This window comes from Stenotrophomonas sp. 01N47, from assembly GCF_056399165.1.
In genome coordinates this window covers 1-56995 of sequence record NZ_JBFTQU010000005.1, presented here as the reverse complement: position 1 = coordinate 56995, position 56995 = coordinate 1, and the positions used below count along the sequence as shown (strand labels likewise).

The following is a 56995-nucleotide window of genomic DNA, read 5'->3' as shown; positions in this document are numbered from 1 at the left end:
GGCCTCTGCTTCGATGCCGCCCACGCCCCAGCCGAGCACGCCGATGCCATTGATCATGGTGGTGTGGCTATCGGTGCCGAACACGGTATCGGGGTAGGCGACCGCCTTGCCGTCCTTGTCCGCGGTCATCACCACGCGGGCCAGGTTTTCCAGGTTCACCTGGTGGACGATGCCGGTGTTGGGCGGCACCACCTTGAAGTTGTCGAAGGCCTTCTGGCCCCAGCGCAGGAAGCCGTAGCGTTCCTGGTTGCGCTGGAATTCGATCTTGCCGTTGAGGTCCAGTGCGTCGGGCTTGCCGAACACATCCACCTGCACCGAGTGGTCGATGACCAGTTCGGAGGGAATCAGCGGATTGATCTGTTCGGGGCGGCCGCCGAGCTTGACCACCGCATCGCGCATCGCGGCCAGGTCGACCACGCAGGGCACGCCGGTGAAGTCCTGCAGGACCACGCGCGCGGGCATGAAGGCGATTTCGGTATCCGGTTCGGCGCTGGGCTGCCAGCGGGCGACGGCCTCGATGTGATCCTTGCCGACGGTGACGCCGCCATCCTCGTGCCGGAGCAGGTTCTCCAGCAGGATCTTCATCGAGTAGGGCAGGTGGGAGATGTCGAAGCGCTGGCCCAGCTTGGGCAGGCTGAAGTAGTCGTAGGTCTTGCCGCCGACGTCCAGCTGGCTGCGGGTGGAGAACGAATCGCTCATGCGGATGACTCCTCTTGCGGATGGCTTGCAGTGGCTCGTGCGTGGACGGGCCTGCTTGCGGTCGCCGCGGGCCTGCTGGCCCCGGTGCTCCCAGTATGAACCCCAAACTGAATGGATTCACCCGGGCCGGGTCAGGCCTGCGGCATCGGTTCCAGACTACAGGGGAAGGTGTATGGCGTATGTCACGTGTGTGGCCGATCCTTTGCGAGACAAGGGCTGGCGGAGTGCCGGTCCAGTTCAGGGTGGAAGTATGCCCGGGGAAGTATGTATAATTTGTGCATACTCTGGAGGGCCTACCGATGGAAGCCACTGTTGCAGAACGCGGACAGATCACCCTGCCCAAGGCGGTGCGTGATGCCCTCGGCCTGACCAAGGGCACCTTGCTGAAGGTCGAACTGGATGGCAGCCGCATCATCCTGCGCAAGAGTGTTGACGATGCCATTTCACGGGCGCGCGGCAAGTTCGCGCTGGATGGCTTCGAATCGGCCGATGCCGCCGTGCGTTCGGTGCGCGACGAGGAATAAGCCGTGATGATCGCCGTTGATTCACCGGTGCTGGTCGAGCTGCTCAGCAATGGTCCGCAGGCCGATGCCGTGGAGGCCATGCTCAGGCAGAGCCTGGTGGGTGGCCGCGTAGTGGTCTGCGGCGCGACCCTGGCCGAGGTCTGCGCATCGCTGCGCGGCGGTGCCGAGGTGCTCGAAGCGCTGGAAGAAATGGGCGTGCACTTCAACCCGATGGAAGCCAAGTCGGCGCTGCGCGCCGGCGAGATGCACCGCCGTCACCGCCAGCGCAGCGGCAGCCGCCGCAGCCTGGATGAATTCATGGTCGGCGCCCACGCACTGCTGCAGTGCGATGGCCTGATCACCTGGAACGACACGTTTTACCGCGACTACTTCAAGGGCCTGAAGCTGATCGTGCCGCAAGCCTGAGCCCGTCCAATCCTCAAATCGTATTACCCGGGAGTTGTCATGTTGGAAGCCTACCGCCACCACGTCGCCGAGCGCGCTGCGCTTGGCATCCCGCCCCTGCCGCTGACCGCGCAGCAGACGGCCGATGTCATCGAACTGCTGAAGAACCCGCCGCAGGGCGAGGCCGAGTTCCTGCTCGACCTGCTGACCCACCGCGTGCCGGCCGGTGTCGATGACGCTGCCAAGGTCAAGGCCTCGTACCTGGCCGCGATCGCACTGGGCAGCGAGCAGAACCCGCTGATCAGCCGCGAGCGCGCCACCGAACTGCTGGGCACCATGCTGGGCGGTTACAACGTCGCGCCGCTGGTGCAGCTGCTGGACGACGCCAGCGTCGGCGCCATCGCTGCCGACGCGCTGAAGAAGACCCTGCTGGTGTTCGATGCCTTCCACGACGTGCAGGAAAAGGCCAAGGCCGGCAACGCCAACGCCCAGGCCGTACTGCAGAGCTGGGCCGATGCCGAGTGGTTCACCAGCAACCCGGAAGTGCCGCAGAGCCTGACCGTCACCGTGTTCAAGGTGCCGGGTGAGACCAACACCGACGACCTGTCGCCGGCACCGGACGCGACCACCCGCCCGGACATTCCGATGCACGCCCTGGCGATGCTGAAGAACAAGCGTGACGACGCCGCGTTCACCCCGGAAGAAGACGGCAAGCGCGGCCCGATCCAGCAGATCCTGTCGCTGAAGGACAAGGGCCATCTGGTCGCCTATGTCGGCGACGTGGTCGGCACCGGTTCCTCGCGCAAGTCGGCCACCAACAGCGTGCTGTGGTGGACCGGCGATGACATTCCGTACATCCCGAACAAGCGCGCCGGTGGCGTCTGCCTGGGTTCGAAGATCGCCCCGATCTTCTACAACACCATGGAAGATGCCGGCGCGCTGCCGATCGAGCTGGACGTGTCGAAGATGGAGCACGGCGATGTGGTCGAGCTGCGTCCGTACGACGGCAAGGCACTGAAGAACGGCGAAGTGATCGCCGAGTTCCAGGTCAAGTCCGAAGTGCTGTTCGACGAAGTGCGTGCCGGTGGCCGCATTCCGCTGATCATCGGCCGTGGCCTGACCGGCAAGGCGCGTGAAGCGCTGGGCCTGGCTCCGACCGACCTGTTCCGCCTGCCGGTGCAGCCGGCCGACACCGGCAAGGGCTTCTCGCTGGCACAGAAGATGGTCGGCCGCGCCTGTGGCCTGGCTGAAGGGCAGGGCATGCGCCCGGGCACCTACTGCGAACCGAAGATGACCTCGGTGGGCTCGCAGGACACCACCGGTCCGATGACCCGCGACGAGCTGAAGGACCTGGCCTGCCTGGGCTTCTCGGCCGACCTGGTGATGCAGTCGTTCTGCCACACCGCGGCCTACCCGAAGCCGGTGGACGTCAAGACCCACCACACCCTGCCGGAATTCATCTCCACCCGTGGCGGCATCTCGCTGCGTCCGGGCGACGGCGTGATCCACAGCTGGCTCAACCGCATGCTGCTGCCGGACACCGTCGGTACCGGCGGCGACTCGCACACCCGTTTCCCGGTGGGCATTTCGTTCCCGGCCGGTTCGGGCCTGGTCGCCTTCGCCGCTGCCACCGGCGTCATGCCGCTGGACATGCCGGAGTCGGTGCTGGTGCGCTTCAAGGGCAAGATGCAGCCGGGCGTGACCCTGCGTGACCTGGTCAACGCAATCCCGCTGTACGCGATCAAGTCGGGCCTGCTGACCGTGGCCAAGGCTGGCAAGAAGAACATCTTCTCCGGCCGCATCCTGGAAATCGAAGGCCTGCCGGAACTGAAGGTCGAACAGGCCTTCGAACTGTCCGATGCCTCGGCCGAGCGTTCGGCGGCCGGCTGCTCGGTGCGCCTGAACAAGGAGCCGATCATCGAGTACCTGACCAGCAACATCACGCTGCTGAAGTGGATGATTGCCGAGGGTTACCAGGATCCGCGCTCGCTGCAGCGCCGTATCGAGAAGATGGAAGCGTGGCTGGCCAACCCGGAGCTGCTGGAGCCGGATGCCGACGCCGAGTACGCTGCCGTCATCGAGATCGACCTGGCCGACATCCACGAGCCGATCGTGGCCTGCCCGAACGACCCGGACGACGTGAAGACCCTGTCCGAAGTCGCTGGCGCCAAGATCGACGAAGTGTTCATCGGTTCGTGCATGACCAACATCGGTCACTTCCGTGCGGCTGCGAAGCTGCTGGAAGGCAAGCGTGACCTGCCGACCCGCCTGTGGGTGGCCCCGCCGACCAAGATGGATGCGTCCGAGCTGACCAAGGAAGGCGTGTACGGCACCTTCGGCGCGACCGGCGCACGCATGGAAATGCCGGGCTGCTCGCTGTGCATGGGCAACCAGGCGCAGATCCGCGAAGGCTCCACCGCGATGTCGACCTCGACCCGCAACTTCCCGAACCGCCTGGGCCGCAACACCAACGTGTACCTGGGTTCGGCCGAGCTGGCCGCGATCTGCTCGCGTCTGGGCCGCATCCCGACCAAGGAAGAGTACATGGCCGATATCGGTGTGATCGCCGCCAGCGGCAGCGAGATCTACCGCTACATGAACTTCGACCAGATCGAGGAATATCAGGACGTGGCCAACACGGTCGCTGCCTGATCCTGCTGATCGGTTGATGATGTAAACGAAGAACCCCCGGTGAAAGCCGGGGGTTTTTTGTGGGCACCTGCGGCGCCGGCTGCGGGTTAGACTTCGACGCGGCTTTTTCAGGAAGACATGGATGTTGGCGGATCGACGACGCTGGGTAGCGCTGGGAGCAATGATGGCGGGCTGGGCCATGGCACCGGCTGCAATCGCGCAGCAGGATGTGCGGGCCGATGAAGAGTCTGCCGATACGCGGATGAGCGCTGACGAACGCAGGGTGTTCCTGCTGCAGGAACAGTTCTTGGAGATCGCCCGGGCCAACGCGTCAAGGTCTGAGACTGCCGAAAAGGTGGAAACCTACGCCTCGGTCGATACCGACTCGCAGCGGCAGCATCCCGTGCAGCTTGAGAACCATCAGCCACCCGAGCGCGGAGTTGGTGCGGCCACGCTGCTGGTGGACGTAGACGAGCAGGGCCGCCCGTATGCTGTGGAGATCGCGCGCGGCAGTGGATCGGCGGCGCTGGATACGGCGGCCGTGGAGGCGGCGTATCGATGGAGCTACAACGCCGCCAGCAGGGATGGCGTGCCGGTGCGCGGAAAGGTGCGGATCACGGTGTCGGTACCGTAACTGCGACTGCGTGAAGTAGCGGTGCCGGGCATTGCCCGGCAGGCAGTTGAAGCGGAGAACCCACGGGCGCATTCCGAGGGTCATCTGCTACTGGATGGTCCAGTCGGCAGTGCCTTGAAGGCGCTTCCCGGCAAAGAGCACATTGCCCCGGCCACCGGAGACGTCCATCTCGAACCAGGGCAGCCCATCACGGTGCAGCGGACGCACATAGGCCCGCTTCCGTGCGCGGTCGAATTCGATGTAGTACCGGCGACGGACGTTCGCTGCATCGGGAGCAGACGGTCCCGACCAGCTGACGTTCACCTCGCCGGGATCCTCACGGCCCACCAGCATCAGCATGAAGAACACATCACCCTGCTTGGCTTGGAAGTAGAACAGATCACCACTGGCGGCGGCGGGTGCCAGTGGCAGTGACAGCAGTGTGGCCGCCAGCACGGCCTTCCATATCCCTGTGATCATGCGCAGCATTCCTTGTGCAATACGGCTATCAAAGCACAGATGCGGGCAGCCCGTTGAACCGAAGAACCCTGGTGAAAGCCGAAGTTTTTTGTTGCGTGATGGCCTGTAGAGCCGAGCCCATGCTCGGCTTGCCGGAGCGGGGCCCGAAAAGCAGCCGAGCATGGGCTCGGCTCTACAGCCGTCCCATCAGCTGCGGGACAGCGCCAGCAATCGCTCGGCAATGCGCTCCAGCGGCACCTGTTCTTCGGCCGCGCCCAGCTTGAAGGCTGCACCGGGCATGCCCCAGACCACGCTGGAGGCTTCGTCCTGCACCAGCGTCGGTGCGCCGGCCTGGCGCATTTCCAGCAGGCCGCGTGCGCCGTCATCGCCCATGCCGGTGAGGATGGCGCCGATGGCATTGCCGCCGGCGGCCTGCGCCACCGAACGGAACAGCACGTCCACCGCCGGCTTGTGGCGGTTCACCGCGGGGCCGTCATCCACACGGCAGCGCCAGCGCGCACCGTCGCGGATGATCCGCAGGTGCTTGCCGCCGGGCGGCAGGTACGCGTGGCCGGGCAGCACTGCTTCGCCATCGCTGGCTTCGCGTACGGCCATGGCCGAATGGCGGTCCAGACGCTCGGCGAAGGCGGTGCTGAAGCTGGCGGGCAGGTGCTGGGTCATCACCACGGCCGGACCGTCGGCGGGCATGCCTTCCAGCACCACGCGCAATGCTTCGGTACCGCCAGCCGACGAGCCGATGGCGATCAGGCGGTCGGTGGTGCGGAACTGCGTTGCTGCCGGGCGCGCGGCAGGGGCGGCATCCAGCGTGAGTTTCGGCGTGGCCACGCGTACCAGCGGGCGCACCCGGGAACGCGCAGCCATCTTCACCTTGGCGATGATTTCGTCGGCATAGCCTTGCAGGCCGCGGGCCACGTCGAGCTTGGGCTTGGACACGAAGTCCACCGCGCCCAGGCCCAGTGCCTGCAGGGTGGTATCGGCGCCGCGTTCGGTCAGCGAAGAGATCATCACCACCGGCAGCGGGTGCAGGCGCATCAGGTTTTCCAGGAACGCCAGGCCATCCATCCGTGGCATTTCCACGTCCAGGGTGATCACGTCCGGGGCCAGGCGCTTGATCTTCTCGCGGGCCAGCAGCGGGTCGGCGGCGGTGCCGACCACGTCGATGGCCGGATCGCTGGACAGGATCTCGGTAAGCATCTGCCGCACGACGGCGGAGTCGTCGACGATCAGGACCCGGCAGGGGGCGTTGCCGGTCAGGGTCATTCGAACAGCTCCACGCCACCGGTGACCGGGGCCTTGGACAGGCGTGCGCGCACGGCCGATTCGGTCGCGGCGACTTCGGCTTCGTGGGCGTGCGGCAGGCGCTGCACGACGACGCGGCCGGTATCGGCGAAGAACCAGATCTTGCGCGGATGGATGCCGCACAGGTCCTCGGCGAGGATCGGGATGTGTTCGGCCTGCAGGTACTGGCGCACGAACTCGGCGTTGCGCGTGCCTACCGGATTGCTGGTGAAGCCCTTCAGCACGTTGGCGCCGCCGAACACCTTCGCCTCGATGCGCTTGCGGTGGGCGCCGCGCTTGAGCATGTCGTTGATCAGCAGTTCCATCGCATAGCTGCCATAGCGCGCGGGCGCGCCGTCGCCGGCGTTGCCTTCGGGCAGCAGGAAGTGGTTCATGCCACCGATCTTCAGCACCGGGTCGCGCAGGCACGCGGCCACGCAGGAGCCCAGCGTAGTGGTCAGCGCAGTGGTGTCATCCACCACCAGGTACTGGGTCGGCAGCAGCTTGGCGGCGATGGTCTTGAAGCGTGCGTCCTGGTAGCGCATCACATCGTCGGTACGCAGTGATGCGTTCATGCGCCGGCCTTTGCTGCACGACGGTACAGGGTGCGCCCGCAGGGCTGGATCAGATCGGCAGCGTGCAGGTAGTTCTCCGAGTGGCCAGTGTAGAGCAGGCCGTCGTCGGCCAGGTGATTGACCAGGCGGCCAAGAATCGCGCGCTGGGTCGGCTTGTCGAAGTAGATCATCACGTTGCGGCAGAACAGCGCATCGAATGGGCCGCCGACGTCGTATCGCGGTGCCAGCAGGTTCAACGGGCGGAATTCGATCAGCTCGCGCAGCGCCGGCAGCACGCGACACTGGCCTTCGTTGGGACCACTGCCACGCTGGAAATAGCGGCGACGCAGGTCCGGGTCGAGGCCGGCGACACGGTCGATGTTGTAGACGCCGCGGCCGGCGGTGGCCAGCACCTGGGTGTCAACGTCGGTGGCGACGATGCGCACCGGCGGCTTCAGGGTGCCGAACGCTTCGCAGGCGGTGATCGCCATCGAGTAGGGTTCTTCGCCGGTGGAGGCGGCGCACGACCACAACAGCAGCGGACCGCGCCCGTTGCGCTGCTGCAGCTCTTCGCGCAGCTTGTCGAAATGGTGCGGCTCGCGGAAGAACGCAGTGAGGTTGGTGGTCAGCGCATTGGTGAATGCCTGCCACTCGTCACCATCACCCTGTTCCAGGTGGTCCAGGTACTGCTGGAAGCTGCGCATGCCCAGCGTGCGCAGCCGGCGTGACAGGCGTCCGTACACCATGTCGCGCTTGGCCGGGGCGAGGGCGATGCCCACGCGCTGGTAGATCAGGTCGCAGACGCGGCGGAAATCACGGTCGGCGAATTCGAATTCGCGCGTACCGCTGACGATGGGGGTAGGGCTCTGCACGGGTGACGTGTCCATCGGCGGGGCGGCGGCCGGAGCCGCCGCGAGGATCAGAATTCCTGCCAGTCGCCGTCGTTGGAGACGACGGTGCTGGAGTGGGTACGGCGGATCGGTGCGGGCGTCGACAACGGTCGCGAAGGCGCAGGGCTGGCAGCCTTCGGCGCGACCTTGGCGGTCACCGCCTTCACTGCGACAGCGACCTGGTTGTCGAGGCGGAAGATCGCCACGGCGTCGGCCAGCTGTGCGGCCTGGTCTTCCATCGCCCGTGCCGCAGCGGTGGCTTCTTCCACCAGCGCGGCGTTCTGCTGGGTGGTTTCGTCCATCTGCACCACGGTCTGGTTGACCTGCTCGATGCCGGCCGACTGTTCCTGCGAGGCGGCGGAGATCTCGGCCATGATGTCGGTCACACGCTGCACCGACGCGACGATCTCGCCCATGGTGCTGCCGGCCTGGTGGACCAGGCTGGAACCTTCGGCGACCTTGCCGACCGAGTCGTCGATCAGCCCCTTGATCTCCTTGGCGGCGGCGGCCGAGCGTTGGGCGAGGGTACGCACTTCGCTGGCGACCACGGCAAAGCCACGGCCCTGTTCGCCGGCACGAGCCGCTTCCACTGCGGCATTGAGCGCCAGGATGTTGGTCTGGAAGGCGATGCCATCGATGACCGAGATGATCTCGGCGATCTTCTTCGAGGAGGCTTCGATGGCCGACATGGTGGTGACCACCTGGCCGACCACGCTGCCGCCCTGCGAGGCCACGCCATGCGCGCCGATGGCGAGCTGGTTGGCCTGGCGCGCGTGTTCGGCGTTCTGGCGCACGGTAGAGGTCAGTTCCTCCATCGAGGCGGCGGTTTCTTCCAGATTGGCGGCCTGCTGCTCGGTACGGCGCGACAGGTCGCTGTTGCCCGACGCGATTTCGCCGGCCGACAGGGTGATGCTGGAGGCACTGGCCTGGATCTGGCCGACGATCTGGGTCAGCTGGCTGACCGTGGCGTTTGCATCGTCGCGCATGCGGGCGAACACGCCCTGGTAGTCACCGTGCATGCGTGCCGTCAGGTCGCCGTCGGCAATGGACGACAGCAGCTGCGAGAGCTTGCCTAGGTTGTCATCGCTGACTGCCATCATGGCATTGAGGTTTTCCAGCATGGTGCGGAAATCGTGATCGAAGCGCTGTGCATCGCCGCGCTGGCTGAAGTCGCCCGCGGCGGCGGCACTGGCCAGCTGCTTGATCTCGGCGTTGATGCGACCGAGGTTGGCCTTGACCGTGTCGACGGTGGTGGTCATCGCCGCCTTTTCGCCCGGATAGCGCGCGATGTCGCTGCTGAGGTCGCCCACGGCGTACTGCTGCACGACGTTCAGTACATCGTGCAGGGTCTGCACGTGGCTGCCGACGAGGACGTTGGTTTCCTGCACCATCAGTCCGTATTCGCCGGGGAAGCTGCTGGCGTCGATGCGGTAGCTGAGTTCACCGCCATCGTGGCGGCGCGCCATCTCGCGCTGGCCACTGATGACCGCGTGCAGCTGCTGCTGCATGCGCGACATTGCCTCCAGCAGGCGACCGGTTTCATCATGCGGCTGCGGGCCGATGTGGCTGTCCAGCTTGCCGCCGGCAATGCCTTCGGCCACGGCGGTGGCCTGCTTCAGCGGGCGAGCGATGCGGTTGCCGATGACCCAGCTCAATGCGAGCACGATCAGCACCAGCACGCCACCGGCCAGGGTCATGATGGCGGTGAAGACCAGTGCCTGCTGCTGCACGTCATCCATGTACACGCCGCTGCTGACCACCCAGTTCCAGGGCTTGAACAGGCCGGCGTAGGCGACCTTTTCGACTTCCCCCTTCTCGCCGGGCTTGGCCCATCGATAAGCGACGAAACCGCCGCCGGCCTTGGCCGCTTCGATCTGGTCGTAGTAGATGCGGATGCCATCGCCGGTACGGAAATCCTTCATGTCCTTGCCCACCAGATCCTTGCGGAACGGGTGCATGAGCACGTGATAGCCGGTGTCGTAGATGTTGTAGTAATAGGTATCGTTATGCGCGCGCATGACTTCCAGCGCCTGCAGCGCGGCGGCCTTGGCAGCTTCTTCGCTGAGCTCGCCGGTTCCGGCCAGGCGATGGTAGTGGTCGAGGATGCCGTAGCTCAGTTCGACCTGGGTCTTCAGCGAAGACTTGCGGGTATCGGTCAGGTCCAGGTACTGCATGCGGGCAGCGATCACCGAGAGCGCGATCACGCCGAGTGCGATCAGCAGCGTGAGCAGATTGAGCTTGCGTCGGACGGAGAGATTGCTGAAGTAGTGTTGCCAGCGATGCAGGAGATTCATCGAGCAGTACCCGGGTGGTGGTGGGTGGAGGCGCCGGTGCTGATCGGGAGCAGCGGTGACATGACCGTTATCGGCCGCGGGGGCGGGGGATTGAGGTGGGCTGTTCGAACGTATTCAGGTTTGCTTGCAGCGGCGGCTGCGGCGCTGCCTGCGGCAGGCTTTGAAGCAACAGCAACAGCAACAGCAACAGCAACAGCGCTCATGACTCTGTGTTGATACGTGCTGGTATGGGTCGGGGCGGCCAGGCGGGACACGCCGTAAACCCATCCATGGGGGCTCGATGGCGCCATCCATGGCGCCAACGGTCCCGCCTGACCGCCCCGACCCATCCCTTCGGGTTTCACTGGCTCGGACGGCAAGAGCGTTGGTGTCATCGGGTGGAAAGAGGGGTCAGATCCGTTTTCCTGCGGAAAACGGATCTGACCCCGGAAGCGCTGCAGCTGTGGCTTTGCTCTTTGCTTTTCTTTCTTCAATCCGGGGTGGATGCGCACGGAAAGTGTCCGTGGCCGGGAGGGTGGGTTGCGCAGGGGTGTCCGCGGCATGGATGCCGCGGCCAAGCCCCCAGGGATGGGTTCACGGCGTCCCCTGCGCGCCCCCCCCTCCCGGCCCAAGCGAAGGAAATCCGCCGCTCTCCACGACCACCCCGAGGGGCTTCGCCGTTGGCTGGATAATCAGATACTCCGTAAACGAAAACGCCCCGGCGCAGGGCCAAGGCGTCTTCGTACATCAGGTCGGGCAGGAATCAGAATTCCTGCCAGTCTCCGTCGGCCAGTTCGGTCACTGCCGGGCGACCGCCGCTGACGCGCCGGGCCGGCGGTGCCATCGGCGCTGGTGCTGCCGGTGCAGCAGCACGCGGTGCCGGCGTGCGGGCGGCGACCACGGCTTCGGCTTCGTCGACCACGAAGATCGAGACCGCCTCGCTGAGGTGGCCCGCCTGTTCTTCCATCGCACGTGCGGCGGCGGTGGCTTCTTCCACCAGCGCGGCGTTCTGCTGGGTGGTTTCGTCCATCTGCACCACGGTCTGGTTGACCTGTTCGATGCCGGCGCTCTGCTCCTGCGAGGCAGCAGAGATCTCGGACATGATGTCGGTCACGCGCTGCACCGAGGCGACGATCTCGCCCATGGTGGCGCCGGCCTTGTGCACCAGCGCCGAGCCGTCGTTGACCTTGCCGACCGAGTCGTCGATCAGGCCCTTGATTTCCTTGGCGGCGGCAGCCGAGCGCTGGGCGAGGGTACGCACTTCGCTGGCGACCACGGCGAAACCGCGGCCCTGTTCGCCGGCACGGGCCGCTTCCACCGCGGCGTTCAGCGCCAGGATGTTGGTCTGGAAGGCAATGCCGTCGATGACCGAGATGATTTCCGCGATCTTCTTCGACGAGGCCTGGATGGCCGACATGGTGGTGACCACCTGGCCGACCACTTCGCCACCCTGCGACGCCACGCCGTGCGCGCCGATGGCGAGCTGGTTGGCCTGGCGTGCGTGCTCGGCGTTCTGGCGAACGGTGGAAGTCAGCTCCTCCATCGAGGCGGCGGTTTCCTCCAGGTTCGCGGCCTGCTGTTCGGTACGGCGCGACAGGTCACTGTTGCCGGAGGCGATTTCGCCGGCGGCCGAGCTGATCGCACGGCTGGACTGCTTGATGCGGGTGACGATCTCGCTCAGCTGTGCGGCCGTGGCGTTGGCATCATCACGCATGCGGGCGAACACGCCCTGGTAGTCGCCGTGCATGCGCACGGTCAGGTCACCCTGCGACAGTGCGGCGAGCAGGCCGGAGATCTGTTCGATGCTGCCCGAGTTGGCATCCAGCAGGCCGTTGATCTGCTGGGCCAGCTGCAGGAAGAAGCCTTCCTTGTCGTTGGCATCGATGCGGCCGGACAGGTCGCCGGCAGCGGCCTGGGCGATCACCCGTGCCACTTCCGCCTCGACCTGCGCTTCCTGGGTGCGGTCGCGCCATTCCACCACGTAGCCGACGGTGTCGCCGTCTTCGTTGCGGATGGTCGACACGACCTGGGCGAACTGGGCATCGCCGTACTGCATCGGGCGGCGGGCAACGCCATGCTGCTTGAGGTTGGCCAGCAGGGTGTTGTCCATCTCGCCGCGGTGTTCAAGCACGGTGACCGGCTTGCCGACCAGCGAGGCGTGGACGTCGAAGTCGGGCAGGTCGCGGCGCAACTCGTCCTGGTACTGGGCCAGGGTCTGCTGCAGGGCGCGGTTGCTGTAGACGATGGTGTTGTTGGGGTCGGTCAGGTAGACGCCGGTCGAGCTGTAATCCAGCGCGGTGCGGATGCGCAGGTTCTCGCGGGCGATGGCCTGGTCGGTTTCGGTGCGCTCGCGCAGGTCGCGCTGCATGCGCTGCATGGCCTGCATCAGTTCGCCCACTTCGTCCTGGCGGCTGACATCGATGTGACCATCGAGCTTGCCACCGGCGACGTCGTTGGCCACCGAGACGGCGCCACGTACGCTGCCGACCAGGGCACGGGCGAACAGCCACACCAGCACCAGGCCGAGCGCGGCGCCGCCGAGCAGGGCGATGACGGTCAGCACGGCCGAGGCGGAGTAGGTGGAGGCGGCTTCGTCGCGCGAGGCGCGGGCGAGGCGGTTGTCTTCGGCGATCAGCGCTTCAAGCGCGGCGCCGGCCTTGCGGTGTTTGGTGCGGGTCTCGCCGACGAAGGTGTCGATCGCATCGTCGGGCAGGTCCAGCTCCAGCATTTCGGTGACGCTGTCATATGAGGCCAGCGCGTCCTTCCAGTCCTTGGCGAAGGTGTCGAACAGCTTCTTCTGCTGTGCGTTGTCGACCAGCTTCGGATAGTCCTTGATCGACTTGTCCATGCTGGTGCGCAGTTCGACGGCCTGCTTGCGGGCGTCGGCCTTGACGTCGTCGCTGGCGCGGATCAGCTGCTGGTAGGCGCTGTTGCGGTACTCGCCGAGCATGCCACGCATCTCGCCGGCCATGCGGATGCTCTCCATGCGTGAACCAGCCAGTTCGGTGGTCACGTTGTTCAGCGAATGCAGGCCACGGTAGGCGACGATGCCCTGCAGCAGCATCACCAGCAAGAGGACACCGAAGGTCAGCATGAGCTTCGGCATCAGTTTCAGGTTGTTGATCCACGGCATGGGCGTTGCGATCTCCTAAGGCAGACGCGGCCGGGCGCGGGGCCCGGTTGCAACAGCCACGCCGGCACGCTGGCCGGCGCGGTCTGACGGACAGCGGATTACTTGATGTTGGCCAGCTTCAGGCTGGACGGCGAGCTGACTTCGATTTCCGCGCGCGAGGCGTCGCGCTGGATCTTGCCGATCACGCACACGGTCTTGCCTTCCAGGGTTTCCAGCGGGAAGGAGAACTTGCCGCGGTTCTCGCCGGCGATGCGTGCCGAGAAGGTGTGGCGCGGGAAGGCGCCGCCCATGTACAGGAAGGTCGGCTGGCCTTCGGAACCTTCTGCGAAGCGGGCCTTTTCGACCTTGCCGCAGACCATGCCGTCCTTGCCGACGGCGCGCGGTGCCATCTCCGGCGGAATCATCTCGGCCGACTGCGCGAAGGCGGAGGAAGCGGTGGTGGCCAGGACGGCAGCCGAAACGAACGCAAGCAGGGACTTCATCGGGGTGATTCTCCGGGGATGGTGATGGTGGATCCGGCCTTGGCGCGCTCCTGCGCGACCGGCTTCTGTCCCCCTATCGGCGTGGATGAGGGGAACTGAAGGGCTGCGTAACAGAAACGTGAAAAAGGTCCGTTTGCTCAGGCGGCAGCGTCTTCGACGACGTTGGTCTGGCCCATGTCGGCGCTGTCCAGCAGGGTTTCGATGTCCAGCAGGATCAGCATGCGATCGTCGTGGGTGCCGATGCCGGAGATGAAGCGGGTGTCGACGGCGGCGCCGAATTCCGGGGTCGGGCGGATCTGCTCGGCCGACAGCGGGATCACGTCGGAGACGCTGTCGACCACGATGCCGACCACGCGGTCTTCCACGTTGAGCACGATCATCACGGTGAAGGCGTCGTAGCGGGCGTCTTCCAGGCGCAGCTTCAGGCGCAGGTCGATCACTGGCACGATGGTGCCGCGCAGGTTGATGACACCCTTGATGTAATCCGGCGCGTCGGGGACGCGGGTGACGGCGTCGTAGCCGCGGATTTCCTGCACCTTGAGGATGTCCACGCCGTAGTGCTCGGCGCCGAGGGTGAAGCTGAGGAATTCGCCATCGGCGCCGGCGGCGGAGCTGTTCTTGTCGTTCATCGAGGGGTCCTGGTTCTGCCGGAAGTGCCGGTGTCAGGCTCGATATCGGCCCCTGGGTGGGGGACTTTAGGCATCTGGTAGTGCCGGCCGCTGGCCGGCAGCTCCTGCATCCACGCATGGCGTGGATCTACCGGGGAGGCATGCATCCACGCATGGCGTGGATCTACTGGCACCGGTATCCACGCGGTTTCGAGGTTGCCGGCCAGCGGCCGGCACTACCCGCCGTGGGGATGTCAGAGCTCGCCGTTGCGGCGTGCCTTGCGCTGGCGGTCGATGCGGAAGATGTAGCGCTGGATGGCGCTGTCGCCGCCGCGCGGCAGGTCGTCAAAGCGCATGCCGACGCGCTTGACCTCGGTGCCGTTGGGCAGGCGTTGCGGCAGCAGGTTGCAGACCACCAGTTCGATCTGCAGGTCTGGGCCATCGGGCATCGACAGCTGCGCGCGGTAGCGCTGTTGCAGGCCGAAGATCGCGCAATCTACGGGCACGGTCACCGCCAGGCCGCCGCCACTGATGTCCACCACCCGCATCGACAGCGCTTCGGCCTGGGCCTCGCCCGGCGGCAGCAGCAGGTGCGGTGAATCGGTGATGGGGGTCTCCAGCCGGTACAGTTCGCGTCGCTGCAGATGCACCAGCTCCTCGGGGAACGGTGCCCGGAAGGCGACGTGGCCTTCGTTGTCCACGCGTTGCAGTTCGTGCAGGCGGAAACGCACCATCACTCGTTCCAGCTGGGCGAAGCAGAGCAGGTGGTCGGCCTGTTCTGCGGCGCGGTTGGAGGCTTCCTGCGGGCTGCCATCGAGCAGCAGCACGTCATCGTCCTCGTCCAGGTCCAACAGGGCGGTGGGGAAGGAGCGATCGCGGCCGTCGATATGGGCGTTGATCAGTGATCGCTGCTCGATCAGTGAGCGCAGCAGCTGCCGCACCTGGCGGGGGTTGCGGACCAGAAAGCGATCGTCCGCGGCATCGGCCGCATGGACTTCGGGCAGTGCAGTGTCGTGGCCGTCGGACATGGAATCTGTGGTCAGGGGCGGGCGCCGACGCGTGTGGGCGCGTGGCTCGAAAGAGGTATCGGCTGCGTTGCGGATTTATGTAGCACCGAACGCACTCGGTTGCTCCGTTGTGCCATGCCCGCGGCGGTCGGGCAAGCGTAACGCCCGGGCCGGGCACGGCCCGGCGCTGCCTTTCCGCTGACGGGGTGGCGCGCGGCCACCCCGATGCTGCGATCAGAACTCCTGCCAGTCGCCGTCGCCGGCCAGGGCCGGCTGCGCAACGGGCTTGCGCACGCGCGCAGGTGCGGCGATGGATGCGGGCGCCGCCTTGCGCGGAGCACTGCTGGCCACGGCCATGGCTGCGCGCGGTATCGCATTGCCCGCGCTCGGTGCGGCCAGGCGGAAGCGTGCGACGGCCTCGCCCAGCTGTGCGGCCTGGTCTTCCATCGCTCGCGCTGCGGCGGTGGCTTCTTCCACCAGCGCGGCGTTCTGCTGGGTGGTTTCGTCCATCTGCACCACGGTCTGGTTGACCTGCTCGATGCCGGCCGACTGTTCCTGCGAGGCGGCGGAGATCTCGGCCATGATGTCGGTCACGCGCTGCACCGACGCGACGATCTCGCCCATGGTGCTGCCGGCCTGGTGGACCAGGCTGGAACCCTCGGCGACCTTGCCGACCGATTCGTCGATCAGCCCCTTGATCTCCTTGGCGGCGGCGGCCGAGCGCTGGGCGAGGGTACGCACTTCGCTGGCGACCACGGCAAAGCCACGGCCCTGTTCGCCGGCACGGGCCGCTTCCACTGCGGCATTCAGCGCCAGGATGTTGGTCTGGAAGGCGATGCCATCGATGACCGAGATGATCTCGGCGATCTTCTTCGAGGAGGCTTCGATGGCCGACATGGTGGTGACCACCTGGCCGACCACTTCACCGCCCTGCGAGGCCACGCCGTGCGCACCGATGGCGAGCTGGTTGGCCTGGCGCGCATGTTCGGCGTTCTGGCGCACGGTGGAGGTCAGTTCCTCCATCGAGGCGGCGGTTTCTTCCAGATTGGCGGCCTGCTGTTCGGTACGGCGCGACAGGTCGCTGTTGCCCGAGGCGATTTCGCCCGAGGCCAGGGTGATGCTCGAGGTGCTGGCCTGGATCTGGCTGACGATCTGGGTCAACTGGGCGACGGTGGTGTTGGCATCGTCACGCATGCGGGCGAACACGCCGTGGAACTGGCCGTCCATGCGTGCGGTCAGGTCGCCCGCGGCGATGGACTGCAGCAGCTGCGACAGCTGGCCAAGATTGCCGTCGGCAACCTCCATCATGCTGTTGAGCTGCTCGATCATCACGCGGAAATCGTGATCGAAGCGCTGCGCATCGCCGCGCTGGCTGAAGTCGCCGGCGGCAGCGGACGATGCCAACTGCTGGATCTGCGTGTTGATGGCCAGCAGGCTGGCCTTGGCCGCATCCATCGATTCGTGCAGGATCGCGCGGCTGCCCGGCAACCGGCGCGCATCGGGGGCGAGGTTGCCGGTGGCGTACTGGTTGAGTACATCGATGGCATCACGGATCGCATCGAGGTGTTCGAAGATCACCGTGTTGATGCCGCCGGCGAGCTGGCCATAGACGCCCGGGAAGTCTTCCGGAATGCGGTGGCTGATATCGGGGCCGGCATGCATCTGTGCCATCAGTTGGGTCTGCTCGGAGAAGCGACGCAGCATCGCGGTCATCTCCGCGGTGGCCGCCAACATGCGACCCGCCTCATCCTTGCCGGTGGCCTGGGTAGTGACGCTGAGATCGCCGCGGGCGACGGCCTGGATGGCATGCACTGCCTTGCCCAGCGGGCCGACCACGGCGCGCGAGATGATCACGGCCAGGGTGGCGGCGACCACGACCAGCAGCACGATGGCGGCGATGATGGCCAGCATGCTGTTGCGGTGGGTCGCGTTGGCGTCGTCGATCTTGCCCTGCATCTGTGTTCCCAGCAGCGCACCCAGCGCCTTCAGGTCTTCGAAGGCTTTGCGGCGCAGGGGGCGCGACTGCTCATCGGAAATCTGCCGGGCCGCTTCGCCATCACCGGCGGTGGCCGCTTCGCGCAGCTTGGTATTGGCGGCGAAGTAGCCATCGACGTCGGCCTGCACGGCCTGGTACAGCGTGCGCTCCTTGTCGCCGGACGGCAGCTTGGCATAGGCCGCCAGCTGCTCGCGCACCACCGCAGCGGTGTCGTTCATGCGCTTGTTGTAGTCGGCGACCTTCTCCGGCTGGTCCAGCATGCTGATCTGGGCCAGTTCATAGGTGCGGAACTCACCCAGCTGCGAGCGCACTTCACCGAGGTACTGCACCGATGGAATGTCGTTGGTCGCCATCGAGGTCAGCTTGGCGTTGGCTTCGGACAGGCGGACCAGGGCGAACGCACCCAGCACGACGGTCATCAGGGTGGTCAGGGTGAATCCCACAGCCAGCTTGCGGGCGATGGGCAGATCGTGGAACCACTTCATGCAGGGTGCTCCAAGGTGGGCAGAATACCGGCGGCGGCGCCGCGGGCAAAAGGTCGTTGCAGGAGGGAACGGTGGTGCCGGGTGAAGGATCGGTGACTGCCGTCAACCCGAGATAGCGGCGCAGCTGCGCCGTACTTTATGGACCGATGTCACATTCGCTGGCGTAGGGGAAACCAACGGAAAGCAAGCAGTGGCGGGGCTTTCGCAGTGACGGCGTAGTTTCAGGCGAAACCATGCGCCCGATCGGGTTCGCGACGCAGGACGACGGAGTTCACAGTTGTGGACGCCGCTGCGTTGCGCGTGGGTACGATTGCTGCCTGCGCCCGCGCGCAAACGAAAACCGCCGCCCCGGAGGGCGGCGGTCAGGTACAACGTGTAGAGCAGTTCAGGCGGCCTGCGGCACCCGCAGCGAACGCACCAGGCCGCCGATGTCGACGATCAGGGCGACGCGGCCATCGCCGAGGATGGTGGCACCGGAGACCCCGCCGATGCGGCGGTAGTTGTTCTCGATGTTCTTCACCACGACCTGCTGCTGGCCGACCAGTTCGTCCACTTCCAGCGCGATCTTCTGGCCATCGCCTTCAACCACCACCACCAGCGATTCACTGCCGGGTGCACGCTGGCCATAGCCGTAGTACTCGCTCAGCGACAGGATCGGCAGGTATTCACCACGCACGCGCAGCACACGGCCTTCGCCGGCCATGCTGCGGATGTCGTCCGGCTGCGGTTGCAGTGCTTCAAGCACGTAGGCCAGCGGCAGGATCAGAGTTTCGCCGGCCACCGCCACGGTCATGCCGTCGAGGATGGCCAGGGTCAACGGCAACCGGATCAGCGTACGGGTGCCGGTGCCGAGGCCGCTTTCAATCTGCACCTCGCCACCCAGCGCCTGTATGTTGCGGCGGACCACGTCCATGCCCACGCCGCGGCCGGACAGATCGGTGACCGCATCGGCGGTGGAGAAGCCGGGCTGGAAGATCAGGTCCCAGACCTGCGAGTCGGTGGGGTTGTCCGGTACGGCCAGGCCGCGTTCCTGCGCCTTGGCCAGGATCTTCTCGCGGTTCAGGCCGCGGCCGTCGTCGCTGACTTCGATGACGATGTGACCGCCCTGGTGCGATGCCGCCAGGGTGATCGTGCCGGTCTCGTCCTTGCCGGCATCGCGACGCACGTCCGGCATTTCCAGGCCGTGGTCGATGGAATTGCGGACCAGATGCACCAGCGGATCGGCGATCTTCTCGATCAGGCCCTTGTCCAGCTCGGTGCCTTCGCCGATGGTGCGCAGGCGCACGTGCTTGCCCAGGCGGCCGGACAGGTCGCGGACCAGGCGCGGGAAACGGCGGAACACTGCGTCGACCGGCAGCATGCGCACGCCGATCACAGCCTCCTGCAGGTCACGGGTATTGCGTTCAAGCAGGTCCAGGCCGGCGAACAGGCTCTCGGCATGGACCGGGTCCAGCGCGTGCGAGACCTGCTTGAGCATGGCCTGGGTGATGACCAGTTCGCCGACCAGGTTGATCAGTGCATCGACCTTGTCGACGCTGACACGGATGGAGGTTTCCGCTTCCTGGTTGCCGCCGGCATTTGCAGCCGGTGCGGCAGCGGCGGGCGCAGGAGCAGCGACCGGCGCGGTGGCCGGTGCTTGGGTGGCCAGGCTTGGCGGTGCGGCCGGACGGATGTCCAGTTCGCAGTCGTCCAGCACCCAGGCGAAGGTATCTTCGATCTTGCTGCGCGGCACCTTGCCGACCAGGCCCAGGTCCCACGCAAGGTGGGCTTCGAGCGGGTCGAGCTGGGCGAAGCCGGGCAGGCGATCCATGCGCGCGGCCACCTGCAGCGAACCCAGGTGTTCCAGTTCGCGGATGATGCGCAACGGGTCGTTGCCACTCATGAACAGTGACGGCGCCGGGGTGAAGCCGATCTGCCAGGCTTCCGGCGTGTCGTCCACCTTGCTGGCGGCAGCGGGTGCAGCGGCGGCGGGTGCCTGGCCGGACAGCACCGCTTCCAGGCGCGCCTTCACCGCAGCAACCGCTGCAGGATCGGCGGGCTGGCCGTGCTCGGCCTCGCGCAACAGGGCGCGCAGTACGTCCACCGACGACAGCATCGCATCGACGGCGTTGCCTTCCAGTGCGCGCTTGCCGGCCCGCAGCTCATCGAGCAGCGTTTCCAGCACATGGGTCAGCCCGGCGATGGCATCGAAGCCGAACGTGCCTGCGCCACCCTTGATGGAGTGGGCGGCACGGAACACCGAGTTGATGATCTCCGGGTCCTGTTGTCCCGATTCCAGGGCCAGCAGGCCAGCCTCCATGGCGTCGAGGCCTTCGCGGCTCTCCTCGAAGAAGGTGGCGTGGAAGCGTTGCAGGTCCATGCTCATGGCAGTGGCGATCCGGAAGCGAAGAGGGGGAGCAGTGCGGGGCGATCAGCCCAGCACTTTCTGCACGGTGGCGACCAGCTGTTCGGGATTGAACGGCTTGACCAGCCAGCCGGTGGCACCGGCGGCCTTGCCTTCGGACTTCTTGTCCGCTGCCGACTCGGTGGTCAGCATCAGCATCGGCGTGAACTTGTAGTCCGGCAGCTGGCGCAGTTCGCGGATCAGCGCGATGCCGTCCATGTTCGGCATGTTGACGTCGGTGACCACCGCATTGAAGCGCTGGCCCTTGGCACGTCCGAGCGCGACCGCGCCGTCTTCAGCTTCTTCGACGGCAAAACCGGCCGAGGTGAGGGCGAAGGAAACCATCTGGCGCATCGACGCCGAATCGTCCACCACCAAGATACGTGCGCTCATGCAGCGTTCTCCACAGATTTCAGGTTGTCATGGGGTACGTCCAGGCCCAGGGCCTGGGTGACGCCCAACAGGCGTGCAGCGTCACGGAAGGTTGCAGTGCAACCGTGGAAGCCGGTGCCCAGGCCTGCCTCGCGGCGGGCCTGCACGAAGGCGCACAGCACCTGCATGCTGGCGGTGTGGATGCGGCCGACCTGGCTTGCATCCAGGGTCAGCTCGCCTGCTTCCGCCACCAAGGGCGAAAGGCGGTTCTTGAGCTCGGTGCTGCTCTCGATGCCGAGATCCTCACCCAGTTCGACAGTGCTCATCGTTGCTCCGGACAAACGGTTCCAGCATTCATAACGGCACCGTGGGGCGGTTCTTTAGGGGTATCGGCGCGGAACGCCGATTCATCCCAACAGCTGCGTGGCGTCGAGCAGGATCATCGGCCGCTGGCTGATGCGGGCCACGCCACGGAACAGTTCATTGGAGATCTGGCAGATGCGGGCGGTATCGGGCGGTTCGATCTGCGAGTCGGTCAGGTTGGCGACGTCCTCCACGGCCGACACACGCAGGCCCAGGGTCTCGCCGTTCTCTTCAAGCACGACAATGCGGGTCTGCGCGTCATCCTCGGCGGAGGCCGCACCAAGGTGCAGGCCGAGATCCATCACCGGCACCACCTGGCCACGCAGGTTCATGATGCCGAGCATTTCCGGGGCAGTGCCGCGCAATGGCAGCAACGGCACCGGCAGCACCACTTCCTGCACCTTCAGCAGTTCCAGCGCGTAGGCCTGGGCGCCACAGCGCAGCCGCAGCCAACGTGATGTGCGTTCGCCGGCGCGGCGGTTCTGTGGATGCGGGCTGCTGGCGGGCTGATGCGCCTGGGCCTGCAGCTCCTGCCAAGAGCCGGGGCGGTTGCCGGAGGGGGTGTCCACCGCGAGCCGTGGCGGCGGCGCGACGGCGGCGCGGGTCATCGACGGCATCGGTGCCGGCGCGGGACGCGCTGCGGCCTTTGCAACGGCCGGCGCAGCGAGGGCAGCAACCACATCGCCGTCGGCGGCGGCTTCGAAGGCGGCCTGCAATCCAGGGCTGTCGGTGTGCGCCAGGCTGTCGGCGGCGTCGGTTTCGTAGATCACTTCGTCCGGCAGGTCATCCCAGGTGGGTTCCGGCGCGGGCGGTGCGACAGGGGCAACGGCCACGGGCGCGGTTTCGTGGACGACCTCGGCCGGCAGGTCGTCCCAGGTGGGCTCGCGGTCAGCGTCGGCGGCAGGTGCGGCAGCGGCGTCGAAGGCGGCTTCCAGCGCCGCATCATCATTGGCCGGAGCGGTTGCGACGGTGTCGGTTTCGTAGATCACTTCGGCCGGCAGATCGTCCCAGGTCGGCTCGCGCCCGGTGTCGGCCGCAGGCGTGGCAGCCGCGTCGAATGCGGCTTCGAGCGAAACATCGTCGTTGGCCGGGGCCACTGCGACGGCGTCGGTTTCGTAGACCACTTCGGCCGGCAGATCGTCCCAGGTCGGCTCGCGCTCGCCGTCGGCTGCTGTGCTCGTCGGGCGTGGCGCGGCGTCAGCGGCGACCGGTGCGACGGCAATGTCGCCGAGCAGCTCGTCCAGATAGTCGTCCAGCATGCCGGTGGTGTTCATGCCGCCTGCTCCAGGGCACGTGCGTCCTCACCGAGGATCCAGTTCAACGCGCGTCGATAGGCCGCCAGGCCGCGTCCCGGGTAGTCGCCGATGCTCGGCAGGGTCAGGCCGGCCGCGTTGCTGATGCGGGTGTCGATCGGAATCGCGTCTTCCCAGACGCGGCTCGCGTGGCGGTCCTGCATGGCGCGCAGCGATTCATTGCCGGTGCGGGTGCGGCGGTCGAACAGCGTTGGCAGGATCGAGATCGGCAGCGGGCGGCGGCGCGAACGTTCGACCATTTCACCGGTGCGGACCATGCCATCCAGGCCGTGCAGGGCCAACGGCTCGGCCTGGGTGGGGATGATCAGGCGATCGGCCGCGGCCAGCGCGTTGATCATCAGCAGGCCCAGGGTCGGTGCGCAGTCCAGCAGGATGTAGTCGTGCTGGCCCTGGTGGCGGGCGAGCGCGTTCTGCAGGGCCAGGCCGAGGCCAGGCTGGTTGGCGCTGCGTCGTTCCAGCGTGGCCAGCGAGGCCTGTGCGCACACGTAATCGAGTCCGCCGATGTTGCTGGCATGGCTGAGCGTGGAGAGGTCGGCCGGCGGTGCGCCGAACAGCTCCAGCACGCCGGCCGGTGCCGGCTCGATCGGCACGCCGAAGGCGCGGGTCAGCGAGGCATGCGGATCGAGATCGATCAGCAGCACGCGGTGGCCGAGCGCGGCCAGGCCGCGACCGAGGGCGAGGGTGGTGGTGGTCTTGCCGACTCCGCCCTTCTGGTTGGCGACTGCCCAGATGCGCATCGGATTACTCCTTCATTGCCGGGGGAACGGCGGCGCCGACGCGGCTGCCAGCCGGCACCGGTGGCAACTGCACCGGTGCGATGGGGGAAGTGGGGGTGGTGGCCGGTGCGGTGGCGGCCTGTTCGCTGGCGCCGCGGGCAGCGCCGGTGGCGGCATTCAGGCGTTCGCCGAGCGGGTCCACCGAATGACTGGTGTCGGCCAGGATGATGACCATCACCCGCCGGTTGCGATTGCGGCCCTGTGCGCTGTCGTTGTCTTCGCGGGGGCGGAACTGGCCGTAGCCGACCATCGCCAGCCGCGATGGCTGCAGCCCCTGGTCAGCAAACAGATGCACCACGCTGGCCGCGCGCCCGGCCGACAGTTCCCAGTTGGACGGGAAGGTGGCAGTGGCAATCGGCACGTTGTCGGTGTGGCCTTCCACGCGCACGCTGTTGGGCACGTCGCGCAGCACACCGGCCAGGCTGGCCAGGGTGTCGCGCGCATGCACGTCCAGCGCCGCCGAGCCGGTCGGGAACAGGATGTCGCTGTTGATCTCCACTTCGATCCACAGCTCGGTACGGCGCACGCTGATCATGCCGCGGTCGATCAGTGGCGCCAGCGCGGCGGTCAGGCGGTCAGCGATGCTGTTGAGCTGGCGCTCGGCACGCGCGATCTGTTCCTGGTTGTGCACCGACACCGGCATGCGCATCTGCGAGGCCATCGCCGGCAGCAGGGTGGGGTCGTGCGAGGGCGCGGGAGCGGACGGCCCGATCTTGGTGCCGGACTTGATCACCGACGGGCTGTCCCAGCCGCCACCCTGCACCTGCTTGTTGCCCACCTGCACCGGATTGATGGTGCGCGGCGCACCACCGAAGGCATCGGTGAGGGCGTCGGCCATGATCCGGTACTTGCCCTCGTTGACCGAGGAGATCGCGTACATGACCACGAAGAAGGCGAGCAGCAGCGTCATCAGGTCGGCATAGGGGATGGCCCATGCCTCGTGATTGGCGTGCTCTTCGTGGTGCTTGCGGCGGGCCATGTCAGTGCAGGAAGCCGGAGAGGTTGGTTTCGATGTTGCGCGGGTTCTCGCCCTGGGCAATCGAGATCAGGCCTTCGATGACCATTTCGCGGTCGCGGCTGGAATGGGCGATGACGCCCTTCAGCTTGGCGGCGATGGGCAGGAACAGCAGGTTGGCCGAGGCGATGCCGTAGATGGTGGCGGTGAACGCGGCGGCGATGCCGTGGCCGAGCTTGCTCGGGTCGGCGAGGTTCTTCATCACCGCGATCAGGCCGAGCACGGCGCCGATGATGCCCAGCGTGGGCGCATAGATGCCCATGCTTTCAAACACCTTGGCGGCGGCCTGGTCCTGGTGCTCCTGGCTGCCCAGTTCGATCTCCAGCATGTGCCGGATCGATTCGGGTTCAACGCCGTCCACCAGCAGCTGCAGGCCCTTGCGCAGGAACGGGTCCTGCTGTGCTTCCACCTGCGATTCCAGGCCGAGCAGGCCCTGGCGGCGGGCGATGTTGCTCCACTCCACGATCTGCTGGATCAGTTCACGACGGTCGCTGTGCGGCGGCCGCACGACCCAGCGCACGATCTTGAAGGCGTGCTTGAACACCGCTGGCGAAGTGTGCAGCAGGATGGCGGCGATGGTGCCGACGATGACGATCACGAACGCCGCAGGCGACCACAACGACGCCAGGCCGGCGCCCTTGAGGATGCTGCCACCGACCAGCGAGGCCAGGGCGAGGAAAAGTCCAATGAGGCTGAGTCTATCCATGGGTCCGGTATCGGCTTGTATGAATGGGACTTGAGACACCGGGAGAATCTGCTGTAACGGAGTTCACAGTTTCTTGTGTCGCCAGGCCTGGCCCGGCGCTACGGTGCGCCGGGTTCAGCAACGAGGTCAGTCGTGTGGGCTGCGCAGCCCGTCCACGTCCAGGATCAGCGCCATGCGACCATCGCCGATCAAGGTTGCACCGGCATAACCACGCAGGCCGCGCAGGGCCTTGGGCAGTGGCTTGATGACCACTTCCTCACGCCCGCGCACCTGGTCCACCACCAACCCGAAGCGTGCCTCACCGGCCTGCAGCACGACGATGGTCAGCAGGGGCGAGGCGGCCGGCGTCACATCCAGCCATTGCCGCAGGTCCACCAGCGCCAGCGTGTGCGAGCGGCGGTCAAGCACGGCGCGACCGTCGAACCAGCCCAGCGAGGTGCGCGGCGCATGCAGCACTTCCATCACACGGGCCAGCGGCAGCGCGTAGACGTCTTCGCCAGCCTGCACCAGCAGGGTCGGCAGGATGGCCAGGGTCAGCGGTACGCGGATCATGAAGCGGCTGCCGCGGCCCAGTTCCGACTGGATCTGGATCTGCCCGCTCAGCTCACGGATGCGCGACTGCACCACGTCCATGCCGACGCCACGGCCGGAAATGTCGGTGACCTGCTGCTTGGTCGAGAAGCCTGGCAGGAACACCAGGTGCAGGCATTCCTCGCTGCTCAGGCGGGCGGCGGCTTCCGGATCGATCAGGCCCTTCTCGCGCGCCTTGGCGCGCAGTTTTTCCGGATCGATGCCGGCACCATCGTCCTGCACTTCGATGCTGACGTAGTCGCCTTCCTGCTGTGCCGACAGGCGCACGTGGCCCATCCGCGGCTTGCCCTGCGCTTCGCGCAGGTCAGGCATTTCCACGCCATGGTCGATGGCGTTGCGGACCAGGTGCACCAGCGGGTCGGCCAGCGCTTCGACCAGGTTGCGGTCGAGCTCGGTTTCGGCGCCGATCAGTTCCAGGTCCACTTCCTTCTTCAGCGAACGCGCAACGTCGCGCGCCACCTTCGGGAAGCGCGAGAACACCTTGCCGACCGGCTGCATGCGGGTGCGCATCACCGCCGACTGCAGGCGCGCGGTGGCGATATCCAGCGTGGACACGGCGCGGTCCAGTTCTTCATCGCGCAGGCGCGTGCGAAGCGTCTTCAACCGGTTTCGTGACAGCACCAGTTCGCCGATCAGGTTGACGATGGCATCCAGGCGCTTGGTGTCCACACGCACGGTGTGTTCGGCTTCGGCGACAGGCTTGTTGGGTGCGGGCTTGGCAGCGGGCGGGGCCGGCGAGGGCGCCGGTCGCGGTGCCGGTACGGGGGCAACCGCTGCGCTGGCGTTGCTGCCCGGGGCGGCGCCGCCATGCAGCTGGTCGAGCAGTGCCTCGAACTCGTCCTCGCTGATCATGTCGTCGGCCTTCTTCGCCGCCGCCACGGTTGTCGGCGCCTTGCCGCCATGCAGCTGGTCGAGCAGGGCCTCGAATTCGTCGTCGGTGATCAGGTCGCCACCGCCCGCACCCGGCGTCGCGGCCGCAGGCGCGGCAGCGCCGCCGCCATGCACGTCGAACTGGGCGACCAGTTCGGGCGGGGCAAAGCCCGGCTCGGTGCCCGAAGACACCGCGTCAAGCATCGACTGCAGGTAGTCCAGTGACTGCTGGGCGGCATCGAAGTGATGCGCCTGCAGGACGGCCTGGCCGGCGCGTGCGGCGCCCAGTGCTTCCTCGGCGGCGTGGCACAGCTCGACCATCGCGGTGATGCCGAGGAAACCTGCGCCGCCCTTCAGCGTGTGGTAGCCGCGGAACACCGCGTTGAGCTGTTCATTGTCCTGCGGTGCCTGTTCCAGCGACACCAGCTGTTCGCCGAGGCGATCCAGGATCTCCTGGGCCTCGATGATGAAATCGGCAGTGATGTCGTCGGCTACTGCGCCCATGGTTACAGCCCCAGATCCGACAACAGGTCGTCGGCGTCGTTCTGCGAGACCGCATGGCGGTCCAGTCCCTTCAGTGCCGGCCCAGCCAGTTCCGGATCGGTGCGATGCTGTTCCGGCGGCAGGCCGAGCGCGCCGAAGCCTTCGTGCACGCGGCGGACGATGCCCACCACGCGACGGATGATCTGCCCGGTCAGGTCCTGGTAGCTCTGGGTCAGGGCGATCTCGGTGAGGTTGTGGCGGATGCGGTCGAGCTGCACGTCCTGGCCCGGCTGCAGGCCGTCGGCGCGCAGCTGTTCGGTCAGGCTGCGGCACTCTTCGGCCAGGTCCAGGGTGCGGTGCGTGGCCTGTTCGGTCATCGCCACCACGTGGTCCAGGCGCGCGCAGGCATCGTCCAGCTCGCCGGCTTCATCGGGCACGGTCGGCAGTTCGCCCAGCGCCTGGCCCAGTTCGCGGGCCAGCCGCGAAAGGCCGCTCATCATCGGCTGGGTGCGCAGCGCCACCAGGCCGTCGATGCGCTGGCGCCACGCCGCCTCGTCGCCGGATTCCAGTGCATCCAGGGCTTCCTGCAGGCGCAGGGCGAGGGCGCTCTTGTCGACCGTGGTATCCATCAAGCGCTGGCCGCCAGGCGTTCGAAGATCTTGCCGAGCTTCTCTTCCAGCGTCTGTGCGGTGAACGGCTTGATGATGTAACCGTTCACGCCGTTCTGCGCCGCTTCGATGATCTGCTCGCGCTTGGCTTCGGCGGTCACCATCAGCACCGGCAGGGTCTTCAGCTTGGCATCGGCACGGATGGCCTTGAGCAGTTCGATGCCGGTCATCACCGGCATGTTCCAGTCGGTGACCACGAAGTCGAACGGCTGGCTCTGCAGCAGCGACAGCGCGGCATGCCCGTCCTCGGCTTCGGCGGTATTGGTGAAGCCCAGATCGCCCAGCAGGTTCTTGACGATACGACGCATGGTCGAAAAATCGTCGACGATCAGGATGCGCATGTTCTTGTTCAAAGCAGAGTTCCTTTGTTGATCAGCTCTCGAGGCCGGCGTCGGCCGCCTCGAAAATCTTCAGTCGGCCACGCAGGCGCAGGACCGCCTGGCCGTGGATCTGGCAGACCCGCGACTCGCTCACGCCGAGCACTGCGCCGATCTCTTTCAGGTTCAGTTCCTGCTCGTAGTAGAGCGACAGCACCAGCTGTTCGCGCTCGGGCAGGTGGCCGATGGCATTGCCCAGCTCGCGGCCGAATTCACCGCGCTCCAGCACCTGCTGTGGGGTCGGGCCGCCCTGGGCGACGGTGTCCAGCTCGCCCTGGTCTTCAATGCGCGACTCCAGGCTCAGTACCTGGCCGCGCGAGGCGTCCTCCATCAGGCGCAGGTACTCGGGCAGCGGCATCTCCATCGCGGCGGCCACTTCTGTGGCACTGGCGGCACGGCCGGTGCTCTGCTCCAGGCGGCGGATGGTGGCCGCAGCGTCACGGGCACGGCGGTGCACCGAACGCGGTACCCAGTCGCCACGACGGATCTCATCGATCATCGAACCGCGGATGCGGATCGAAGCGTAGGTCTCGAACGAGGCACCCTGGTCGGCGTCGTAGCTGCGCGAGGCTTCGATCAGGCCCATCATGCCGGCCTGGATCAGGTCGTCCACCTCAACGCTGGCCGGCAGGCGTGCGGCCAGATGGTGGGCGATGCGCCGCACCAGGTCCGAGTGCTGGGCGATGACCTCGTTGGCCGCCGTGCGCTGGACCTCTCTGTACTGGGCGGCGCCTTTCATGCGGCCACCCCGCGCTGCTTGATGATGCGTTCGAGGAAGAACTCGACGCCGCCGCGCGGCTCGGTCGGTGCCTGCCAGCGGGCGGTGCGGCGGGCGATCTCGGTGATCGCCAGTGCCGACGGGCTGGACGGATAGGCCTTCACCACCGGCTGCTGGCGCTGCACCGACAGGCGCAGCCAGTCGTCCTGCGGCACGCAGCCCAGGTAGTTCAGCGAGACATCGGCGAGGAACTTCTCGCAGACGCGGGTCAGCTTCTCGTACAGCACGCGGCCTTCGTTGGGGTCGCGCACCATGTTGGCCACCACCTGGATGCGGTCCACGCCACGTTCGCGCGACAGCACCTTGATCAGCGCATAGGCGTCGGTGATCGAGGCCGGTTCATCGCAGACCACCACCACGGTGTCCTGCGCGGCCTGGCAGAAGGTCAGCACGCCATCGGTGATGCCGGCGGCGGTGTCCACCACCATGATGTCCAGCTCGCGCTCCAGTTCGGAGAACACGTTGACCAGGCCCACATGCTCGGCCGGGGCCAGCTCGGCCATGTGCCGGCGGCCGGACGCAGCCGGTACCACCAGCACGCCGTTCGGGCCTTCGATGATCACGTCATCCAGGCTGCAGCGGCCAGCGACCAGGTCGGCCAGGGTGTTGGTGGGGCTCAGGCCCAGGATCACATCGATGTTGGCCAGGCCCAGGTCGGCGTCCAGCAACAGGGTGCGTTTGCCCATTCCCGCAAGCGCCACGGCCAGGTTGGCCGACACGTTGGTCTTGCCGACGCCGCCCTTGCCGCCGGTCACGGCAATCGTGCGCACAGGGCCGAGCGGCTCGCTGCGGGTCGCCGTCAGCGGGAAGGTGGTGGTCAGCTTGGCGTACTCACGCGACGGCATGGTTCAACTCCGGGTTGCAGGGCATATCGGCCGCGCGGCGCAAATCTTCAAGGCGAAGTACAAGATTGGCTGCACTGGCCCGGTGCAGGTCGTCCGGGACGTCCTGGCCATCGGTCACCCAGGTGATCGGCAGCTTGTGGTCCACCGCCACCGACAGGGCGTTGCCGAAGCGGCCGGTCTCGTCCAGCTTGCTCAGCACCAGGCCCTGCAGGTTGGCCGCGCCGAAGCGGCGGACCACCTCGTCCATGTCGCCGAAGCTGGTGTTGGCCGGCAGTACCAGCAGGGTGCGGACCTGGCGGGCAGCGCGCAGCCACTGCAGCTGGGCGGCCAGCGCACGGTCGCGCGGGCCCAGGCCGGCGGTGTCGATCAGCACCAGCTTGTAGTCCTTCAGGCGTTCCAGCAGCTGGTCCAGGTCGGTGCCGCTGTTGGCCTCGTGCACGGCGATGCCGAGCTGGCGGCCGTAGCCGTACAGCTGTTCGCGGGCGCCGATGCGCATCGTATCGGTGGTGACCAGGGCGACGTCGCGGGCGGCATGGGCTTCGGCGAAGCGCGAGGCCAGCTTGGCGATGGTGGTGGTCTTGCCGGCGCCGGTCGGGCCGACCAGGGCGATCACACCGCCTTCCTCCATCGGATCGACCGGGGCGATCGGCAGCTTGCGCGAGATCAGCCCCAGCATCAGGCCGCGGCCGCGATGCGCTTCGGTTTCCAGCGGGATCTGCATGGCCACGTCGCGGGCGATGCCGGCATCGAAGCCGTACTCGTCCATCAGGTCCAGTGCCGTAGCGCGCACCGGACTGCCGCGCAGGCGCTCGTCGGTGAAGCGGTTCATCTCGCGCTCGATCACCTGGCGCATGCCGGCCACTTCCTGGCGCAGGTGGCGGATCTCGGCGTCATCGGCGACCAGGGTCAGCGCAGGTGCTGGCGCCAGCGTCGGCATCGGTGCCGGTGCAGCCTCGGTCGGCTGCACGGCATCCTGCGCGTGTGAGGCTTGGTCTCCGGGTGCCGTGGTGGCCTGGAGGGCAACCGGCAACGGCGGCGGCGTCACTGCCGGCAGCTGCGCGCTGTCTTCCAGCGGCGGGTCGATCTGGAAGCGGGCGCGGTTCACCGGCGCGGCTGCCGCAGGCGAGGGCGCCACGATGGCGTCGGCAAACGGGGCGAAGATCTGTTCCGGCAGCGTCGATTCATTGACGGCGGCACGCGCCAGGGTGGCGGCGAAGCCGGTGCTGCCACGCGTCGGCACGATCTCGTCGGCGCTGTCCAGGGTGCGGCCGGTCGCGCCGACGGCGGCGCGGGCGAGGGCGGCAACGGCCGAGGTGGTGGCGGCGACCGGCTCCGGTGCCGGGGTGCTGCTGCGACGGCGGGTGACTGCGGCGATCACTGCGTCGGCGGCGCTACGCGGCTTCGGCGCGGGCGGCGGTGCCACGTCGCGGCGCGACGCTTCCAGGGCGCGCTGCACGGCGCTCTCATCGTAGTTGGCGGCGGCCACGATCTCGATGCCTTCCTCGATCCGGCGGTTGGACAGGATCACGGCATCAGGACCATGTTCCTTGCGCACCAGGTTCATGGCCGAGCGCATGTCGGCGGCGACGAATCGTTTGATTTTCATGCTGTGGTCACGGGACGAAGTCGGCGGAGTGGCGGTCGGAGAACGCGGATGGTCGGTGGTCTGCACGGTTCGGGTTCCCCTTGGAATCTGTCTGTTGCGGGTGTTTGAAAGTGGTGTCTGTTTTCTGGCGCGTTGCAGGGCGGCGTCAGCTGATCGTTCCGACCAGCTTCAGGCGCTTGTCCTCCGGCACCTCGCTGTAGGCCAGGACCGACAGCGACGGAACGCTGTGGCGGACCAGGCGGGCCAGCGCGGCTCGCACCGGGCCAGGTACCAGCACCACCGCGGGCTCGTTGCGGGCTTCCTGCTTGCTGACACATTCGGCCAGGCTCTGGTGCAGTCGCTCAGCGAGTCCGGGTTCCAGCGCGGCGCCGTTGCCCTGCGTGGACTCCTGCAAGACACGTTCCAATTGCGGGTTGAGGGTGAACACCGGCAGCTCCGCCGACATTCCGGCGATCTCCTGCACGATGAAGCGGCCCAGTGCGGTGCGCACGGCGGCGGTCAGCGTGGCCGGGTCTTGGCTGTGCGGGGCGTGTTCGACCAGTGCTTCGGCGATCTTGCGCAGCTGGCGGATCGGAATGCGCTCGACCAGCAGGTTCTGCAGCACGCGCACCACTGCCGACAGCGGCAGTGCCTTCGGCGTCAGATCTTCGACGAGCTTGGGCGCGCTCTTGGCCAGGTTGGCCAGCAGGTGCTGCACTTCCTCGTGGCCGAGCAGTTCCGGTGCGTGCTCGCGGATCAGGTGCGAAAGGTGGGTGGCCACCACCGTGGCCGGGTCGACCACGGTATAGCCCAGGGTTTCGGCCTGGGCGCGCTGGTGTGGCTGGATCCAGGTCGCGTCCAGTCCGAAGGCCGGGTCCTTGCCGGCGATGCCTTCCAGCGGACCGAGGGCACTGCCCGGGTCCAGCGCCAGTTCGCGGTCGGGATGGATCTCGGCAGTGGCCACCGGCACGCCATGCACCAGTACCCGGTAGCCGTTGGCCGGCAGTTCCAGGTTGTCGCGGATGTGGACCGAGGGAATCAGGAAGCCGACGTCCTGGGTCAGCTTGCGGCGCACGCCCTTGATGCGCGGCATCAGCTCGCCGCCCTGGTTGCTGTCCACCAGCGAAATCAATCGATAGCCCACTTCCAGGCCCAGTGGATCGACCGGGCGCAGCTCGTCCCAGCTCAGTTCCGCGGTGGGTGCAGGGGCGGCGGGGCGGCCCAGCGCGTTCAGGGCGTTGGCGTCGCCTGCAGCGGTGTCGGCCTGCGCCGGCACCAGGCCCTTGCGGTACACCTTCCAGGCGATGAAGCCGAGGATGGCCGCCAGCGTCAGGAAAGCGACGTTGGGCATGCCCGGCACCAGGCCGACCACGCCGAGGATGCCGGCGGTGATGGCCAGCGCACGGTACTGGCCAAACACCTGGCCGGTCATCGCCTGCGCCATGTCCTGCGAGCGCGAGGCACGGGTAACCAGCATCGCCACCGCGCTGGAGACCAGCAGCGCCGGCAGCTGCGCCACCAGGCCGTCACCGATCGACAGCAGGGTGTAGGTGGCGGCGGCATCGCCGAACGGCATGCCATGCTGCAGCACGCCCACGGCCAGGCCGCCCAGCATGTTGATGAACAGGATCAGGATGCCGGCGATCGCATCGCCGCGGATGAACTTGCTGGCACCGTCCATCGCGCCGTAGAAGTCGGCTTCCTCGCGTACTTCCTCGCGGCGCAGCTTGGCTTCCTCGCGCGTCAGCAAACCGGCGTTGAGGTCGGCGTCGATGGCCATCTGCTTGCCGGGCATGGCGTCGAGGATGAAGCGCGCGGTCACTTCCGAGACGCGGCCGGCGCCCTTGGTGATGACCACGAAATTGATGATGGTCAGGATCGCGAACACCACGATGCCGACGGCGTAGTTGCCGCCGATCACGAACTCGCCGAATGCGGCGATCACCTTGCCGGCCGCTTCGTGGCCGTTCTGGCCGTTGAGCAGGATCACGCGGGTGGAGGCCACGTTCAGCGCCAGCCGCAGCATGGTGGTGATCAGCAGCACGATCGGGAAGATGGTGAAGTCCAGCGGGCGCTTCACGTAGACCACCGCCAGCAGCACCATCAGCGAGATGGCGATGTTGAAGGTGAACAGTGCATCGAGCACCGGCGCGGCCAGCGGCACCACGACCATGGCCAGCAGCGCGAGCACGATCAGCGGCGCGCCAAGGCCCTGGCGGATCATTTCAAGCGCGCGGCGGGTATTGAAGCTGGATGCCTGGGCGCTCATGGACGGCCCCCGTTGCCGAACTCATCAACCTGGATGTGTGGCGTGGACGGCATCGGGCCGGTCCGCCAGCTGCGCAGCTGGTAGACGTAAGAGAGAACCTGGGCGACGGCTGAATACAGTCTCACGGGGATTTCCTTGCCGAGTTGGCCTTCCCGATACAAGGCGCGTGCCAAAGGCGGGGCAGAGACGATGGCGACCTTGTTGCCGTCGGCCACTTCACGGATGCGCAGGGCGGTTTCATCCACGCCCAGGGCGACCACGGTGGGGGCGTTCATGGCCCCGCCTTCGTATTTCAGGGCCACCGCGTAGTGGGTGGGGTTGACCACCACCACGTCGGCAGTGGGGACCGCCTCCATCATTCGGCGGTTGGCCATCTGCTGCTGCAGCTGGCGGATGCGGCCCTTCACTTCCGGGCTGCCTTCGCTTTCCTTCATCTCCCGGCGCAGCTCCTCGCGGGTCATCTTCAGCTTGCGCATCCAGTTCCAGCGCTGGTACGGCGCGTCGATGGCGGCCAGCACCAGCATCGCCCCGGCGGTGGCCAACAGCAGCCGCAGGGTGAAGCCCAGGCCGTCACCGATGGCCGTTTCCAACGGCTGGTGGATCAGCCCGCGCAGGGTGTTGAAGCTGGTCCAGACCACCATGCCGGCGGCGACGCCGACGAAGGCCACCCGCAGCAGCGACTTGATGAACTCGGCGATGGCTTCGGGGCCATACAGGCGCTTGAGCCCGCTCATCGGGTTCATGCGGTTGATGTCGGGCATCATCGCCTTGGCCGACCAGCGCAGGCCGCCCATCACCACCGGTGCAAGGAAACTGGCCAGCAGGCAGACCAGCACCAGCGGAGCGATCACCCACATCAGCTGCAGCAGCAGGTCGCCGAAGTGGCCGAACAGCGCCTTCGGGTGCTGGCGCAGGCTCTGCTCGGGGCTGAGCGCATGGCGCATCCAGGCGCTGGCGCCGCTGGCCATCGAGCCGCTCATGGCCATCACCGCGATCACCCCGGCGCCGAACACGGCGGCCGTGCCCAGTTCACGCGAGCGCGGCAGGTTGCCCTGTTCGCGGGCGTCGCGCAGGCGTTTTTCTGTCGGTTGTTCGGTTTTTTCGCCGGCGGATTCGTTCTCGGACATCACAGGCACTGCAGCAGGGGATGCCGGAGTGCGTGCAAGAATCGTTCCGTCACGGCGGCGCGGGGCATCCACGCATGGCGTGGATCTACCGGGTTTGGGTCCACGGGAAGGGCCATCCACGCATGGCGTGGATCTACTGGGGATTACGGGGGCTGGCCAGCTCCACCCGTGGCCGCGGCAGGTCGTGCAGCTGCATGAAGCGGGCCGCGTCCACCGGGCGGCCCAGCAGGAAGCCCTGCAGGTAGTCGCAGCCGAGGCGCTCCAGGTAGGCGCGCTGCGCGGCGGTTTCCACGCCCTCGGCCACGATGTCCATGTCCAGCGCATGGCCCAGCGCAACGATGGCCGACACGATCACCACGTCTTCGGCGCTGTGTTCCAGGTCGCGCACGAATGCGTGGTCGATCTTGATTTCGGTGGCCGGCAGGCGCTTGAGGTACAGCAGGCTGGAGTAGCCGGTGCCGAAATCATCGATCGAGATGCCCACGCCCAGGGCGGAGAAGCTCTGCAGCAGGCGCAGGCTGGTATCGGTATCGCGCATCACAGTGCTTTCGGTGATCTCCAGCACCAGGTTGCGCGGGGCGATCGCGTAGCGCTCGATCACCTCGCGCACGTCCTGCAGCAGGTGCGGCGAACTGAACTGCACCGGTGACAGGTTCACCGACATCGTCCAGCTTTCATGGCCGGCATCGTGCCAGTGGCGCAGCTGCTGGCAGGCCTGGTCCAGCGCCCAGCGGCCGATCTCGTTGATCGCGCCACTGCGCTCGGCCAGGCGGATGAAGCGGTCCGGCGGAATCAGGCCCTGTTCCGGGTGACGCCAGCGGATGAGTGCTTCGGCGCCAGCCACCTTCTGCGTAGCCACGCGGATCTTCGGCTGGTAGTGCAGGAACAGCTGCTCGCTGCCGATTGCCCGGCGCAGGTCGGCCAGCAGGCGGAACTGCTGCTCGGCGCTGTCGTTCATCCAGTCGGCAAACAGCACGAACGCGTTGCGGCCCGACTCCTTGGCCTGGTACATCGCTGCATCGGCGAAGGCCATCAGCTGGCGTTCGCTGGCGGCATGGTCGGGGCAGATCGCGATGCCGATGCTGGCGCTCACCTGCAGCTCGTGGTCCGGCAGCAGCGGGCCGCTGCCCACCGCCTGCAGGATGCGCCGGGCCAGGGTCGGCAGGTCCTCGTCCTGTTCGATGCGCACCACCAGCACGAATTCGTCGCCGCCCAGCCGTGCCAGCATGTCGTGCGGCCGCAGCAGCTGGCGGGTGCGTTCTGCCACGGCCACCAGCAGCGCATCGCCGGCCTGGTGGCCATAGGCATCGTTGACCTGCTTGAAGCCATCCAGATCCATGAACATCACCGCGAAGCGGCTGCCGCCCTGTTCGGCCTCGGCCAGGGCCTGCAGGATGCGCCGCTGCAGCAGCAGCCGGTTCGGCAGGCGGGTGAGCGGGTCGTGCAGCGCGGCCTGGGTCAGTTCCTGCTGGGCGTCGGTCAAGGAGGTGCTGAGCAGCGAGTTGCGCAGGCGCAACAGCTGCGCCTCCACCCGCTGGTCCAGCCAGGACACCACCAGCACCACCGCCAGGATCGCCACGGTCAGCACCACCACCAACATCGCCAGCCAGTTGTTCTGCAGGCCATCGCCCACCGCTGCGCCGCAGACGCTGCCCTCGGGGAAACGGGCGGCAGCCATGCCGGTGTAGTGCATGCCGACGATGGCCAGGCCAAGCAGGCCGGCGGCGGCCAGGCGGTCGCCGATGCGGGTGTGCTGCGCGCGCAGGCGGAAGGCCACGTACAAGGCAGTCCACGACGCGGCCACAGCGACCAGCAGCGACAGCAGCAGCCACACCGGCTGGTAGTCGATGCCTGGTTGCATGCGCATCGCGGCCATGCCCACGTAGTGCATGCTGGCGATGCCGCTGCCCATCAGCAGCGCACCGCCGGCCAGGCGAGGATGGGGCAGGGTGCGCAGCGATACCAGCCAGAGCGCGAACACCGACGAGCCGATTGCCAGTGCCAGCGACAGCAGGGTGATGGGCAGGTCGTAGCCCAAGGGAATGGGCAGGTCGAAGGCGAGCATGCCGATGAAGTGCATCGACCAGATGCCCAGCCCCATCGCAAAACCGCCGCCCAGGCGCCACCACCAGGTCGCGCCCTTGCCGGGCGCGGTGACGGTGCGCCCGGCCATCGCCAGTGCGGTGTAGGACGCCATCACTGCAACCAGCAGTGAGGTCGCCACCAGCCATGGGTTGTACGTGCCTACCAGCATTCGTCAGTCTCCCGGACCTGCCTGTCAACGGAAAAACTACGGTGGGGCATGCGCAAGGCGGGCGACCAGAGCCGCCGGTTGCAGCGTCCCCCCGGTCGCTGCGCATTCACTCTAACGCGGGCACCGGGGGGGACGGCAAGCAGCAGAACGTGGCGACCACGTCAGCGGGTCACCGCACCGGCCGCCTGGAAGGCAGCATCGAACAGGCGCTGCACCGGCGGCCCCATTTCGCCGACCAGCAGGGTCAGCAGGAACAGGCCCAGCAGCAGCGAGACCGGCAGGCCCAGCTGGATCGGATTCAACGCCGGCGCGGCGCGGGCCAGCACGCCGAAGGCCAGGTTGACCGCCAGCATCGCCACGGTCAGCGGGATGGCCAGGGTCAGCGCGCCACGCAGCACGGTCAGCAGGAAGGTCGGGGCGATGCTGAAGAACGCGTGCGGGTCGGGCAGGGGCGCGCCGATGGGCAGGGCGCGGTAGCTGTCCACCACCAGCGAGATCAGCGCCAGGTGGCCGTTGGCGGTGAAGAACAGCAGGCCGAACAGCAGATAGAACCACTGGCCGATGACACCGGAGGTGCCGCCGCGCAGCGGGTCGCTCATCTGCGCAAACGCCAGGCCGGTGCCCTGGGCGACCAGTTCGCCGGCCATGGCGCCAGCCTCGAACACCAGCCGCAGCATGAAACCGATGGCCACGCCGATCGCCAGCTCGCGGGCGATGGTCAGCACGGTAGCGGCGTCGAAACCGGTCCAGTCCGGTACCGGCGGCAGCAGCGGCGCCAACGCGATGGCCAGGGTACCGGCCAGCATCACCCGCACCCGGCCGGGCACCGCGCGGGTACCGATCATCGGCATTGCCATGGCCACTGCGCCGATGCGCAGCATGGTCCACAGCACGGTGCCGATCATGCCGAAGGCATTCAGGCCGTCGGCAGCCATCTGGGTGGCGGCGTCCATCTGCGTGCGCGTCCGTCTAGCCGATCAGGTGCGGGATGCGCTGGAACAGCAGCGTGGTGAATTCGACCAGATGGCCGATCAGCAGGCTGCCCAGTGCAAACAACACCGCTGTGAGGGCCGCGGCCTTGGCAACGAAGGCGATGGTCGGCTCGTTGAGCTGGGTCGCCGCCTGCACCACGCCCACCACCACGCCGACCACCAGTACGGTCAGCAGCAGCGGGCCGGCCACCCAGAGCACGGTAATCAGGCCACCACGCAGTTCGGTCAAGGCAAGTTCGGGGGACATCATGGTTCCATCGGTAGCGCCGGGCCAGGCCCGGCGGTGGTCAATGCGGCGGCCGGCACTGCCCGGCGTCGCCTCTGTAGAGCCGAGCCATGCTCGGCTGACCTTCGGATCAGGCCGGATTGAAGCTGGCCGCCAGCGTGCCGACGGTCAGCACCCAACCATCGACCAGCACGAACAGCAGGATCTTGAACGGCGCAGAGACCAGCATCGGCGACAGCATCATCATGCCCATCGACATCAGTACGCTGGCCACGACCAGATCGATGATCACGAACGGGATGAAGATCAGGAAGCCGATCTCGAAGGCGGTCTTCAGTTCGCTGGTGACGAACGACGCAACCAGTACCGGGAACGGAATCGCATCAGGGCTGGCGTAGGTGCCGTGACCGGCGATGCCGGCGAAGGTCATCAGGTCGGTCTCGCGGATCTGCGCCAGCATGAAGGCGCGCAGCGGCGTGGTGGTCAGCGTCCAGGCAGTCTGGAAGTCGATCTCGCCATTGAGGTACGGCGCCATGCCGGTGCTCCAGGCCTTGTCCCAGGTCGGCAGCATGATCATCGCGGTGAGGAACAGGGCCAGGCCCAGCAGGACCTGGTTGGACGGCGTCTGGCCGGTGCCCAGCGCCTGCCGCAGCAGGCCCAGCACGATGATGATGCGGGTGAAGGAGGTCAGCACCAGCAGCATCGACGGGATCAGGGTGATCGCCGTCATCAACAGCAGTGTCTGCAACGGCAGGCTGACCGGCGCACCGCCGATCTTGCCGACGTTGATGTCCGGCAGCGGCGTGGTCGGCGCGCCCGGGGCGGCGAACGCCAACGCAGGCAGCAGGCACAGGGCGATCAGGCTCAGCCACGGCAGCAGGGTGGCAAGACGGGAACGGGTCACACGCATGTCAGGGGTCCTTGCGCAGCCGCTGTTGCAGCAGCTGGGCGAAATTCGGCAGGTTCTTCAGGTCGGGTACGCGTACCGGCGCAGGCGGTGGCAGCGGTTCGGGCAGGGTGTGCAGGGCGTTGATGCCACCGGCGGTGACGCCCAACAGCAGTTGCTGGCCATTGACCTCGACCACCACCACGCGTTCCTTGGCGCCGACATTCAGGCTCGCCACCAGCTTCATGCCCTCGGCCGGGCGGAAGCCGCTGCCGGGCAGGCGCTTGAGCAGCCAGCCCAGGCCGATGACCAGGGCCAGCACTGCCAGCAGGGCCAGCACCGCACCGAACAGGCTCGGTGCGGCCGGCGCATGCTGGCCGATCTGCGGGGCCGTCTTGGCGACGGCCAGAGTGGTGGCGAGCAGGCTCAACGCAGTCTCCGGATCCGCTCGCTGGGGCTGACCACATCGGTCAGGCGCACGCCGAAGCGGTCGTTGATCACCACCACTTCGCCATGGGCGATCAGCGTGCCGTTGACGAACACGTCCAGCGATTCGCCGGCACCCCGTTCCAGCTCAACCACCGAACCCTGGTTGAGCTGCAGCAGGTTGCGGATCGGCAGGCGGGCGCGGCCGACTTCCAGCGACAGCGTCACCGGCACATCGAGGATCACGTCCAGGTTCAAATCCGGGCCGGTCGCTTCATCGGCCTGCAGGTTGCTGAACTGGGCCGGGGTCGGTTCGAGGGCGTCGATATCGTTCATTGCGGGTCTTCCTGGATGACGGGTACGCGCGGACGGGTGCCCGGCGGATGGGTAGCGGTGATCTTTACGGCGTTCATGCCGTTGGCGACGCCGAACTCACCGGTGAACACCGGGATGTTCTCCACGCACAGCGGCACCTGCGGGCTCAGGTCGATCGGCAGGATGTCGCCGACCTTCAGCCGGGTCAGGTCGCGCAGGGTCATGCGCTTGCTGGCCAGTACGCTGGACAGGGTGACTTCGGCCACGTTGAGCTGCTCGCGCAGGGTGCGGCCCCAGCTCTCGTCGCGGTCGTTGCGGTCGCTCTGGATGCCGGCGTCGAGCAGTTCGCGGATCGGCTCCAGCATCGAGTAGGGCAGGGTCACGTGGATGTCACCGCCACCGCCGTCGAGTTCGACATGCAGGCGGCACACCACCACGTACTCGCGCGGCGTCACGATGTTGGCGAAGTGCGGGTTGATCTCCGAGTTGATGTACTCGAATTCCACGTCCATCACCGGTGCCCACGCTTCACGCAGGTCGGCGAAGGTCTGCTTCAGCAGCAGGTGGATCACCCGCATTTCGGTTGCGGTGAATTCGCGACCTTCGATGCGCGTCGGATAGCGCCCGTCGCCACCGAAGAAGTTGTCGACGATGGCGAACACCAGGGTCGGTTCGAACACGATCAGGCCGGTGCCGCGCAGTGGCTTGAAGCGGATCAGGTTCAGGTTGGTCGGCACATACAGCGAGTGCATGTAGTCGTTGAACTTGATCAGCTCGATGCCGCGCACGGACAGTTCGGCCGAACGCCGGATCAGGTTGAACAGGCCGATCCGCCACAGGCGCGCAAAGCGCTCGTGGACCATTTCCAGGGTCGGCATGCGACCGCGGATGATGCGGTCCTGGCTGGCGAAATCGTAGGAGCGTGCTTCGCCACTGGGGGCGTCCGGCTCGGTTTCGACCGCGCCACTGTCCACGCCATGCAACAGGGCATCGATCTCATCCTGGGACAGCAGGTCATTCATCGGGGAGCCCTTACTGGGTCACGAAGCTGGTGAACAACAGGTCGTCGGCACCGTTGCTGCCGGTCTCGGCCTTCAGCACCTTCTGCACTTCGGCCAGCGAATCGGCCTGCAGCTTCTGCTTGCCGGCGATGTCGGCGATCTGCTGCGGGCTGACCTGCGAGAACAGCATCAGCAGGCGCGCGCGGATGGCCGGGGCATGGGTCTTGATCGCTTCCAGCGCGGCCGGATCGCGGGTCATCAGCTGCACTTCCACCTGCAGGTAGCGCGGGCCGTCGATCGAGCCGTTGAGGTTGACCACGAATGCCGGTTCCAGCGCGAAGTACTGGGCCGGGGCCGGAGTGGTGGTCTTCTTCGGCGCCTGCGCGGTCTTGTCTTCGTGCTTGGACTGGGTGAAGAACCAGACGCCGCCACCGGCGGCACCGGCGGCCAGTACGGCGACCAGGGCGGTGATCAGGATCGGACTGCGCGGCTTGGCGGTCTTGTCCTTGTCGGCGGTCTTCTTGGTTTTGTCAGCGGCTGCGGCCACGGGGTGAAGCTCCTGAGGGTTGCTTCACCGGGATATGCAAGGGGCGTGCCGGAGTGGCCGGAGAGGGCGGTGACGGAATTCCGTCGGGTGTTCATATCGGCAGCGCCGGGCCATGCCCGGCGGAATGTCGGGAATCCGCCGGGCATGGCCGGCGCTACCCGTGTTCTGGTAGGTGCCGACCGTCCCGCTCTGGTGGGTGCCAACCTTGGTTGGCACGCCTGTCAGGCGTACGCGTCCAACAACCCGCGCTGGCGGATCAGCTGCGACGCCGACACCGTGGTGTCGCCCAGTGACGGTTCTCCGTCACCACCACGACCGCCGCCGCCCGCCGGGCTGCCCGGAGTGCCGTCGCCACTGTGCTGCTGGCCGACATCGGCATGGGCCAGCTGGAAGCCCTGCTCGCCGAGCAGTTCACGCAGGCGCGGCAGGCTGCTTTCCAGCGCCTGGCGTACATCCACATGCGGGCTGCTGAAGCTGGCATGGACCTTGTCACCGTTCATCTGCAGGCGCACGTCCACCGGCCCCAGGTCTTCCGGGTTGAGGCGGATATGGGCATGGCCGATCTTCTGGTCGGCCAGCCAGCCGATGCGCGCGCCGATGGCCTGGTCGAAACCATCATCCCCCAGCACCGGCTTCGGCGTGGGTTCGCCATTGAAGATGGCATTGCTGGCCAGTGCGGCCTTCAGGTCCTGCAGGGCGGCGGGCAGGGGGGGCTGCAGCGGTGCCGGAGGTGCGCGGTCGCCGATCTGCAGGCTGTCACCGTCGTCGGCACGATCCAATGCCTTGCCCCCCATCACCAGCTCCGGCAACGGCAGGCCACTGGCCTCATCATCGCCGGCAGCGGATGCCGGAGCGCTGGCGGCCGGCGCTGCCGCGCCCTGGCTCGCGTTGGTCGCCACTGCGGCGGCCGCGGGTGCCAGTGCAGCGGAGGGCAGCGCGCCACCTTCGGCATCGCTGGCCGCTGGCGGCGGCAGCACAGGCGCCGGATCGACGCCGGTGGGCACGGCCAGCATCAGGCCGGCCAATCCGAGTGGCGGCCAGGGCGCGTCGTCCGCGTTGGCCGGTGTGTCCTTGTCGTCGCTGGCTGCCGATGTTGCCGGTACAGCAGGTGTCGCTGTGCTGGCATCCGTGGCGGCTGCGTCGCCGTCGGTCGGCCGCGGCGTCGCCTTGCCCGGGTTGCCGTCGGGGGTTGTTGCAGCGTTCGCCGGTGTTGCCGGATTGCTGGCGTTTGTCGCGGTACCGGGAGTGCCGGTCGACGCGCTGCCGCCCTGCAGCATCTGGCCGAAATCCTTGCCGGAATCGCTGCGCGAGGCGCGTGCGCTGCCGGCATTGCCACTGCCGCCGGGCGTCGGTGCGCTGGCGTTGCTGCTCAACGGGGAGGGCATCACGACCGGCCTCCCTGCTCGCCATCGTCCTGGTCTTCGGTCTGCGCCAGGCGCGCGCGGCGTGCGCCGATGTCATCCATCTCGCGCTGGTCGCGGCGGTCGGTCACCACTTTTTCCTGCGCGCGGTAGCTGGCGGCCAGCTGCTCCAGCACGGCCTTGTCACGGCTGGCCAGGATCAGGCGCGCGCGTTCGGCCTCCACTTTTTCGAGGTTGCCGTTGACGGTCTGCTGCTGCTGTTCCACCGCGCTGTCCAGCCTGTCCAGGAATGCGCGCCGGTTCAACAGCTGCGCCGGGCTGGTCGCGGCCATCTGCGCGTTGGCGTACTCCTCGGCGTAGCGCCGCAGTTCGTCCAGGCGCGACAGATGGGTGTCGAGCACGTTCTGGCGTTCGGCCAGGTCGCGGGCGACCGCGTCCTCGTGTTCCTGGGCCCGCTTCAGCAGGGGGTCGATGCGCTTGGACTGGATCATGTCAGCCTCTCGTTCTCTTGTTCCACCAGGCGCTGCAACGCCGCCTGGCTGTGCGGTAGATCTGCGGCCTTGGCCACATCCTGGCCGAGGAATTCCATGATTTCCGGCCAGCGCTCAAGGGCTTCATCGGTCGCCGCGTCGTTGCCGCGCTGATAGGCGCCGATGGCGATCAGGTCGCGGTTGGCCGAGTAGGCCGAGACCAGCCGTTTCAACTTGCGGATGCGCAGGCGCCACGGTTCGTCGGCGATTTCCGTGACCACGCGGCTGACCGACGATTCCACGTCGATGGCGGGGTACAGGCCGCTGTCGGCCACCCGGCGCGAGAGCAGGATGTGGCCGTCAAGAATCGCGCGCGCGGCATCGGCGATCGGATCCTGCGGATCGTCGCCCTCGGTCAGCACGGTGTAGAAGGCGGTGATCGAACCGCGCCCCTTGGCGCCGTTGCCTGCACGTTCCACCAGTGCCGGCAGCTTGGCGAACACCGATGGCGGATAGCCGCGCGTGGTGGGCGGCTCGCCCACCGACAGGCCGATCTCGCGCTGCGCCTGCGCGAAGCGGGTCAGCGAATCCATCAGCAGCAGGACGTTCAGGCCCTGGTCGCGGAACCATTCGGCGATGGCGGTGGCGCGGTAGGCGCCATGCAGGCGGGCCAGCGGTGGCCGGTCGGCCGGGCTGGCCACTACCACCGCGCGGCGCAGGCCTTCCTCGCCCAGGGTGCTTTCAACGAAATCGCGTACTTCGCGGCCACGCTCGCCGATCAGGCCGACCACGATCACGTCGGCGGCGGTGTAGCGGGTCATCATGCCCAGCAACGTCGACTTGCCGACGCCGGAGCCGGCGAACAGGCCCACACGCTGGCCGCGGCCGATCGGCAGCAGCGCATTGATCGCGCGCACGCCTACGTCCAGTGGCTGGGTGATCGGTTCGCGTGCCAGCGGATTGATCGAAACGCCGGCCATGCCGACGTGGCCTTCAGCGCGGATCGGGCCCTTGCCATCCAGCGGTACGCCATCGCTGTCGATGACACGGCCGAGCAGGCCTTCGCCCACTTCCACGCCGCCACGACGTGCGGAGGGCACCACCCGCGCATTCGGCAGCAGCCCGTGCAGTTCGGCGCTGGGCATCAGGTAGGTGCGTTCGCCGGCGAAGCCGACCACTTCGGCATCGACCCAGCCGCCGTCAACCACTTCCACCTTGCAGCTGGCGCCGAGCGGCGCTTCGCAGCCGACCGCCTCCAGGGTCAGGCCGACTGCTCGGCGCAGCACGCCTTCGCGGATCAGCCCGCGACCGTGCGCGGTGTCGACCTTCAGGCCGTCCAGGCGGTTGGCCAGGCGCAGATTGCGGGCAACGGCCCAGTCGGCCGGCGGCGACGGCGGCGAAGCGGTCTCGGTGTTCATGCGATGGCTCCGGTCTGGCGGATCACGGCGTCCAGCGCGCCGCGCAGGCGGGCTTCCAGGGTGCCGTCGATGCGTACGGCCTCGGCATGCACGCGCAGGTCGCCACGGCTCAGGCTGGTGTCAGGCACCAGGCGCTGCTGCGGCGACAGGTTCAGCAATGGGGCGAGGGCAGTGATGTCATCGGGGTGCAGACGCACTTCCACCTCGCGGTTGCTGCCGCCGACGGCGTCAATCGCCTCGCCGACCAGTTGTCCCAGCAGCGCCGGATCGGCCTCGTAGGCACGGCCTACCAGCGCACCGGCGATGCGTACCGCCAGTTCGCCGAGGGCGCCGACCACCTCATTTTCCAGACGCGCCAGCGGCCGGCCGAAGTTGTCGAGGATGCCTTCGATCTGCGCGACCAAGCGGCGCACCTCGGCCTGGCCCTGGCTGAAGCCATCGGCGTGGCCATGATCGAAACCTTCCTTCTCGGCGCTGTCCTGGATCGCCTGGATCTCCTCCAGGGTCGGCAGCTGCAGCGGCGGCTCCGGCTCATGCTCCGGGTCCGGCTCGGTGAGTTCGAAGGCCTCGTCGTGGTCCAGCACCGGTTCGGGCTGGGCCAGCAGGTCCGGGGCAAGCCAGCGCACGACGTTGCTCACAGCATCGCCTCCGCGCTGCCGCCAATGGTGACAGTGCCCTCATCGGCCATGCGCTTGACGATGGCCAGGATCTCGCGCTGCGCCACTTCCACGTCGGACAGGCGTACCGGGCCGCGCGCTTCCATGTCTTCCAGCAGGATCTCGGCTGCACGCTGGGACATGTTGCGGGTGATCTTGTCGCGCACCTTGATGTCGGCGCCGCGCAGGGCCAGGCCCAGTCGCTCGCCGCTGACTTCGCGCAGCACCAGCTGCATCTCGCGGTCGTCCAGGTCCACCAGGTCGTCGAACACGAACATCAGGTCCTGGATGCGGCCACTCAGCGGTGCGTCGATGCGCGCGATCTCGCCCAGGATCGCCTGGTCCTGGCCGCTGTCCATGAAGTTGAGGATGTTGGCCGCGCACTGCACGCCGCCGATGTTGGACGACTTCAGGTTCTGGTTGCCGGCGAACTGGCGTTCCATGATCTCGTTGAGTTCGTTCAGCGCATTGGGCGGAATGCCGTCGAGGGTGGCGATGCGCAGCAGCACGTCCACGCGGGTGCGGTCGGGCAGCAGCTTCAGCGCGTCGGCGGCTTGGTCGGTTTCCAGGTGCGCCATCACGATGGCGATGATCTGCGGGTGCTCGTTGCGCACCAGGTCGGCCACCGCACGCGGGTCCATCCACTTCAGTGCGTCCAGGCCGGTGGTGTTGCGGCCCAGCAGGATGCGGTCGATCAGGTTGCCGGCCTTCTCGCTGCCCAGCGCCTGCACCAGCATGTTTCGGATGTAGTCGTCCGAGCCCACGCCCAACGACGTCTTCGAGCCCAGTTCCTGGCTGAACTGGTCCATCACCCGTTCTACCTGTTCGCGGGTGATGTCGGACATGGTGGCCATGGCGATGCCGATCTTCTGCACCTCCTTCGGCTCCATGTGGCGCAGCACTTCGGCCGCGTCCAGTTCACCCAGCGACAACAGCAGGACGGCGGCGCGCTGCACGCCGGTCAGGGGCGCGACCTCAGTCATTGGCCACCCAACCCTTGACCACCTGGGCCACGCGCTTGGAGTCGGTCTTCACGGCTTCACGCGCCATCCGCAGTCGTTCCTCATAAGAATCCACCGGCAGGGCCAGTGCTTCCGGCCCGCCCAGGCTTGCCCGGTCGGCGCCGAGCGCCGGCAGCGGGGTGCCATCGTCATCGACCAGCTGCACGTCCGCGGTATGCGGTTCCAGCGCCAGTTCTTCGTTCTTGCGGTTCTGCCCGGTGATGCCACGCAGTGCCGGGCGCAGCACGCCGAACAGCAGCGCCATAACCACCAGCGCACCCAGCAGCATGCGGCCGGCATCGTGCACCCACGGCAGTTCCCACCAGGCCGGGCCTTCCACCGGCGTGGTATCACGCACGAACGGGGCATTCATCACCGACACGGTGTCGCCGCGCTCGGCGCTGAAACCGACGGCTTGCTTGACCAGTGCCTCAACCCGGGTCAGTTCTGCTGCCGACAGCGGCTGCGGTGCAACCTTGCCGTTGGCACCGGCGCGCGGCACGTTGTCCACCAGCACCGCCACCGACACGCGCTTGATGCGGCCGGCCGGCTGGCGGGTGTGCTGCAGGGTACGGTCCAGCTCGTAGTTGCGGGTCGCGTTCTTGCTGCTTTCGGTCGGCGCCTGCGCGGTAGCCGGTGCAGCGGCCTGACCCGGCGGGCTGTTGCTGGTCGCACCCGGTACGCCCTGCGGGCCCGGCGTGCTGCTGCTGTTCTCGCTCATCTGCTCGCTGCGCAGCTTCTGCGGCTCGCCGTTGTACAGCTCGCGCGCTTCTTCAGTCACCGAGAAGTCCATGTCGACGCTGACTTCCGGATTGACCCGGCCCGGGCCGGTCATCGGTTCCAGCAGTTCGCGGATGCGCTGGTTGAACGAGGTTTCCTGGCGGCGCACCTGTTCGAACTGGGCGGCGTTGACGGCCGCTTCGCTGTTGGGGTCGCTGACGCTGAGCATGCGACCGCTCTGGTCGACCACGGTCACCCGTTCCGGCGCCAGATCGGGAATGGCTGCAGCAACCATGTGCACGATTGCATCGACCTGGCTGCGTTCCAGCTGCTGGCCGCCACGCAGTTCAAGGGTGACCGAGGCACTGGCCACATCACGCTGGCGGGTGAACGCACTGGGCTTGGGGATGGCCAGGTGCACACGCGAATCGCGTACCGGGCGCAGCGTATTGATGGTGCGCGACAGCTCGGTTTCCAGCGCGTGCTGGTAGCGCGCGCTTTCCACGAACTGGCTGACGCCGAAACCCGGGTCGCGCTCCATCAGCTCGAAACCGAGCTTGCCGCTGTCGGTCAGGCCCGAGCCCGCCAGTTTCAGGCGGGCATCGTGCAGGTTCTTTTCCGGCACGGTGATGCCACCGGTGGCCGGGTCCAGCTGAAACGGAATCTGTGCGGCACGCAGCAGGTCGGTCGCTTCAGCAGTGGCCTTCTGGTCCAGGCCGGTGTACAGCGGCACCATGCCCGGCATCTGCGACCAGAAGAACACGAACAGGCCTGCCGCCACGGCCACGGCGATCATCGCCATCAGTCCGAGCCGACGGGTGATCTGCAGGCTTTGCAGCCGGTCGAACCACTGGCCCGCCTTTTCGGCGTTCAGGGATTCCTTGGAGAGCGACAGGGCCATGCGTTTCTATCCTTACAGCGGCATGTTCATCACGTCCTGGTAAGCCTGGACGAGACGGTTACGGACTTCCACGGTGGCGCGGAAGGCGATCTGGGACTGCTGCGAGGCGACCATCACCTTGGCCAGGTCGGCGCCGGGTTCACCCAGTTCGAAGGCCTTGGCCAGCGCGCCGGATTTCTGTTGCGCATCGTTGACGCCGGCGATGGCGCCGCGCAGGGTTTCGGTGAAGCTGGCAGGCTGGACCTGCGGCGCATCCAGCACCGTGCCCGGCAGGGCATTGCTACGCGGCGCTTCGGCCAGCGGGTTGAGCGCGGGCTGTCCTACCTGGGTCTGGTAGGAGCGGATCTGGGAAAGGATCGAAGTGACGGAGTGGGACATCTGCAACGGTTCCAGAAACAGGGATGGGGGTGTCTGCTGGAGCTAGTGCAAGTGCCGTGCCGAAATGGCTGATCGGTTCAGTGAAGTGAGGGGGGTGTTGCTTTGCGGGGTTGCACCCCGCGCCCCGCGGTAGTGCCGGCCGCTGGCCGGCAACCTCAACAGCGACAGCAACAGCCAAAGCCAAAGCAAAAGCGGGGTTCCTCTGGGATGGCGGGGTGGGTCCGGTTGCGGGGGACGCCGTAAACCCTTCCATGGGGGCTTGGCCGCGGCATCCATGCCGCGGACACCCCCGCAACCGGACCCACCCCGCCTTCGACAGCTTCCCGCTGCTGTTGGTGGGGCTGACCGTTGGTCGGCACGCTGCTCTTGGTAGGTGTCGACCTTGGTCGACACGCTTGATCCACGCCATGCATGAATGCTGCTCTCGAGGCGTGTGACGCGTCATTTCACCGGCGTCGGTTTTTTGGCCTATGGCTGCAGGGTCCAGCGGCCGGAATTCTGGCGCTGGCGTGGGGCGATGGGGCCGTCGTGCTGGGTGTAGATGAAGCGACCCTGGTGGTCGGTCAGGCAGGTCAGCAGCAGGGTGTAGCGGGCGGGGCCGGCGGGGTGGGCTTCTGTCATCTGGATTTCCGCAATGTGCGGAGCCAGTTGCTGGTAACGGTAGCTGCCGCCGATGCGGAGGTCGGTGCCGAGGATGTGCAGCACGTACTGATTGCTGCCGAAGCTGACCTGCACCATGCGTCCGGCATTCGGATTATCTGGCTGGTACAGCGGATCGCTGAGGTTGGTGAACTGCTGTTGGTCCAGTGTCGTGGGCAGGGCGCAGTCGGCGGCTGTGGCCAGAGCAGGGAAGAGCAGGGCGGCAAGCAGAGTCAGGCGGTGCATGGCGGAACCTCGTTGGGATGTCCTTGCCATGCTCCGCGGTGCGGTTGCGTTGTCTGTAGGAAAACGTGCAAATGCAGCGAAATATTCTCGGCACCGTCGCCCGTCATCCACGCATGGCGTGGATCTACTGAGCAATCCGGCCGCTGCCATGGAACCGTCGGGCCCGCCCGCGCATCAGGCGGACCCCCACAAACACCAACGCCCGGGCAAGCCCAGGCGTTCGTGCCCCCTTCATGCTGGCAACGCGTGTCAGCTGGCCAGTTCGGCCGCTTCGCGTTCGATGCCGTACTTGCGCAGCTTTTCCACCAGGGTGGTGCGGCGCAGGCCGAGCAGCTGGGCGGCGTGGGCGACCACGCCCTGGGTGCGTTCCAGTGCTTCGTTGATCAGGCCCAGTTCGATGTTGGCCATGTGGTTGCGCAGGTCCAGGCCGTCGTCCGGCAACGCGGCCGGCGCTGCGGCGCGGTTGACGGCGATGCCGTGTTCCAGCGCCGGCTGGTTGCCGCTGCCCGGGGTGTGGAACGAGAAGCTGCGCAGGTCCAGGCGTTCTTCGCTGGCGACCACCGGAGCGGCCGCGACCACAGCGGGTACGGCCAGCGCGGCGTCGCCGCGGTAGCGTGCCGGCAGGTCCTGCACGCGTACCGAGCCACCGGGGTGCAGCACGGCCAGGCGCTCGACCAGGTTGGTCAGTTCGCGCACGTTGCCCGGCCACTCGTAGCCGGCCAGCGCCTGCAGTGCTTCCGGGGTGAAGCGCACTTCGCCGCGGCCGGTGCGCGCCAGCTGGGTGGCGATGGTTTCCACCAGCGCCGGCAGGTCTTCGCGACGTTCGCGCAGGGCCGGCACATCGATCGGGAACACGTTGAGGCGATAGAACAGGTCCTCGCGGAACTTGCCGTCGGCAATGCGGCTTTCCAGGTCGCGATGGGTTGCGGCGATCACCCGCACGTTGCAGCGGATGGTCTGGTTGCCGCCGACGCGCTCGAAGCTGCGCTCCTGCAGCACGCGCAGCAGCTTGACCTGCATCGGCAGGCTCATGTCGCCGATCTCATCGAGCAGCAGGGTGCCGCCCTCGGCCATTTCGAAACGGCCCTTGCGTGCGGTCAGCGCGCCGGTGAAGGCACCTTTCTCGTGGCCGAACAGCTCGCTTTCCAGCAGTTCGGCCGGAATCGCGCCGCAGTTGATCGCCACGAACGGACCGTCGCGGCGCGGCGAGCGCTGGTGGATGCTGCGCGAGACCACTTCCTTGCCCGTGCCCGATTCGCCCAGCACCAGCACGGTGGTGTCGAACGCGGCGACCTGTTCGATCATCGTGCGCAGTGCACAGACCGCCGGACCGTTGCCGGTCGGGCCTTGGTCCTGCACGGCACCCGCCTGGTGTTCGGCATCCAGGCGCTTGAGGCTGGCGCGGCGCAGCAGGGCTTCCATCTGCGCATGGCGCAGCGGCGCTTCCAGTGGCCAGATGTTGGCTTCGTGCAGGCCATGCCGCTGCGCGAACGCGGTCGCGTCACCGTCGGCCAGCAGCACCGGCGGAGGCAGGCTGCTGCCACCCAGCCAGGCGTACAGGGCGGTGCTGGCGGCACTGTCGTCCAGGCTGCCGACGATCGCCGCCATCCAGTCGTTCTGGCGCTGGCGCGTCAGGTCGAAATCGGCCGCGTCGGAAACCCAGCGCGGGTTGAAGTCCATGAATTCCAGCAGGGCCACGGTGCGCTCGGCACGCACCGCGTCGTTGTCCAGTACCAGGATGCGCGATTCGCTCACGACCGTTCCTCCCTGAGGCCTTCCAGGATCGGCATGACTTCCTGGATGTAGGACAGCTTGCTGACGAAGTTGTCGGCGCCGGCGCGCAGTGCGTGCTCGCGATGCTCGACGTCATCGAAGTGGCTGGCGATCACGATGTACGGTGCATCATCCTGCGACTTGATCAGGCGGGTGGCCTGCAGGCCGCCCATTTCCGGCATCGCCAGATCCATCAGCACCACCTGCGGGCGCAGGCTTTCCGAGCGCTCGATCGCTTCCAGGCCGTTGCCGGCGCTGCCGACGATCTGCAGCCAGTCGATCTTGCGGAAGTGGCGCATGGCCGCGTTGATGAAGCCCTCATGGTCATCGACCAGCAGAACTGTGAGCTTGTTCATGTCCAACATCCTTTTCAGCCCACCCGGGCCAGCTGCGGTTGCCTGGCGTTGACCCGGCGCCGTTCGCGGGCCGGGGCGATATCCAGTTGTTCGCGGTATTTTGCGACGGTTCGACGGGCAATGTTCACCCCTTGGCGGGACAGCAGGCCAGCGATGGCCTCGTCCGCCAGCGGGCGTCCGGCCGGTTCGGCGTCGATCAGGCGGCGGACCATGGCCTTGACCGCCTGGCCGGACACGCTGGCCCCTTCCAGGCGCACGGCGAAGAAGTGCTTGAGTTCGAAGGTGCCGCGCGGGGTCTGCAGGTACTTGCCGGTGGTGATGCGCGAAACGGTGGATTCGTGCATGCCGATTTCTTCGGCTACTTCCTTCAGGGTCAGCGGTGCCATGGCTTCCTCGCCACGCACCAGGAAGGCTGCCTGGCGCTCGACGATCACCCGCGCGGTGCGCAGCAGGGTGTCGTAACGCATCGACAGGCCGCGGCTGAACCAGCGTGCCTCCTGCAGCATCTCGCGCAGGGCCGGGGCTGCCTCGCCGCTGTCGGCCAGGGCCTGCTCGTACTGGCTGTTGATCGACACCCGGCGGCTGGTGGCCGGGTTCAGCGCGACCTTCCATTGTTCGTCGGCGTGCCAGGCGACCACATCCGGCACCACCACTGCATTGCGCTCGGGCAGCAGGCTGTCGCCCGGGCGCGGCTGCAGCGACAGGATCAGGCGGACGGCTTCTCGCACGTCCTCGATCTCGGCATCGTGCTGGCGGGCGAGGGCGGGGTAGTCATGCGCGGCCAAGGCGTCGAGCGCGCCCTGCAGAATGCGTGCAGCCAGATGCCGGGCCGGCACTACGCCGTGCAGGCTGCACAGCTGGGCCAGCAGCGATTCGCGCAGATCCTGCGCGGCCATACCGGCCGGCTCGCCCTGCAGCAGGTGCTGGCGGACGGCTTCAACGCCGTCGGCATCGATGTCGAACTGCGCGCTGGCCAGCAGCTGCAGCTGCGCCAGCGGTGCCTGCAGGTAGCCGGCATCGTCGCAGTGTTCCAGCCAGAAGGCGGCCACGGCCAGTTCGTGCTCGTCCAGGTCCAGCGCCAGGCGCTGCAGCACGCGCAGCTGCGGGTCGCTCGACTCGCCCGCGGCGATGCGCGCCATGCGGTCGTCGTCGCCGTCCTGCCAGTTGGCGCCGGACACCTCCCACATCGAGGATTCGGGCAGTTCGTCGAACGCGGCCGTATCCAGCGTGGTGATGGCCGGATCGGTAGCTTCGGCGGCGGGCGCTTCGGCGTCTTCGATTTCCAGCAGCGGATTGGAGTCCAGCAGGCGCTGGATTTCCTGTTCCAGGTGCAGGCCGTCGAGCTGCAGCAGCCGGATCGACTGCAGCAACTGCGGGGTGAGGTGAAGTTGTTGGCCCAGCTGGGTCGAGAGTGAAGCCTTCATCGTGGTTCCCCGGCGCCGCTCCCCGACGCCTTGTGGAACACATCTTGCTTTTGATCCGGCAAGGGCGGAATCGGGGGGTTCCTGAGGGTGTTGGTGGTGTTCCCGACACCGTGTAGGGAAAACCCCTACGCAAGCGCGGGATTTTGACGATTACGCGCGCCAAGTCATTGATTCGTGGTCAGCAGCCATGGCGGCAGGTCGTGCGTGCTGTACGGAATCCCGTCGGGATGCGTATGGGTGACGGTATTTCGGCGCCGGCCGGCCCTGCCGGTGGCGCTGCGGCGTTACCGCCGACGCGGGGACGTCATTCCAGTTCGTGCTGGTGGCGCGCGGCCAGCAGCAGCAGATCATTGGCGCGACGGCAACCCAGCGATTCCATCATGCGTGCGCGATGGGTCTCCACCGTCTTGACGCTGATGCCAAGATCGGCGGCAATTTCCTTGTTGCTCTCGCCCTTGCCGATGCGGCGAAGGATCTCGCGCTGGCGCGGCGACAGTGCGGCAATGCCGGTCGGCTTTTCGCGACCGAGCATCGGCGCCAGCATCTTGGCCGAGATCTGCGGGCTCAGGAATACCTGGCCTGCATGCGCGGCACGCAGCGCCAGTTCCAGCTCCTGCGGTGCGGCGTCCTTGACCACGAAGCCGACGGCACCCCGATCCAGGGCGTCGCGCACGTGGGCGGCGTCGTCGTGCATGGTCATCATCACGATGCGCGTACCGGGTGCGCGCAGGCGGATGTCGCTCAGCGCTTCCAGGCCGGTGCGGCCGGGCAGCGACAGGTCCATCAACACCACGTCCGGTGCGTGCTGCAGGGCCATCTGCAGTGCCTGTTCGGCATTGCTGGCCTCGGCGACGAGCTGCACGTCGGCAAACCCCTGCAGCAGCCGCGCCAGGCCGGCGCGAACCAGGGTGTGATCGTCGACGATGAGAACTCGCACAGGCACGCTGGAGGTTGGGGAGGGGGGTCCACCTTAACTTAGCTGAACGGGCACGCCAAGGGCTGTCCGTCCGCCTGCATGGTGGCAGATTTCAGCGTGCGCGGCGGGCCTCGGCCACCTGCCGGCGGTGCAGCCGGAACAGATGCCGTTCCATCGCCATTTCCAGGCCATCGCCGAGGCGATGGAAGCGCAGCCACAGATAGTGACCACCACCGCCATCGGCCGCTTCGGCGATGACTTCCACCGGCAGGTCGATATGGTCGGGCAGCCAGTCGCTGGGTTGCAGGCGGACAACGCCGGCCTGGCCGGGCGTGCTGCCGCTGCGTGGGCCCAGCTGCAGGCGGATGCCACGGCGCGACCAGCGCACAGGGCGCAGCGTCGGTTCCTGGCCCTGCTGGCGGATCAGGCGGCCGAGCAGGACCATGGTCAGGTCCACCTTGGCCTCCAGGCGCTGCAGTTGCAGGCTGGCTTCGCTGCGTTCTTCGTGTTCGTCGGCGCGGCTGTCTTCGACCAGTGCCAGGCTGCGCAGCAGGCCTTCGGCACTACTGGTCCGGCCCACTGCGCTGCCGGCCTGGAACTCGGCGGGCAAGGCCAGTTCGCAGCTGAGCGTTTCGTCGAACAGCTCGCTTTCGGCCGGATGATGCAGGGACGTGGTCGGCAGGACGGTCATGCCAGCGATTCTGCCTGCAGGTAGGCATGCGCGGCGCGAAGGGAGCGGCGGCCGTCCTGCATCTGCACGGAGACTGCGTCTCGACGCTGGCGCAGCAGGCCAAGCAGGCTCTGCTGGCGCTCCAGCAGGGCCGACAGCGGCGCGTGGTCGGCGCTGCCCAGCGGCTGGCTCAGCAGTGCGTGCAGGGTGCTGTCATGGCCATCAAGCAGGCTGTCGGCCTGTTCGAAGGCCTCTTCGTCGAGGGCCTTCTCGAATGCATCCAGCTGCGCGTTGAGTTCAAGCAGGCTCATGGCGCCACCGCCGCCGGACGGCGTTGCTCGTGCGGAATGGCATTCCAGGCACCGTCGATCTCGCCCAGCAGCTGCAGTGATTCGTCCAGTGCAGCGCGGTCGTTGTGCAGGTTGGCCTCGGTCAGGCGCTGCAGCAGGTAGTCGTACAGCGCCGACAGATTGCCGGCGATCTCACCACCGGCTTCATGGTCCAGCGAGCCGTTGAGGTGGGCGACGATGGCGCATGCTTCGCCGATCGCCTTGCCCTTGCCGGCCTGGTCGCCTTGCTCGAGGGTGGCCTGTGCACGGCGCACGCGCTCCAGTGCGCCGGACAGCAGCAGCGCCACCAGTTTGTGCGGATCGGCATCGGCGACCGCACTGGTCACACCCACCTGGCGGTATTGCTCGGCGTACTGACGGCTGGAACCGTACATTCGTGATTCTCCCTTGCGCTGGGTGCCGGGGTGCGGTCGAAGGGACCGTTGACGCCGGCACTGCGATGATTGCTGTTGCGTCCGTTATCGGTGCGTACGACGCCAAACTTGAGCGCCGCACGTGTTTCCTCAGCGGTTCAACTGGGCCAGCTGCTGCTGCAGTGCGGTGTTGCTCTGCTGCAGCTTGCCCATCAGGCTGTCCAATGCCACGAACTGCTTCTTGTAACGGGCCTCGACACCGACCATGCGCGCGTCCAGGTCCTTGCGGCGTTTGTCGATGTTGTCCAGCGTGGTGTTCAGTCCCTTGGTGCGGGCGACGAAGGCGCCTTCCTTGCCGACCGTGGTGCTGACGTAGCCGTCCACCAGTGAGTACAGCCGGCCGGCACCACCGGTATCGCCGGTGACCGCCTGGCGGATCTTCTCCGGCTGCGCGGCGAGGGCTGCGGCGAACTTGGTGCTGTCCAGCACCAGGGTGCCATCGGCGTTGGGATAGCCGCGGGTCTGCAGGCCCAGTGCCTTGGCATCCAGCTGGTCGCCTGCCAGGTCCTTGAGCACGCCGGACATCGTCGAGCGCAGCTGCGCGATCGCACCCCGCATCTGCGCATCGCCGGTCAGTGCGGCGGCTTCCTTGGTCTTCGCGTCGTACTTGGTTTCGGTGTTGATCGCCGCGATGGCCGCGTTGTAGGCGGTGACGAACTCCTGCATCACCTTGGTTGCGGCAGTAGTGTCGGTGCTGATGGTGACGGTGCTCAGGCCCGGCACTTTCAGGTTCAGGGTCAGGCCTGGCACCGCGTCGGTCACAGTGTTGCTCGCACTCACCACTTCCACGCCGTCAATGGTCAGCAGCGCATCCTTGGCGGGGCTGTTTTCTTTCAGGCTGCCGACCAGTGCGCCCAGCTTCGGATCGCTGCCGGCGTATTCCAGCTTGATTGCGCTGGCCGCGCCGGTCTTTTCCTGGGCGATGGACAGGTACTGGTTGTCGCCGGAGCTGATCAGCGTAGCCTGCACGCCTTCCTTGCGGCCGGCGGCGTCGATCTTGTTGCGGACGGTGGTAAGCGTGTCGCCTTCCTCCACCTGCACGTTCATCGTCTTGGCCTTGTCGCCCACGCCGACGGTCAGCGTCAAGGTTCCGGCACCGAAGGTATCGGTCTTGGGCACCGACGTGTCGGCAATCAGCTTGTGCGCCGACGCCAGGTTCTTCACCTCGACCTTGTGGGTACCGTTGGCTGCGGCGGCCTTGCTGGTGCCGAGGTCGTACAGCGCCACCGATGCGGTCAACACATCGTCGGCGTTGTTGGGGCCGGCCTTGCCGGTTGCGCTGACGGTGCGGGTGTCGAAGGCGGTGGTGGCCTTCAATGCGGTCAGTGCGGTCTTCAGCTTGTCGAACGCCGAGGTGACCGTGCCAAGCGACGACAGCTGCATCTTGGTCTTGGACTGCTGCAGGTTCAGCGCATTGTCGGCCGGCTTGCGGTCCGCTGCGACCAGCTGGTTGACGATGCTGGAGATGTCCAGCCCTGAGCCAATGCCACCGTATCCAAAGTCTGCCACGTCGTTTCTCCTGGTATACGGGCCTGGCCGTCGTGCAGCGGCCCGTCGTCAACGAAAATAGCGGCCTGCGCCGCTGGGTCTTGAGGACTTCGTTGATGCATGCGCCGTGCCACTGGCCGGTGGGGCGCTTCTGGCACGCCAGTTGCAGGAGGTCTGGGGCAGGGTGCGGGTGGGTTCACCGCGGGCTGCCAGGGGTCTGTAAAAAACCCTCCCCCAATGCAGGGGAGGGATCAGGCTACTGACAATCGGGGGGAGACGAAGCCGCCCGGTACGTACAGTCAACATGCACAACGCTGAAAGAGAGGTCCGCAGGGGCGGGCGATGCCAAGCCGGTTCGGGAAGCTTCCCGGGCCGGGCATGGCCGGCACCTGAGTACGCCGTGGCTGTCGGGTTGCCGCTACCGTCGGTTCAACCCGACGGTAGCGGCGCCTTCTTGCCGTGGATCAGCGCAGCAGGCTGAGCACGCCCTGCGGCACCTGGTTGGCCTGGGCCAGCATGGCCGTACCGGCCTGCTGCAGGATCTGGGTGCGGGTCAGCTCAGCGGTTTCCTTGGCGAAGTCGGTGTCCTTGATGCGGCTGCGCGACGCCG

General features: G+C 67.1%; 55 protein-coding genes (1 of these 55 cut by a window edge). 4 read left to right on the top strand and 51 right to left on the bottom strand.

Annotated features, from left to right (window positions below):
* Positions 1-699, bottom strand: the beginning of a protein-coding gene (gene acnA, locus AC1DKR_RS10090) for an aconitate hydratase AcnA (RefSeq protein WP_394197734.1). Its footprint begins 2055 nt before the window's first position; the window shows 699 of its 2754 coding nt (coding positions 1-699); it begins with the start codon at positions 697-699; its stop codon lies off the left edge, out of view.
* Positions 700-998: 299 nt separating this feature from the next.
* Between acnA and AC1DKR_RS10085 the strand changes: the two genes are divergently transcribed.
* From AC1DKR_RS10085 to AC1DKR_RS10070, 4 genes are all read left to right on the top strand, one after another.
* Positions 999-1223, top strand: a complete 225-nt coding sequence (locus AC1DKR_RS10085; RefSeq protein WP_230111144.1) for an AbrB/MazE/SpoVT family DNA-binding domain-containing protein — start codon at positions 999-1001, stop codon at positions 1221-1223.
* Between the two features lie 6 nt (positions 1224-1229).
* Positions 1230-1628: a type II toxin-antitoxin system VapC family toxin gene (locus tag AC1DKR_RS10080; RefSeq protein ID WP_100465270.1), complete on the top strand. Its 399-nt coding sequence runs from the start codon at positions 1230-1232 to the stop codon at positions 1626-1628.
* 39 nt (positions 1629-1667) lie between these two features.
* Entirely contained in the window at positions 1668-4259 is a 2592-nt protein-coding gene (acnB, locus tag AC1DKR_RS10075) for a bifunctional aconitate hydratase 2/2-methylisocitrate dehydratase (RefSeq protein WP_313250110.1), read from the top strand.
* Between the two features lie 121 nt (positions 4260-4380).
* Positions 4381-4872, top strand: a complete 492-nt coding sequence (locus tag AC1DKR_RS10070) for an energy transducer TonB (protein ID WP_312785823.1) — start codon at positions 4381-4383, stop codon at positions 4870-4872.
* 87 nt (positions 4873-4959) lie between these two features.
* Here the strand turns inward: AC1DKR_RS10070 and AC1DKR_RS10065 are convergent, their stop codons facing one another.
* The 50 genes from AC1DKR_RS10065 to AC1DKR_RS09820 all read right to left on the bottom strand — a co-directional run.
* Positions 4960-5331, bottom strand: coding sequence for a hypothetical protein (locus tag AC1DKR_RS10065; protein ID WP_312785822.1), 372 nt, complete (start codon positions 5329-5331; stop codon positions 4960-4962).
* Between the two features lie 186 nt (positions 5332-5517).
* Positions 5518-6591 carry a protein-glutamate methylesterase/protein-glutamine glutaminase gene (locus AC1DKR_RS10060; RefSeq protein WP_363733154.1) on the bottom strand — a complete coding sequence of 358 codons (1074 nt, stop codon included), beginning with the start codon at positions 6589-6591 and terminating at the stop codon, positions 5518-5520.
* A complete protein-coding gene (gene cheD / locus AC1DKR_RS10055; RefSeq protein ID WP_025878962.1) occupies positions 6588-7184 on the bottom strand; it encodes a chemoreceptor glutamine deamidase CheD in 597 nt (198 codons plus the stop codon). The genes AC1DKR_RS10060 and cheD overlap by 4 nt, the downstream gene beginning before the upstream one ends.
* Positions 7181-8050 carry a CheR family methyltransferase gene (locus tag AC1DKR_RS10050; RefSeq protein ID WP_032975462.1) on the bottom strand — a complete coding sequence of 290 codons (870 nt, stop codon included), beginning with the start codon at positions 8048-8050 and terminating at the stop codon, positions 7181-7183. Before AC1DKR_RS10050 ends, cheD begins: the two co-directional genes overlap by 4 nt.
* A 32-nt stretch (positions 8051-8082) precedes the next feature.
* Positions 8083-10347: a methyl-accepting chemotaxis protein gene (locus AC1DKR_RS10045; protein ID WP_088101329.1), complete on the bottom strand. Its 2265-nt coding sequence runs from the start codon at positions 10345-10347 to the stop codon at positions 8083-8085.
* A gap of 742 nt (positions 10348-11089) precedes the next feature.
* Positions 11090-13459 carry a methyl-accepting chemotaxis protein gene (locus tag AC1DKR_RS10040; protein ID WP_478032617.1) on the bottom strand — a complete coding sequence of 790 codons (2370 nt, stop codon included), beginning with the start codon at positions 13457-13459 and terminating at the stop codon, positions 11090-11092.
* Positions 13460-13557: 98 nt separating this feature from the next.
* Positions 13558-13941 carry a hypothetical protein gene (locus AC1DKR_RS10035; protein WP_025878966.1) on the bottom strand — a complete coding sequence of 128 codons (384 nt, stop codon included), beginning with the start codon at positions 13939-13941 and terminating at the stop codon, positions 13558-13560.
* A 137-nt stretch (positions 13942-14078) separates the two neighbouring features.
* Positions 14079-14570 (bottom strand): chemotaxis protein CheW, encoded by a 492-nt coding sequence (locus tag AC1DKR_RS10030; RefSeq protein ID WP_025878967.1) that lies wholly within the window; start codon positions 14568-14570, stop codon positions 14079-14081.
* Between the two features lie 233 nt (positions 14571-14803).
* On the bottom strand, positions 14804-15577 hold the full coding sequence (locus AC1DKR_RS10025; protein WP_312112602.1) for a flagellar brake protein: 774 nt from the start codon (positions 15575-15577) through the stop codon (positions 14804-14806).
* Positions 15578-15790: 213 nt separating this feature from the next.
* Positions 15791-18037: a methyl-accepting chemotaxis protein gene (locus AC1DKR_RS10020; protein ID WP_442243496.1), complete on the bottom strand. Its 2247-nt coding sequence runs from the start codon at positions 18035-18037 to the stop codon at positions 15791-15793.
* A 385-nt stretch (positions 18038-18422) separates the two neighbouring features.
* On the bottom strand, positions 18423-20402 hold the full coding sequence (locus tag AC1DKR_RS10015) for a chemotaxis protein CheA (RefSeq protein WP_442243497.1): 1980 nt from the start codon (positions 20400-20402) through the stop codon (positions 18423-18425).
* Between the two features lie 45 nt (positions 20403-20447).
* Positions 20448-20813 carry a response regulator gene (locus AC1DKR_RS10010; protein WP_025878971.1) on the bottom strand — a complete coding sequence of 122 codons (366 nt, stop codon included), beginning with the start codon at positions 20811-20813 and terminating at the stop codon, positions 20448-20450.
* The gene (locus tag AC1DKR_RS10005; RefSeq protein ID WP_032975458.1) at positions 20810-21118 is read right to left on the bottom strand and encodes an STAS domain-containing protein; all 309 of its coding nucleotides are present in this window, start codon (positions 21116-21118) and stop codon (positions 20810-20812) included. The genes AC1DKR_RS10010 and AC1DKR_RS10005 overlap by 4 nt, the downstream gene beginning before the upstream one ends.
* Before the next feature lie 81 nt (positions 21119-21199).
* Entirely contained in the window at positions 21200-22429 is a 1230-nt protein-coding gene (locus tag AC1DKR_RS10000) for a chemotaxis protein CheW (RefSeq protein ID WP_478032612.1), read from the bottom strand.
* A complete protein-coding gene (locus AC1DKR_RS09995) occupies positions 22426-23205 on the bottom strand; it encodes a ParA family protein (RefSeq protein ID WP_363733162.1) in 780 nt (259 codons plus the stop codon). Before AC1DKR_RS09995 ends, AC1DKR_RS10000 begins: the two co-directional genes overlap by 4 nt.
* A gap of 4 nt (positions 23206-23209) precedes the next feature.
* The gene (gene motD / locus AC1DKR_RS09990) at positions 23210-24223 is read right to left on the bottom strand and encodes a flagellar motor protein MotD (RefSeq protein WP_394197718.1); all 1014 of its coding nucleotides are present in this window, start codon (positions 24221-24223) and stop codon (positions 23210-23212) included.
* Position 24224: 1 nt separating this feature from the next.
* Entirely contained in the window at positions 24225-24965 is a 741-nt protein-coding gene (locus AC1DKR_RS09985) for a flagellar motor protein (protein ID WP_025878976.1), read from the bottom strand.
* Between the two features lie 126 nt (positions 24966-25091).
* Entirely contained in the window at positions 25092-26930 is a 1839-nt protein-coding gene (locus AC1DKR_RS09980) for a chemotaxis protein CheA (RefSeq protein ID WP_363733164.1), read from the bottom strand.
* 2 nt (positions 26931-26932) lie between these two features.
* Positions 26933-27538 carry a protein phosphatase CheZ gene (locus tag AC1DKR_RS09975; RefSeq protein ID WP_025878978.1) on the bottom strand — a complete coding sequence of 202 codons (606 nt, stop codon included), beginning with the start codon at positions 27536-27538 and terminating at the stop codon, positions 26933-26935.
* Positions 27538-27930, bottom strand: a complete 393-nt coding sequence (gene cheY, locus AC1DKR_RS09970) for a chemotaxis response regulator CheY (RefSeq protein WP_005413247.1) — start codon at positions 27928-27930, stop codon at positions 27538-27540. The genes AC1DKR_RS09975 and cheY overlap by 1 nt, the downstream gene beginning before the upstream one ends.
* 19 nt (positions 27931-27949) lie before the next feature.
* The gene (locus AC1DKR_RS09965) at positions 27950-28693 is read right to left on the bottom strand and encodes an RNA polymerase sigma factor FliA (RefSeq protein WP_025878979.1); all 744 of its coding nucleotides are present in this window, start codon (positions 28691-28693) and stop codon (positions 27950-27952) included.
* Positions 28690-29577, bottom strand: coding sequence for a MinD/ParA family ATP-binding protein (locus AC1DKR_RS09960; RefSeq protein ID WP_025878980.1), 888 nt, complete (start codon positions 29575-29577; stop codon positions 28690-28692). The genes AC1DKR_RS09965 and AC1DKR_RS09960 overlap by 4 nt, the downstream gene beginning before the upstream one ends.
* Positions 29564-31183, bottom strand: a complete 1620-nt coding sequence (gene flhF / locus AC1DKR_RS09955) for a flagellar biosynthesis GTPase FlhF (protein WP_394123296.1) — start codon at positions 31181-31183, stop codon at positions 29564-29566. The genes AC1DKR_RS09960 and flhF overlap by 14 nt, the downstream gene beginning before the upstream one ends.
* Positions 31184-31328: 145 nt before the next feature.
* Entirely contained in the window at positions 31329-33431 is a 2103-nt protein-coding gene (gene flhA, locus AC1DKR_RS09950) for a flagellar biosynthesis protein FlhA (RefSeq protein WP_032974843.1), read from the bottom strand.
* Positions 33428-34558: a flagellar biosynthesis protein FlhB gene (gene flhB / locus AC1DKR_RS09945; RefSeq protein WP_033831035.1), complete on the bottom strand. Its 1131-nt coding sequence runs from the start codon at positions 34556-34558 to the stop codon at positions 33428-33430. Before flhB ends, flhA begins: the two co-directional genes overlap by 4 nt.
* A 133-nt stretch (positions 34559-34691) precedes the next feature.
* Positions 34692-36812 (bottom strand): putative bifunctional diguanylate cyclase/phosphodiesterase, encoded by a 2121-nt coding sequence (locus tag AC1DKR_RS09940; protein ID WP_478032607.1) that lies wholly within the window; start codon positions 36810-36812, stop codon positions 34692-34694.
* Between the two features lie 161 nt (positions 36813-36973).
* Positions 36974-37765 (bottom strand): flagellar biosynthetic protein FliR, encoded by a 792-nt coding sequence (gene fliR, locus AC1DKR_RS09935; RefSeq protein WP_032974840.1) that lies wholly within the window; start codon positions 37763-37765, stop codon positions 36974-36976.
* A gap of 16 nt (positions 37766-37781) precedes the next feature.
* Positions 37782-38051: a flagellar biosynthetic protein FliQ gene (locus AC1DKR_RS09930; protein WP_005413254.1), complete on the bottom strand. Its 270-nt coding sequence runs from the start codon at positions 38049-38051 to the stop codon at positions 37782-37784.
* 109 nt (positions 38052-38160) lie between these two features.
* Positions 38161-38940 carry a flagellar type III secretion system pore protein FliP gene (fliP, locus tag AC1DKR_RS09925; RefSeq protein WP_025878986.1) on the bottom strand — a complete coding sequence of 260 codons (780 nt, stop codon included), beginning with the start codon at positions 38938-38940 and terminating at the stop codon, positions 38161-38163.
* 1 nt (position 38941) lies between these two features.
* On the bottom strand, positions 38942-39346 hold the full coding sequence (fliO, locus tag AC1DKR_RS09920) for a flagellar biosynthetic protein FliO (protein ID WP_033831039.1): 405 nt from the start codon (positions 39344-39346) through the stop codon (positions 38942-38944).
* Positions 39343-39678 (bottom strand): flagellar motor switch protein FliN, encoded by a 336-nt coding sequence (gene fliN / locus AC1DKR_RS09915; RefSeq protein WP_025878988.1) that lies wholly within the window; start codon positions 39676-39678, stop codon positions 39343-39345. The genes fliO and fliN overlap by 4 nt, the downstream gene beginning before the upstream one ends.
* A complete protein-coding gene (fliM, locus tag AC1DKR_RS09910) occupies positions 39675-40679 on the bottom strand; it encodes a flagellar motor switch protein FliM (RefSeq protein WP_025878989.1) in 1005 nt (334 codons plus the stop codon). Before fliM ends, fliN begins: the two co-directional genes overlap by 4 nt.
* A 10-nt stretch (positions 40680-40689) precedes the next feature.
* Positions 40690-41205, bottom strand: coding sequence for a flagellar basal body-associated FliL family protein (locus AC1DKR_RS09905; RefSeq protein WP_025878990.1), 516 nt, complete (start codon positions 41203-41205; stop codon positions 40690-40692).
* Between the two features lie 221 nt (positions 41206-41426).
* On the bottom strand, positions 41427-42590 hold the full coding sequence (locus AC1DKR_RS09900; RefSeq protein WP_478032603.1) for a flagellar hook-length control protein FliK: 1164 nt from the start codon (positions 42588-42590) through the stop codon (positions 41427-41429).
* Positions 42590-43057: a flagellar export protein FliJ gene (gene fliJ / locus AC1DKR_RS09895; protein ID WP_025878992.1), complete on the bottom strand. Its 468-nt coding sequence runs from the start codon at positions 43055-43057 to the stop codon at positions 42590-42592. The genes AC1DKR_RS09900 and fliJ overlap by 1 nt, the downstream gene beginning before the upstream one ends.
* Positions 43054-44454, bottom strand: a complete 1401-nt coding sequence (locus AC1DKR_RS09890; protein ID WP_363733172.1) for a FliI/YscN family ATPase — start codon at positions 44452-44454, stop codon at positions 43054-43056. The genes fliJ and AC1DKR_RS09890 overlap by 4 nt, the downstream gene beginning before the upstream one ends.
* Complete coding sequence (locus tag AC1DKR_RS09885) at positions 44451-45092, bottom strand: FliH/SctL family protein (protein WP_394197701.1); 642 nt, start codon at positions 45090-45092, stop codon at positions 44451-44453. Before AC1DKR_RS09885 ends, AC1DKR_RS09890 begins: the two co-directional genes overlap by 4 nt.
* A complete protein-coding gene (gene fliG / locus AC1DKR_RS09880) occupies positions 45089-46075 on the bottom strand; it encodes a flagellar motor switch protein FliG (protein ID WP_099818764.1) in 987 nt (328 codons plus the stop codon). The genes AC1DKR_RS09885 and fliG overlap by 4 nt, the downstream gene beginning before the upstream one ends.
* 10 nt (positions 46076-46085) lie before the next feature.
* Entirely contained in the window at positions 46086-47732 is a 1647-nt protein-coding gene (fliF, locus tag AC1DKR_RS09875) for a flagellar basal-body MS-ring/collar protein FliF (protein WP_478032599.1), read from the bottom strand.
* Between the two features lie 12 nt (positions 47733-47744).
* The gene (fliE, locus tag AC1DKR_RS09870; RefSeq protein ID WP_025878997.1) at positions 47745-48110 is read right to left on the bottom strand and encodes a flagellar hook-basal body complex protein FliE; all 366 of its coding nucleotides are present in this window, start codon (positions 48108-48110) and stop codon (positions 47745-47747) included.
* A gap of 468 nt (positions 48111-48578) precedes the next feature.
* Positions 48579-48995, bottom strand: coding sequence for a hypothetical protein (locus AC1DKR_RS09865; protein WP_033831042.1), 417 nt, complete (start codon positions 48993-48995; stop codon positions 48579-48581).
* 249 nt (positions 48996-49244) lie between these two features.
* Positions 49245-50750, bottom strand: a complete 1506-nt coding sequence (locus AC1DKR_RS09860; protein ID WP_478032596.1) for a sigma-54 dependent transcriptional regulator — start codon at positions 50748-50750, stop codon at positions 49245-49247.
* Positions 50747-51124 (bottom strand): response regulator, encoded by a 378-nt coding sequence (locus AC1DKR_RS09855; RefSeq protein WP_025879000.1) that lies wholly within the window; start codon positions 51122-51124, stop codon positions 50747-50749. Before AC1DKR_RS09855 ends, AC1DKR_RS09860 begins: the two co-directional genes overlap by 4 nt.
* Before the next feature lie 14 nt (positions 51125-51138).
* Entirely contained in the window at positions 51139-52548 is a 1410-nt protein-coding gene (rpoN, locus tag AC1DKR_RS09850) for an RNA polymerase factor sigma-54 (RefSeq protein WP_363733178.1), read from the bottom strand.
* A 304-nt stretch (positions 52549-52852) separates the two neighbouring features.
* Positions 52853-53485: a response regulator gene (locus AC1DKR_RS09845; protein ID WP_025879002.1), complete on the bottom strand. Its 633-nt coding sequence runs from the start codon at positions 53483-53485 to the stop codon at positions 52853-52855.
* Between the two features lie 91 nt (positions 53486-53576).
* The gene (locus tag AC1DKR_RS09840) at positions 53577-54155 is read right to left on the bottom strand and encodes a PilZ domain-containing protein (RefSeq protein ID WP_313251736.1); all 579 of its coding nucleotides are present in this window, start codon (positions 54153-54155) and stop codon (positions 53577-53579) included.
* Entirely contained in the window at positions 54152-54445 is a 294-nt protein-coding gene (locus AC1DKR_RS09835) for a hypothetical protein (RefSeq protein ID WP_025879004.1), read from the bottom strand. Before AC1DKR_RS09835 ends, AC1DKR_RS09840 begins: the two co-directional genes overlap by 4 nt.
* Positions 54442-54858, bottom strand: a complete 417-nt coding sequence (fliS, locus tag AC1DKR_RS09830; RefSeq protein WP_089241027.1) for a flagellar export chaperone FliS — start codon at positions 54856-54858, stop codon at positions 54442-54444. Before fliS ends, AC1DKR_RS09835 begins: the two co-directional genes overlap by 4 nt.
* Before the next feature lie 129 nt (positions 54859-54987).
* A complete protein-coding gene (gene fliD / locus AC1DKR_RS09825; protein WP_312787041.1) occupies positions 54988-56406 on the bottom strand; it encodes a flagellar filament capping protein FliD in 1419 nt (472 codons plus the stop codon).
* A 443-nt stretch (positions 56407-56849) separates the two neighbouring features.
* On the bottom strand, positions 56850-56995 hold a 146-nt coding region (locus tag AC1DKR_RS09820), incomplete at its 5' end, for a flagellin (RefSeq protein WP_478033239.1).

Coding starts and splice junctions, on each gene's coding strand:
- AC1DKR_RS10040 (WP_478032617.1), bottom strand. CDS start 13,459: ATGCCGTGGATCAACAACCTGAAACTGATGCCGAAGCTCATGCTGACC.
- AC1DKR_RS10060 (WP_363733154.1), bottom strand. CDS start 6,591: ATGACCCTGACCGGCAACGCCCCCTGCCGGGTCCTGATCGTCGACGAC.
- rpoN (WP_363733178.1), bottom strand. CDS start 52,548: ATGAAGGCTTCACTCTCGACCCAGCTGGGCCAACAACTTCACCTCACC.
- flhA (WP_032974843.1), bottom strand. CDS start 33,431: ATGAGCGCCCAGGCATCCAGCTTCAATACCCGCCGCGCGCTTGAAATG.
- fliF (WP_478032599.1), bottom strand. CDS start 47,732: ATGGCCCTGTCGCTCTCCAAGGAATCCCTGAACGCCGAAAAGGCGGGC.
- AC1DKR_RS10000 (WP_478032612.1), bottom strand. CDS start 22,429: ATGAACACCACCGGCATGCTGGACGACTATCTGGACGAGCTGCTCGGC.
- fliP (WP_025878986.1), bottom strand. CDS start 38,940: ATGCGTGTGACCCGTTCCCGTCTTGCCACCCTGCTGCCGTGGCTGAGC.
- fliM (WP_025878989.1), bottom strand. CDS start 40,679: ATGAATGACCTGCTGTCCCAGGATGAGATCGATGCCCTGTTGCATGGC.
- AC1DKR_RS10005 (WP_032975458.1), bottom strand. CDS start 21,118: ATGAGCACTGTCGAACTGGGTGAGGATCTCGGCATCGAGAGCAGCACC.
- AC1DKR_RS10080 (WP_100465270.1), top strand. CDS start 1,230: ATGATCGCCGTTGATTCACCGGTGCTGGTCGAGCTGCTCAGCAATGGT.
- AC1DKR_RS09900 (WP_478032603.1), bottom strand. CDS start 42,590: ATGCCCTCCCCGTTGAGCAGCAACGCCAGCGCACCGACGCCCGGCGGC.
- AC1DKR_RS10065 (WP_312785822.1), bottom strand. CDS start 5,331: ATGATCACAGGGATATGGAAGGCCGTGCTGGCGGCCACACTGCTGTCA.
- AC1DKR_RS10030 (WP_025878967.1), bottom strand. CDS start 14,570: ATGAACGACAAGAACAGCTCCGCCGCCGGCGCCGATGGCGAATTCCTC.
- AC1DKR_RS09985 (WP_025878976.1), bottom strand. CDS start 24,965: ATGGATAGACTCAGCCTCATTGGACTTTTCCTCGCCCTGGCCTCGCTG.
- AC1DKR_RS09980 (WP_363733164.1), bottom strand. CDS start 26,930: ATGGGCGCAGTAGCCGACGACATCACTGCCGATTTCATCATCGAGGCC.
- AC1DKR_RS10050 (WP_032975462.1), bottom strand. CDS start 8,050: ATGGACACGTCACCCGTGCAGAGCCCTACCCCCATCGTCAGCGGTACG.
- AC1DKR_RS10010 (WP_025878971.1), bottom strand. CDS start 20,813: ATGAGCGCACGTATCTTGGTGGTGGACGATTCGGCGTCGATGCGCCAG.
- AC1DKR_RS09995 (WP_363733162.1), bottom strand. CDS start 23,205: ATGCGCATCTGGGCAGTCGCCAACCAGAAGGGCGGAGTCGGCAAGACC.
- acnB (WP_313250110.1), top strand. CDS start 1,668: ATGTTGGAAGCCTACCGCCACCACGTCGCCGAGCGCGCTGCGCTTGGC.
- fliE (WP_025878997.1), bottom strand. CDS start 48,110: ATGTCCCACTCCGTCACTTCGATCCTTTCCCAGATCCGCTCCTACCAG.
- flhB (WP_033831035.1), bottom strand. CDS start 34,558: ATGTCCGAGAACGAATCCGCCGGCGAAAAAACCGAACAACCGACAGAA.
- fliJ (WP_025878992.1), bottom strand. CDS start 43,057: ATGATCCAGTCCAAGCGCATCGACCCCCTGCTGAAGCGGGCCCAGGAA.
- AC1DKR_RS10045 (WP_088101329.1), bottom strand. CDS start 10,347: ATGAATCTCCTGCATCGCTGGCAACACTACTTCAGCAATCTCTCCGTC.
- AC1DKR_RS09930 (WP_005413254.1), bottom strand. CDS start 38,051: ATGTCCCCCGAACTTGCCTTGACCGAACTGCGTGGTGGCCTGATTACC.
- fliN (WP_025878988.1), bottom strand. CDS start 39,678: ATGAACGATATCGACGCCCTCGAACCGACCCCGGCCCAGTTCAGCAAC.
- AC1DKR_RS09940 (WP_478032607.1), bottom strand. CDS start 36,812: ATGCTGGTAGGCACGTACAACCCATGGCTGGTGGCGACCTCACTGCTG.
- AC1DKR_RS09855 (WP_025879000.1), bottom strand. CDS start 51,124: ATGAACAAGCTCACAGTTCTGCTGGTCGATGACCATGAGGGCTTCATC.
- fliS (WP_089241027.1), bottom strand. CDS start 54,858: ATGTACGGTTCCAGCCGTCAGTACGCCGAGCAATACCGCCAGGTGGGT.
- flhF (WP_394123296.1), bottom strand. CDS start 31,183: ATGAAAATCAAACGATTCGTCGCCGCCGACATGCGCTCGGCCATGAAC.
- AC1DKR_RS10035 (WP_025878966.1), bottom strand. CDS start 13,941: ATGAAGTCCCTGCTTGCGTTCGTTTCGGCTGCCGTCCTGGCCACCACC.
- AC1DKR_RS10085 (WP_230111144.1), top strand. CDS start 999: ATGGAAGCCACTGTTGCAGAACGCGGACAGATCACCCTGCCCAAGGCG.
- AC1DKR_RS09890 (WP_363733172.1), bottom strand. CDS start 44,454: ATGAACACCGAGACCGCTTCGCCGCCGTCGCCGCCGGCCGACTGGGCC.
- AC1DKR_RS09960 (WP_025878980.1), bottom strand. CDS start 29,577: ATGCCGTCGCGTGAGTACGCCAAGCTGACCACCACCTTCCCGCTGACG.
- AC1DKR_RS10020 (WP_442243496.1), bottom strand. CDS start 18,037: ATGAAGTGGTTCCACGATCTGCCCATCGCCCGCAAGCTGGCTGTGGGA.
- motD (WP_394197718.1), bottom strand. CDS start 24,223: ATGGCCCGCCGCAAGCACCACGAAGAGCACGCCAATCACGAGGCATGG.
- AC1DKR_RS09965 (WP_025878979.1), bottom strand. CDS start 28,693: ATGAAAGGCGCCGCCCAGTACAGAGAGGTCCAGCGCACGGCGGCCAAC.
- AC1DKR_RS10025 (WP_312112602.1), bottom strand. CDS start 15,577: ATGTCCGACGGCCACGACACTGCACTGCCCGAAGTCCATGCGGCCGAT.
- AC1DKR_RS09835 (WP_025879004.1), bottom strand. CDS start 54,445: ATGAGCCTGCTTGAACTCAACGCGCAGCTGGATGCATTCGAGAAGGCC.
- cheD (WP_025878962.1), bottom strand. CDS start 7,184: ATGAACGCATCACTGCGTACCGACGATGTGATGCGCTACCAGGACGCA.
- AC1DKR_RS09975 (WP_025878978.1), bottom strand. CDS start 27,538: ATGGATACCACGGTCGACAAGAGCGCCCTCGCCCTGCGCCTGCAGGAA.
- AC1DKR_RS10070 (WP_312785823.1), top strand. CDS start 4,381: ATGTTGGCGGATCGACGACGCTGGGTAGCGCTGGGAGCAATGATGGCG.
- fliR (WP_032974840.1), bottom strand. CDS start 37,765: ATGGACGCCGCCACCCAGATGGCTGCCGACGGCCTGAATGCCTTCGGC.
- AC1DKR_RS09865 (WP_033831042.1), bottom strand. CDS start 48,995: ATGCACCGCCTGACTCTGCTTGCCGCCCTGCTCTTCCCTGCTCTGGCC.
- AC1DKR_RS10015 (WP_442243497.1), bottom strand. CDS start 20,402: ATGAGCATGGACCTGCAACGCTTCCACGCCACCTTCTTCGAGGAGAGC.
- AC1DKR_RS09840 (WP_313251736.1), bottom strand. CDS start 54,155: ATGACCGTCCTGCCGACCACGTCCCTGCATCATCCGGCCGAAAGCGAG.